A 57671-nucleotide genomic window follows, 5' to 3' on the forward strand; every position below is an offset into this window, starting at 1 on the left:
TTTTCGGATTTCCAGCTCAACGCCATCAGATTTGTTCACCGCACCCTGAACGCCTTGACCTGCTACGCCGCCGAGTACCGCGCCACCGGCGGTTGCCAGGCTACGACCGCTGCCGCCGCCAATGGTATTACCAAGGAAACCACCCAGCACGGCCCCGCCGATCGCACCAATCACGTTATTCTCGTCGCCACCCTGGATTTTCACCGGGCGAACCGACACCAGGGTGCCGTAAGAAACACTTTGTACTTGTTTGGCTTCGCTGGCGCTATACACATCACCGGAAAGGGTATCGTTGCTGACACAACCTGCCAGCGTCAGGCCGGTGAGTGCCACGGCTACAAAACGCTTAATCATCAGAAAGCTCCTTAATGCAAAAAAACGCCATGTTCTCGTCCTCTACTGCAAGAGTATAAGACAGAAAGCTGGCAATTGACTCTATGTCCAAATATTACGCGGCTGAAGCAGAGGATAGACCATTGCCCCTCAACAAAAATTCAATTTCGTGCTGAAAATATTTTAGCGCTGAACAGGAGTGTGTCGCGAAGTTGAAAAGCGGAATTTTATCATAGAATTAGCCGCGTTATTTTGCCAGGCTAAACAAAGATGAATCACAGACTCGCGTGTGGGTAAGGAACCGCTATGAAATCAGGACGCTATATCGGCGTGATGTCCGGCACCAGCCTCGATGGCGTGGATGTGGTGCTGGCGGCCATTGATCAGCACATGGTCGCGCAACAGGCCAGCTATTGCCACCCGATGCCGCAAGAGATCCGCCAGCAGGTGTTGGCGATTTGCCAAGGCCAGTCACTCACCCTGTCCCAGCTAGGGCAACTCGATACTCGCCTTGGCAAGCTGTTTGCTGAAGCGGTATTGACCCTAATGCAGCAAGAGTCGCTGGAAGCCAGTGACATTATGGCGATTGGTTGCCACGGCCAAACTGTGTGGCACGAACCGCAAAGTGACGCACCCAATACGCTGCAAATCGGCGATAGCAATCAGATAGCCGCTGCAACAGGCGTCACGGTGATTGGTGATTTCCGCCGCCGTGATATGGCGTTAGGTGGGCAGGGCGCACCCTTGGTGCCCGCTTTCCATCAGGCACTGTTAATGGATAGCGTTGAGCGGCGTATGATATTGAATATTGGGGGCATCGCCAATTTATCCTTACTGATTCCTGGTCAGCCGGTGCGCGGATTTGATACCGGGCCAGGTAATATGCTGATTGATGCCTGGATTTGGCGCCACAAAGGGTTAGCCTACGATAAAGATGCGGATTGGGCGCGCAGCGGACAGGTGGTGCCCGCACTGTTGGAAGAGATGTTAAATGATCCCTGGTTTGCCCTGCCGCCGCCAAAAAGCACCGGTCGCGAATACTTCAACCTCGGTTGGGTCGAACGGCAACTGCAGCGCTTCCCTGCGCTGGCACCCCAGGATGTGCAAGCCACGCTCAGTGAACTGACCGCGCTCACTATCGCGCAGCAGGTGCAATTGAATGATGGCTGCGATCGATTGCTGGTGTGCGGGGGTGGCGGCCGCAACCCACTGCTGATGGCGCGTCTGGCTGCGCACCTGCCCGGTACGGAAGTCGGTCCTACTGATGCAGCGGGCATACGCGGTGATGATATGGAAGCGCTGGCGTTTGCCTGGCTGGCCTATCGCACATTATCGGGCCTGCCGGGCAATTTGCCGGCGGTGACGGGCGCGCGGGAAATGAGTGTGTTGGGCGCGATCTATCCTGCCAATACCCGACCAACACGTTAAGGAGTGAAAGATGAAAAAAATCGTTATTTTAGTGGGAAGTCTGGTGATGTTGAGTGGCTGCGGTATGCTGCACAAACAGGAACAGGCACCTCAGACGTTACGTTATCAGTGCGGCACTTTGCCCCTGACGGTCACGCTGGACAATCCAAAGCAGCAGGTTAGCTTTATTCTGGATGGCAAGCCGCTGACGTTAACGCAAACCGTGTCAGCGTCAGGGGCGCGATACAGTGACGGGACCTATGTCTTCTGGTCAAAAGGCAACGGCGCTTTTGTTGAGCGTAATGACAAAATCGTGATTAATGACTGTGAATTGCAACATGCGGATGCGTCCGCCCAGTAACCAAGAGAACCAGCATGAGCGACAGTGACAGCTTGCAAAATATTGCCCATCTGCGTCGTGAGTACACCCGCGGCGGGCTGCGACGTAATGATCTGCCAGACACGCCTCTGGCACTGTTTGAACAGTGGTTAAAGCAGGCGTGTGATGCGCAGTTGCCCGATCCCACGGCCATGACGGTGGCCACGGTGGACAGCAATGGGCAACCCTATCAGCGCATTGTGCTGCTCAAGCACTATGACGATCGGGGAATGGTGTTTTACACCAATCTTGGCAGCCGTAAAGCGATGCAACTGGCGGATAACCCACGCATCTCGTTGCACTTCCCATGGCACTACCTTGAGCGCCAGGTGATGGTGCTGGGAGAAGTGGAGAAACTGACGCCGTTGGAAGTGCTGAAATACTTCAGCAGTCGCCCGCGTGACAGCCAGATTGGCGCCTGGGTTTCAAAGCAGTCGAGCCGTATCTCCGCGCGCGGTGTGCTGGAGGGCAAGTTCCTCGAATTGAAGCAGAAGTTCCAGCAAGGTGAGGTGCCATTGCCCAGTTTCTGGGGCGGATACCGTGTCAAATTCCACACCATGGAGTTCTGGCAGGGGGGAGAACACCGTCTGCACGATCGCTTCCTCTACCAACGTGAAGGCAACGGCTGGACGATTGACCGTTTAGCGCCTTAAAACTGCGTTTTACCCCCTATCAACGCTGGCGCAGTTGGCGTCAGCGCTTTATGCTATACGCCTCTTTTTTTTCGTATCCGCATCTCAGCGGAAAGCTGTGTACCAGCCTAGGTGCAGTCTGATCAATTTGGAGTCAGTGATGACCAGCAGTAACCTGATACAACAATTGCAAGAAAGGGGCTTAGTCGCCCAGGTAACGGACGAGGAAGCGTTAGCAGAGCGACTGGCGCAAGGGCCAATTGCACTCTATTGCGGCTTCGATCCGACCGCTGATAGCTTGCATTTGGGCCATCTGGTGCCGCTGCTCTGCCTGAAACGTTTTCAGGACGCCGGACACAAGCCGGTCGCGCTGGTGGGTGGTGCCACTGGTCTGATTGGCGATCCCAGCTTTAAAGCAGCAGAACGTAAACTCAACACCACCGATACCGTGGGCGAATGGGTTGAGAAAATTCGTCACCAGGTGGCGCCTTTCCTTAACTTCGATTGCGGTGATAACAGCGCAATTGCAGCCAATAACTACGACTGGTTCGGCGGCATGAATGTGCTGACCTTCCTGCGCGACATCGGCAAACACTTCTCTGTTAACCAGATGATTAACCGCGAAGCGGTAAAACAGCGTCTGAACCGTGAAGATCAGGGGATCTCATACACTGAGTTCTCTTACAACCTGCTGCAGGGTTACGATTTTGCAGAACTGAACAAGCGTTATGACGTGGTGCTGCAGATTGGCGGTTCCGATCAGTGGGGCAACATCACTTCGGGGATCGACTTAACGCGTCGTCTGCATCAACAACAAGCCTGGGGCCTGACAGTTCCTCTGATCACCAAATCAGACGGCACCAAGTTCGGTAAAACCGAAGGTGGCGCGGTCTGGCTCGATGCCAAGAAAACCAGCCCGTACAAGTTCTACCAGTTCTGGATTAATACCGCAGACTCTGACGTCTATCGCTTCCTGAAATTCTTCACCTTCATGAGTATTGAAGAGATCAATGCGCTGGAAGAAGAAGATAAAAACAGCGGTAAAGCGCCACGCGCCCAGTATGTACTGGCAGAGCAGGTGACGCGTCTGGTGCATGGCGAAGCGGGTCTGACAGCAGCGAAACGCATTACTGAAAGCCTGTTCTCTGGCAGCCTGAGTGAGATGACCGAAGCGGACTTCGAGCAGTTAGCGCAGGACGGTATGCCGGTGATCAATCTGACCGCCGATGACGATCTGCAGCAGGCGCTGGTGGCCGCTGAACTGGTGCCTTCACGTGGTCAGGCGCGCACCATGATCGGCTCTAACGCGGTGTCTCTGAACGGTGAAAAACAATCTGATGCCGAGTATCGTTTCAGCGAGAGTGACAAACTGTTTGGTCGCTTTACGCTGTTGCGTCGCGGTAAAAAACACTACTGCCTGATAAACTGGCAGTAAGGTTCGAGGGCCGGTTTCCGGCCCTTTTTTATGGCAAGGCAGTACAGGGCAATAATGAAAAACATCCTCGCAATCCAGTCTCATGTGGTTTACGGCCACGCTGGTAACAGCGCCGCCGAATTCCCAATGCGTCGTATGGGCGCAAACGTTTGGCCGTTGAACACGGTTCAGTTCTCGAATCACACGCAATACGGTCACTGGACCGGCACCGTGATGCCCGCTACCCATCTGACGGATATCGTCAAAGGTATTGCAGCGATCGATCGCCTGAAGACCTGTGATGCGGTGCTGAGTGGTTATTTAGGTTCTGCTGAGCAGGGCGAGCAAATTTTAGAGATCGTGCGCCAGGTAAAAGCGGCCAACCCGAATGCCTGGTTCTTCTGCGATCCAGTGATGGGGCATCCTGAGAAAGGCTGTATCGTAGCGCCGGGCGTTGCGGAGTTTCACTGTAAGATGGCGATGCCCGCCAGCGATATCATCGCACCAAACCTGCTGGAACTTGAAATGCTCAGCGGCCATGAAATCGCCAACGTTGAACAAGCGGTGGTGGCGGCTCGCGCATTGGTCGCGCAAGGCCCGAAAGTGGTGCTGGTGAAGCATCTGGCACGCGCCGGACGTCGCAGCGACCGTTTTGAAATGCTGCTGGTGACGGCTGACGAGTGCTGGCATATCAGTCGTCCGCTGGTGGATTTTGGTGTGCGGCAACCGGTTGGTGTGGGCGATCTCACCAGTGGTCTGCTGTTGGTCGACTTGCTGCACGGTAAATCACTGCAGGATGCGCTGGAACACGTAACGGCGGCAGTGTATGAAGTGATGCTGAAAACCCACGAGATGGGTGAGTACGAATTGCAGTTGGTGGCAGCACAGGATGCGATTGCCCAGCCAACCCAGCATTTCGCGGCAGAGAAGCTGTAAGGGCGGCCTTGGGCTGATAACAGCCACTTGAGCGCTTATATCGGTGCGCAATGAATGCGCACCCTACAACGACAATGTGAACTGATTGTAGGGCCGCCATTGATGGCGACCAAAACGCGAGCGCTTAAACCAGCCCTTCCGCTTTCAACGCTGCCTGAACCGCAGGACGTTCAGCGACCCGGTTGAACCACGCTTCCAGCGCATCCAGCCCGCTCAGATCCAGCTTGATGGCTTTTGCCCAGCGTGTCACCACGAACAGATACACATCGGCAACGGTATAACGCAGGCCCATCAGCCACTGCTTATCTTCCAGCGCTGCATTCACCGCCTGATATTTCTTCTCAAGCTGCGCACGTACAATCGCTTTGTACTCTTCTGGCGTGTCCGGACGGAACAGTGGAGAGAAAGTTTTGTGCAGCTCACTGCTGACAAAACTCAGCCATTCCAGCGTGTGATAGCGTGTCAGGCTACCGGTGGGTGCCAGCAGATTACGATCCGGTTTGAGATCCGCCAGATACTGCACAATCGCCACGCCTTCGGTCAGCAAACTACCATCATCAAACTGCAGCGCGGGAACCTGTCCTTTCGGGTTAATCTGCCAGTAATCTTCTCCCAACTCGGTGACTTTCTTCTGCAGATCGACATTCACCTGCGTAAAGTCCAGCCCGCATTCACGCGCAACGATGTGCGGTGACAGCGAACAGGCACCGGGCTTGCAATAGAGTTTCATCATGGCTTCTCCTGGAGTGTTGTAGTGATCGAAACAGCATAAATCTGCAAAAAAATTTTACCAGTGACAGCGATCAGGAATTACCGTCTGGGTTGCGCTTTTCTGCCGTGAAGCAGGGAAGCGAAGGCAACTGCTCAAGGGCAAAATCCCAAAATTGACGGACCTTAGGTGTCATATTCTTCACGCGCTGCGTCACCAGTTGGACTGGAAAAGGCGCGGGTTCCCACTCTGGTAATAAACGGACCAGCTTTCCGTCACGCACGTCATCCAGTACCTGATAGGAGAGCAAACGTCCGATGCCCTGGCCGCCGCGCAGCGTTTCCAGCTGGCTGGCAATATCATTAACACGTAAACGGGGGAAAATTCTCACCCGGAGATCGTGGGCGAAGCGCCACTCTCGCGTGTGGCGCAGGCTGGTGATCAGCGCATGTTGCTGGAGATCGGCTGGATGAGTGGGCACGCCGGCCCGCTGCAGATAGTCGGGGCTGGCGACTAACGTAGATCTGACGCTCCCCACCTGGCGCGCCACCATTGAGGAGTCCTGCAGCTCACCTATGCGCAGGGCGATATCCAGCCCGTTTTCAATCAGATCCTGATAGCTGTCGCTGAGCACCACTTCGATTTGCATCTCTGGATGCTGTTGCAGAAACGCATTCACCAGTGGCATCACGTGGAGGCGACCAAAAGGAACGGGCGCGGTGATGCGTAATAGCCCCTGTAAGCCGCTGTGGTGCGCGCTATCCAGCGCATTCTGATAATCACTCAGCAACTGCTGCGCCTGCTCAAACAGCTGCCAGCCGGCTTCTGTGGGTGCCAACTGACGGGTGGTGCGCTCAATCAGTGTGGTACTGAAGCGTGATTCCAGGGCATTCAAGGTGCGCGTGATCACCGGAGGGGAGCGCTGAAGAAGGCGTGCAGCGCCTGCCAGGCTACCTTGCTGAATCACCGCGACAAAAATCTGTAGCTCTTCAAATCTATCCATGATGGTGTCAGCTCGGTTAACAGGAAGCCTGTCATCATGCGGGCAATGAGATGAAAAGCGAAGCTTTGGTAGCAGGAAACGTTAAAGAAGCGGGAAGAAAAGGTGGGGGATGAGAAAAAGCCGGGCATTTGCCCGGCTTTCTGGTCTCAAACCTGATTACTGATTAGCTTTAGCGCTTTTCAGTTCCGGTTGAGTGGCGTCATTTTGCGTCATGCGATTCAGCAGCGGCGCAGTGATCAGCATCAGGATGGCGATAGCGCCTGTCGCGATACCAATCTGCTGGAACACGTGGCTATACACAGCCAGCGAGGCATGTGGGTCGGTCACATCATTTGGTACCGCCATCAGGTTGGCCACTTTACCGGCAATCATTGCTGCGCCAGCGGTGGTCAGGAACCATGAACCCATGATGAAGCCCATCAGACGCTGTGGTACCAGCTGTGCAACCATCGCCAGACCCAGACCCGAAATCATCAACTCGCCAATACTCTGCAGGGCATAGCTGATGATTAACCAGTTAACCGAAACGATACCGGCATCGTTAGCGAATTTGGCGCCAAACGGCAACACCAGGAAGGCGGCAGAACACAACACCATACCAATCGCGAATTTGTGCGGCATCGGCAGTTTGTCGCCCAGCTTGTTATAAACCGCAGCCAGAATCGGGCTCGCCAGCATGATCCAGAACGGGTTCAGCGCCTGGAACTGCTCTGGCTCAAAGGTGATACCCAGAATCGCATGCTCAACGTTGCGGATGGCAAAGAAGTTCAGCGAGGTTGGCATCTGCATGTACAACACGAAGAAGACAATCGCTTCCAGCATCAACAGGAAGGCGACGATCATTTTACGACGTGCGGCGCCTCTCAGTGCAAAGGCTTCCTTGGCAAACACCAGCACGATACCGATGGCAATCACGCCCAGCGCCATACGCGCGATGCTCTGGTGATGCAACAGCCAGGCGGCGATGGCAATCAGGACCACCACGGCAACCAGCGTCATCAGCAGCTTGCTGACATTCAGCGGGGCGAAGTCTGGTTTAGAACCGTAGTTTTTCACCAGACGCTGGCAGAACAGGAAGTTCAGCAGCGTAATCACCAGCCCAACAACCGACAGCGAGAAGGCCGCGCCCCAGCCGTAATGGGCAGCCAGCCACGGAGTCAGCATCATGGAGAACAGCGAACCGATATTGATCGACATGTAGAACATGGTGAAAGCACCGTCGATACGCGGGTCATCTTTCTCATAGCACGTTGAGAGTAAAGACGATGGGTTCGCTTTAAACAGGCCGCTACCGACGGCGATGGTCGCCATACCCGCGTACACCATGGCGGTATCGTGGCCGGAGAAGGCAATCAGCGAATAGCCTAATGCCAGTACGATGACGCCGAGAACGATCACGCGTTTGGTACCCAGCACTTTGTCGCCCAACCAGCCGCCGATGGCGACCATACCGTAAACCAAGGCGCTGAAAGAGGTGAACAGGGTGATGGAGTCTGCTTCGGTCATCCCCAGTTGTTTCACCAGGTAAACCGCCATGATGGCTTGCAGACCGTAGTAGCCAAAACGCTCCCACAGTTCGATGGAGAAGATCAGATAAAACGCTTTCGGTTGCTTGAAGGCGTTGAGGCTTACCGCCTCGTCAGTGTGTTTGTTTGCAGTTGACACGTGTACCTCAGTTTATACATAGCCTGTTTTACGACAGGAATTAAGTCTGCGTCGGGCTGAGTCATCCCGCGCAACATTGTTATTAGAAAGGAAAAACGGCGCCTAATTTGGCTGAATCAGGCCATCAGGGCAAGCATTTTCTGCACGCTGAAATACTTGTAACAGGTAGGGTTAATGCCGTTATAAGAAGTTGTAAATCAGTGTTAAATATTGCTGATAGACATTATATCAGAATAAATCTGTCGGCTGGAGATCTGAAGGATCATTTTCCTGAAATAAACCGCCTTATTGGCATTATGCAGAACATAACCCTATAGATGATTATTTATACCGTCATTATATCCACTCAAGATTAAAAAATGAGCACAATAGGTTGATTAGTGAGCGTAAAGCGCAGCCAGAAGTTTCCAATAGTCTAATTTGTTGATCCTGCGCACATAATTGCGAATTAATTAAACCAGTAAAAGAAGTAAACGTTTGCGTAGATGACATCTGACGAGTAAATCACCGTTAACAGGGTGGTTTAACCGCATAAAATGTAGGCTTGCAGTTAAATGCGCGAATGCGAAAACCTGATTAATCGCGCCGAACTCCTTTTAGACAGCGACTCAACTTTGCTGTAACCTCGTTTTTTCCCTGAAAGGAAGTCATCATGACGCAGTCCGTTCGTGTCGCCCTGATCGGCGATTACCGTGCCAATGCCGTTGCACACCAAGCCATTCCTCCTGCTGTTCAACTCGCTGCAAAATCACTTTCACTTAACGTCACCGCCGATTGGATCGCCACCCCTGAAATTGAGCAACGCAATTTGGCCGATTACGATGCCATTTGGGTGGTACCAGGCAGCCCCTATCTCAATGATGAAGGAGTGTTCGCCACGATCCGCTGGGCACGCGAAAACCACAAACCCTTCCTCGGATCCTGCGGGGGTTTTCAGTATGCGATAGTGGAGTACTCGCGCCATGTGTTGGGTTGGGAAGATGCGTCCCACGCGGAAACCGACAAAGAGGGGCGCTGGGTGATCGCGCCGCTGGCCTGTTCGCTAGTGGAACAGCGCGGGACGGTGACCTTCGAACCGGGATCGCGTATCGCGCAAGCCTACGGTGCATTAGAGAGTGATGAAGGCTATCACTGCAATTTTGGCGTGAATCCGGAATTCAGCGCGGCGCTGGCCAGCAAAACCCTGAAGATCATCTCGTGGGATTTGGACGGTGACGTGCGCGGTATAGAGTTGACCGACCATCCGTTCTTTGTCGCAACGCTGTTCCAGTCAGAACGTGCGGCGCTACAAAACCGTCTGTCACCGCTGGTTGTGGCATGGCTGCAAGCCGCTGCGCAATAAGTTTAGGGGAAGGCCTTTAGGCCTTACCTATATTGACTCATCAAAACACAACAACGGTTTCTGTGCTCGACCCGACTGGTGATAACAGTCGATCGCTGCGCGCCACTCCGCCAGGGGGAATATTTCCACCTCGCCGCAATCACTGTCACGCAACAACGGCCAGAGTTGCGCAAACAGGTGCTGCCACTGCGTCATGCCGATCTCACCCAATGTGTGCCGCACATGGAACCAGTGCAGTGCTGGCCGGGCTGCTTTTACCTGCACCGGCTTGCCGCTGAGCACGCCATAAGCGACAAACTGCGCATTTTCATTAAGCTGTTGCCAAATCAACTGCCCCACATCACCGCCCACGGCATCAAATACCACGTCTGTGACAGCGCTGACGGCCTTCAACGCATCTCGCGCTGATTCCTGTATGGCCGTCATCCCCATGGCCTGCAGACGTATAGCATGTTCGGCGGCACGAAACACCACCACCACCTGGTTTGCGCCCTGACACAGGGCCCACTGCGCCAGCAACTGTGCGCAGGTAGAACCGCCAGCAGTGATCAACACATTTTTTCCGGTCACTGGCCACTGTTGCAGCATCAGTAAGGCGGCAAGCGGATTGATATAGGCGCGGGCAGCAAGGAGAAGGGGAATATCGCTGGGCACGACGACCGCGAGCCGCGCATCAATATCAACATAGCGCTGCCAGCATCCAGCGCCGCGTAACGGTAATACGCGTTGCCCTAAAAGGTGTTGCATCTCTGATGATGCCTGAATAACGGTTCCCACACCTTCATAGCCAGCCACCAGCGGTGGCGCAACACGATGGCGATAGGCACCGGTAATCGGGATCAGATCGGAAGCGTTAATCGGCGCGAAGTGCATTTGCACGCGCAGCATCCCCTCGGCAAGCGGCGATAAGGGGGAGGATTCCAGCATCAGGACTTGGGCAGGATCGCCGAATTGCCGATACCAGAGCGCGAGGTTGCGCTCGGGTAGCGGCAATGCGTCAGAGTTCGGTTTTGGCGTCAAACTCACACAGATCTTCAATCAGGCAGGAACCACAGCGTGGTTTACGCGCCACACAGGTGTAGCGACCGTGCAGAATCAACCAGTGGTGGCAATCCACTTTAAAGGCTGAGGGCACCACTTTGATCAGCTTATCTTCCACTTCTTCGACATTCTTTCCCGGTGCAAAACGGGTACGGTTGCTGACGCGGAAAATATGGGTATCCACAGCAATGGTCGGCCAACCAAAGGCGGTATTTAACACCACGTTGGCGGTCTTGCGCCCTACGCCCGGCAGCGCTTCCAGCGCGGCACGGTCTTCCGGCACTTCACCGCCATGTTGCTCAATCAGAATACGGCAGGTTTTAATCACGTTCTCAGCCTTGCTGTTAAACAGGCCGATGGTCTTGATGTACTCTTTGACGCCATCTACACCCAGCGCCAGTATCGCCGCTGGGGTATTGGCGACCGGGTAGAGCTTAGCCGTGGCTTTATTGACACTGACATCCGTGGCCTGCGCGGAGAGCAGCACGGCAATCAACAACTCAAACGGCGAGCTGAAGTAAAGCTCAGTGGTGGGGTGCGGATTCTCATCACGCAGGCGTGTGAGAATTTGCATACGCTTATCTTTATTCACACTGCGTTCCCGGTTTCACCTTGCGGTGCGGCTTCAGGGGCAGCGGCACGATGAGTAGCACGCTGTTTCATCTTTTGATCGATTAGATATTTGCCTGCCAGCAACATTCCCAAACCGATAAAGGCACCCGGTGGCAGCATCGCCAGCAGCATCGGTGAATCAAAATGGAACACCTCAATGCGCAGCGCTTTGGCCCATGGCCCCAGCAGCTGATCGGCACCGTTGAACAGGGTGCCACTGCCAATCAATTCACGAATCGATCCCAGCGTGACCATGGCACAGGTTGCGCCCATGCCAATGGCAAAACCGTCCAGCGCCGAGAGCGGGATGCTGCTTTTTGATGCCACCGCTTCAGCACGACCCACCACGATGCAGTTGGTTACGATCAAGGGAATAAAAATCCCGAGTGACTGATAAAGTCCGTAAGCGTAGGCATTGATCAGCATCTGCACGCAGCTCACCACCGAAGCAATGATCATCACGTAGATAGGAATACGGATTTCTGCTGGCACCCAACGTCGGGAAGCGGAGATGGCACTGTTGGTGATGGTCAGCACCAGCGTAGTGGCGAGACCCAGTCCAAGGGCGTTAGTGGCTGTTGATGTCACGGCCAGCAGCGGGCACAGGCCCAGCAGCTGCACTAATGCGGAGTTATTTTTCCACAGGCCACCGACCAGTAGGGTTTTCGCTTCACTCATTGTGCATCTCCACATTCGGGCAGCGAAGCAAGCTTCGCGGGCAACGTTTCAATCAGCAGGGCAGTGCGTTTGGTGGCATTGACCACCGCGCGTGGTGTGATAGTCGCACCGGTAAATTGGTCGAATTCACCGCCGTCTTTTTTCACGGCAAAAGTCTTATCGTCGGCGCCGTGCACCACTTTACCGTTAAAGCTATTAATCCAGTCCGAAATACGCAGCTCGATTTTATCGCCAAGGCCGGGTGTTTCATGATGTTCGACCACGCGCACACCCAGAACTTTGCCATGAAAGTCGGCACCGACCAGCATCTGAATCGCACCAGAATAGCCGTCTGGCGCGGTAGTCTCAAGTGCTGCCGCGACAGGTTGATCGCCTTTGCGCGCCAGATAGAGATGATGGGGTTTATCATTACCCAATGCTGCGGCATCCGTGACCAGAAAACACTCTTGCTGGATGTGGTTGTCATACAGGTCGGTCGGCACTACCTGGTCGAGCAGGTTTTTTTGCTGTAAGGCTGTCTGGTGTTCCACCGTCGGCTTGGTGACATAGTTGACCACTGCGGTGACACCGGTGGTGATCACGGCAAATGCCGCCAGCGTGACCGCATTTTTACGAATAGCTTCGATCATCTTCAATCCTTGCGATGGCCGTAAACACGCGGCTGGGTGTAGTAATCAATCAGCGGTACGCAGATGTTGGCCAGCAGTACGGCAAACGCCACGCCATCGGGATAACCACCAAAGCTGCGGATCAGCCACACCAGTAAACCAATCAGTGCGCCATACACCAGACGACCAAGATTGGTGGTGGATGCCGTTACCGGATCGGTGGCGATGAAAAACGCGCCCAACATGGTGGCACCGGAGAACAGATGAATCAGCGGTGAGTTCAGCGATTCAGGAGAGAACAACCAGCCGAGGGTGGCACAAAAAGCCAGTGAGACCAGGAAGCTAACCGGGATGTGCCAGCGAATCGCATTCTTCGCCAGCAGCAACATGCCGCCCAGCAGATAGCCAAGGTTAATCCACTGCCAGCCCAAACCCGCCAGCACACCGGTGTAAATTGGCTCAGCCAGCAGCTGCTCTGCGCTGTGTCCCGCACGCAGACCGGTTTTGAACGTATCCAGCGGTGTAGCCTGGCTCACGCCATCGACGCCAAGTTGCAGCTGTTGCATGGTTTCCCCCGCCAGTGTGTGGTGGGTAAAAATCATATTGAGCGAGTCTAACAAGCCAGGCTTGATTGCTTGTAGCGTGTCAGGTGGCATCCAACTGGTCATCTGTACCGGAAATGAGATCAGCAACACCACATAGCCAACCATCGCCGGGTTGAACGGGTTCTGCCCCAAACCGCCGTAAAGCTGTTTCGCGATCACGATAGCGAAGACGGTACCCAGCACCACCAACCACCAAGGGGCCAGCGGCGGCAAGCTTATGCCGAGCAGCAGCGCAGTCAGTAACGCGGAGTTATCGCGCAGCGTGGGTACCACTGGCGTTTTACGCAGACGCAGAATCGCACCTTCGGTGATCCACGCGGTGGCTGTGGCCAGTAACACCTGAATCAGAAAACCAATGCCAAAGAAATACCATTGCGCGGCCATCCCTGGCAGCGCAGCCAGCACCACCAGCAGCATGATATTGCCAGTGCTGCGGCGGTTATGGGTATAAGGGGAACTTGCGATACGAAAAGCCATTTATTCCTCAGTCGTCGAAGGCTGCTGCTGCGCTTTACGCGCTTTGGCACGGGCGACCGCGGCAGCAATTGCCGCTTTGCGTGGGTCGGCGGAGTCAGGAGAGGCAGCAGCCTCCACTTCAGGGGATGATTCAGATTGCACTTCGGCCTGCTGTGCGGCAGCAGCTTTCTTGGCTTTCGCACGCGCAATCGCCGCTTCGACAGCGGCTTTACGCGGATCGACCTCAGCAGCAGGTGCCTCTGCGGGTTGTTCAGCGGCGGCAGCAGCTTTCTTGGCTTTTGCACGCGCAATGGCGGCTTCGACGGCGGCTTTACGCGGATCGACCTCAGCAGCAGGTGCATCAGCCGGTTGTTCAGCGGCGGCAGCCGCTTTCTTGGCTTTCGCACGCGCAATCGCTGCTTCGACAGCGGCTTTACGTGGATCGACATCAGCAGCAGGTGCTTCTACCGGTTGTTCAGCGGAGGCAGCCGCTTTCTTGGCTTTCGCACGTGCAATGGCCGCTTCGACAGCGGCTTTACGCGGATCAACTTCAGCAGCAGGTGCCTCAGCGGGTTGTTCAGCGGCGGCAGCAGCTTTCTTGGCTTTCGCACCTGCAATCGCGGCTTCAACGGCGGCTTTACGCGGATCGACTTCAGCAGCGGGTGCTTCAGCGGGTTGTTCAGCGGCGGCAGCTTTTTTGGCTTTAGCGCGTGCAATCGCCGCTTCGACAGCGGCTTTACGCGGATCACCTTCAGCAGCAGGTGCCTCAGCCGTTTGCTCCGGCGCAGACGCCTTTTTGGCTTTGGCACGGGCAATCGCCGCTTCCACAGCCGCCTTACGCGGGTCGCCTGACTGGCGGCTCAGTGCCTGAGTTTCAGCCTGTTTTTCCGCCTGCTGAGCCAGTGCCTGCGCATGGCGTGCTTCGCGCTCGGCAGATTCCTGCTCTGGGGTTTTGGCCTGACGTGCTTTCACACGTTCGACCGCTGCATCCAGTTCACCCTGGTCAGTGCGGGCAACGCGCTGTTTGGCTTGTTCATGACGAGCTTCACGTGCCAGTTTTTCACGCTCTAAACGCGCCTGACGGGCTTCAAAGCGGGCTTTGGCTTCCGCAGTGCGTTTCGCCTCCAGATCAATGGCGCGCAGTTCGGCCTTCTCCTGGCGATAATACTGCACGAGTGGAATATTGCTCGGGCAGACATAGGCACAGGCTCCGCACTCGATGCAGTCGTCAATATTATGGGCCCGCGCTTTATCGTGATCGCCGCCCTGGCTATACCAGAACAGCTGCTGCGGAAGCAATTTGGCTGGGCACGCATCGGCACACGCGCTGCAACGAATACAGGACTGCTCTTCTTCGTTATTGCCCATCTCACTGGTCGAGGGGGCCAGAATACAGTTCGAAATCTTCACCAACGGAACATTCAGCGATGGCAAGGTAAAACCCATTAACGGGCCGCCCATTATTACCATCTGGTGCGCGCTGGGGGTGAAACCGACATGATGCAGCAGATGGCTGACGGGCGTGCCTAAACGACCCCAGACGTTACGCGGCTGGGCAATCGCTTCACCGGTGAGTGTCACAACACGCTCGGTGATCGGCTCGCCATCAACAATGGCGCGTTTGACCGCCCAGGCGGTACCGACGTTTTGCATTAGCACGCCGATATCCGTGGAGCGCCCGCCGTGTGGCACTTCCCGGCCGGTAAGAATCTGCGTCAACTGCTTGGCACCGCCAGAAGGGTATTTGGTTGGGATCACGCGCAGTTGCAACTCGCGATCGCCACCCAACGCCTGCTTCAGTGCAGCAATGGCTTCAGGTTTATTATCTTCAATGCCAATTAACACCCGCTCCGCCTGTAAAACCCAAGCGAGAATACGACAGCCTTCCAGCACTTCCGCTGCGCAATCCTGCATTAAGCGGTCATCCGCGGTGATGTAGGGTTCGCACTCGGCCGCGTTGATAATCAGCGTCTTTACACCACGCAGACCACCACGCAATTTAGTCGCCGTAGGGAAACCCGCGCCGCCTAAACCCGCGATACCCGCATCATGGATGCGCTTCACCACCTCTTCACGCGGCAGGGCGCGGAAGTCAGGTTGCGGATCGAGCGTAGTCCAGCGATCTTCGCCATCGGCGCGCAGGAAGATACACAGTTCCGAAAGACCCGAAGGGTGCGCGGTCATATGGGGCGCAATAGCTTCGATGGTGCCGGAGGTGGGAGCATGCACCGGCAGCATGCGTCCGCCGCCGAAGGTCAGCGGCTGGCCACGCAGCACGTGTTCGCCCGGAGAGACACAAATCTCGCCTTCATGGCCAATGTGCTGCTTGAGCGGAATGATAAATTGTTCAGGCAGCGGCAGCTGACTGAGCGGTGTGCCGTTGGACTGTGTCTTCATTTCCGGCGGATGAATACCGCCCTGAAAATCCCACAGTTTCTCTTTGCGGAACAGGTTTAACAAATTAAGCATGAGTTTCTACCGGAATCACCCGTACAGGAATGGTGTCGAGATTCCACTTCCAGTTAGCCGTGGTAGTGGCAACCGGACGCATCTCAATGCAGTCGGTCGGGCAGGGGGCAACACACAGATCGCATCCGGTGCAAACGTCGCTCAACACGGTGTGCATGGCGCGCGTGGCGCCGATAATCGCATCGACCGGGCAAGCCTGAATACATTTGGTACAGCCGATACAATTGGCTTCATCAATCCACGCCACGGTGCGGATCGGCTCCTGCACCTCTTCGCCACCATCCAGCGGTTGCGGTTCAACGTTGAGCAGCGCGGCCAGCTTCAGCATAGTTTGCTCGCCGCCTGGCGCACACTTATTGATGGCTTCACCGTTGTTACCGACGGCGTCGGCGTACGGACGACAGCCAGGATAACCGCACTGGCCGCATTGGCTTTGCGGCAGAATACTGTCGATCTGTTCTACGATCGGATCTTCTTCCACTTCAAACCGGCGCGAGGCATAGCCAAGCAGGGCACCGAATACCAGGCCCAACGCGGCTAGTGCCACAATAGCAATCCAAATCGCGGTCATTAGAATTTCACCAGACCGGTAAAGCCCATAAAGGCCAGCGCCATCAAGCCTGCGGTGATCAGCGCGATGGAGTTGCCTTTGAATGGCGCGGGCACGTTGGCCAGCACCAGACGTTCACGCATACCGGCGAACAGCACCATCACCAGCGAGAAGCCCAGTGAGGCGCTAAAGCCATAGATCGCCGCCTGCAGGAAGGTATGGTTGAGATTAACGCTCAACAATGGCACGCCTAATACCGCACAGTTGGTGGTGATCAGTGGCAGGAATATGCCCAGCAAGCGATACAGTGACGGGCTGGTTTTGCGCACCACCATTTCGGTGAACTGAACGACAACCGCGATCACCAGGATATAGGCCAGCGTGCGCAGGTAAACCAGATCCAGCGGGACCAGGATCAGGTGGTTCACCAGCCAGGCGCAGATCGCCGCCAAGGTGATGACGAAAGTGGTGGCAAGTCCCATGCCAATGGCCGTTTCCAGTTTTTTTGACACGCCCATAAACGGGCATAGGCCGAGGAATTTGACCAACACGAAGTTGTTCACCAGCACGGTGCCAATAAAGAGAAGTAAGTAATCGGTCATTTTTTAACCTGGGAAGCCGAAAGGCGACTATTATCCGGAATTGAGAGGTGCATCTCAACCTCTACACAAAAAGTGCGGCAGTTGAGAGCACTCAGAATTAAATTCCTGACGAAACTCGCGCCATTATGGCTGGATAAACGTCTGTTTCACGCGCTGTGAGCGCTTGAGATAGGGAACAAACACCGCGGCGGCCAGCAACGACAGCAGCAGGGTCTGAATCGCTTTGCCATCGGGTACGGGCGTAAAGGCAAAGGTTTTGAGTGCTAACAACACCGTCAGCAGCAGCCAGAGAATGTAATGACGCGGTAAGCGGCGCGAACGTTTACAAAAAATCCAGCACACCCAAATACTGTATACCCACACCAGCCCAGCCGTGAGCAGGGAAATCGACCATTGGGTCAATAGCAGACCACCGTGAGAAAACAGAGTTTCACGTAATTCGGTGTTGAACAGTGGGCTGAGATACATCGCCACCACCAGGGCACTGGTCAACATGGTCATTATCAGCCAAGCCAGCGGCAGTAATAGCCAACCAGCGATGCGCGGCGGGTTCACCGGTTCGGTCATCTTGCAGATCCTGTACGAATAAGAGAAGGCGTATTATGTCCAAACGGGGCACGCCCGACATGGACAACGCAATAGTGCAGAAAAAGGCAGGAAAATCCAATTACATTACATAGCGCCAGACAGATTTTGGCACGCAGCCTAAATCGAAGAGGCGACCGCCGGAAACAAGTTCAGCACGGCGATGGTCGGCGGCACGATACATATTGATGATGTCATTATCATCGGTCAGCGAATAATTGAGATGGTCGTAGAGCTTTTCCAGACTATCGAGATTATTCACTTTACGAAATTTCAGCAGGTAATCGAGCGCAGTCATGATTGCCATTAAAAAAATAAAGTACTGGGAAGTGCCCAAGTATAGGGAGCACACGGCCAGAGTCCATATGTCAGCGTTAAAAAAATTCAAAAATCAGACAAGGCGAGCTAATTTGTTTATCAAAAGGCATTTTTACTCCCTTTCTTGTTTTTTTACGCCCCTTTCTTACTGTATCTAAGGCAAATTACCCCCTTGATATTCGGGGGGCGTGAAAAAATCTCACATCCTCAATATCTCGTCTCTCTCTGCCTGTTTTAGCCCGTTAAACGGCTTATTTCTTTATCAGGCTACGCATAATTAGCTGATTTATTACCAGTTGGTTTGCAAGTTACTGCACGGCTCTTGAAAACACCGATCACATAGTGTGCGAATAGTCACAATTCTGATCATTGCTCACGTCTACAACGCATAACCATTATTTACGTAGCAGCTGTAATCGCTTCCAGTTCTCGTGCACATAACCGATTCTGTTTATTACCTTTATTTAACAGCAGTTGAAATAAATCACAGGTGAAATGTCCATAAAGCTGGTACGACTTCTGACGGGTGTAATTCCGTAACCCCTTTAATTCATTCTAATTTGTGAGGCATGTCGCGCTTGTTTATTTCCTTTTGCGCCAGGCTTAATCCGCGTTTTGTACCCCTACAGCACACTCCCTTCAGAGGAATGAAATTATGTGGAAACGTTTACTCTTGACCGCCATGGTGAGTTCAGCACTCAGCGCATCTGTACTGGCTGCAGATATGACGGTGGGCTTCTCACAGGTTGGCTCGGAATCTGGCTGGCGTTCAGCAGAAACCAACGTGGCGAAAAGTGAAGCGCAAAAGCGCGGTATCACTTTGAAAATCGCCGATGGTCAACAGAAGCAGGAAAACCAAATCAAAGCGGTGCGTTCATTCATTGCACAGGGCGTTGATGCGATCTTTATCGCGCCGGTGGTGCAAACGGGCTGGGAACCGGTATTGGAAGAAGCGAAAGATGCGAAGATCCCGGTGTTCCTGTTAGACCGCGCCATCGTGGTGAAAGATAAGTCACTTTATATGGCCGTGGTGACGGCGGATAACGTGCTGGAAGGCAAGTTGATTGGTGACTGGCTGGTTAAAACGGTGGGTGATAAGCAGTGTAACGTGGTTGAGCTGCAGGGCACGGTGGGTGCCAGCGTCGCGATCGATCGTAAGAAAGGCTTTGCAGAGGCCATCGCGGGCCACAATAACATTAAGGTGATTCGCTCTCAGTCTGGCGACTTTACTCGCAGTAAAGGCAAAGAAGTCATGGAGAGCTTCATCAAGGCGGAGAACAACGGCAAGAATATCTGCATGGTTTACGCCCATAACGATGACATGGCAATCGGCGCGATTCAGGCGATCAAAGAAGCTGGCCTGAAACCCGGCAAGGATATCCTGACCGGTTCAATCGATGGTGTGCCGGATATCTACAAAGCGATGCTGGCAGGTGAGGCCAATGCCAACGTTGAGTTGACGCCAAATATGGCCGGTCCGGCCTTTGACGCGCTGGAGAAATTCAAAAAAGACGGCACCTTGCCGCCAAAAATCATCAAAACCGAATCGAAACTGTATCTGCCAGATTCTGCGCAGGCCCAGCTCGATACCAAAAAAGGCATGGGTTACTGATCCCCGCAGCCGCCCTTCGGGGCGGTTTTTCATGACGTAAGGCGAGGTAGAACCTGATGAGCACCTCCGATGAATCCGCACTCCTGACGCTGCAAGGCATCAGCAAAGGTTTTCCCGGCGTTAAAGCGCTGGATAATGTTTCGTTCAGTATTCGTAAAGGCGAGATCATGGCGCTGCTGGGCGAAAACGGTGCGGGAAAATCCACGCTGATTAAAGTGTTGACCGGCGTTTACACCCGTGACGCTGGCACCATCACACTGAATGGCAAAACCATTTCCCCGCACAACACGGCCGAAGCTCAGCAGATGGGCATTGGCACCGTGTATCAAGAAGTGAACCTGCTGCCGAACATGTCGGTGGCAGACAATCTCTATATTGGCCGTGAGCCTCGCCGTTTCGGCATGATTGATCGTAAGCGAATGGTGCGCGATGCCGATGCACTGATGCGTAATTACGGCTTCGCACTGGATGTGACGCGTCCGCTGGGACATTACTCGGTGGCGATGCAGCAAATTATTGCGATTTGTCGCGCGGTGGATCTGTCGGCACAGGTGTTGATTCTTGATGAACCTACCGCCAGCCTCGATGCCAGTGAAGTGGAGATGCTTTTTAACCTGATGGCGCAGTTAAGAGCCAAAGGGATGAGCCTGATTTTTGTTACGCACTTTTTAGACCAGGTGTACCGCATTACCGACCGTATCACTGTGCTGCGCAATGGTCAGTTTATCGCGACGCGCGAGACGGCATCGCTGCCGCAAATTGATCTGATCAAACTGATGCTGGGCCGCGAACTGCTGGAAACCGCATTGCAGCGACAGGGCAGTACTCTGCGCAGCAATCAACCGGTGGTGGAATTTGAAGATTACGGCAAGAAGGGCACCATCGAGCCGTTTAACCTGCAAGTTCGGCCAGGAGAGGTGGTCGGTTTGGCCGGATTACTTGGTTCGGGTCGAACTGAAACCGCTGAAGTGCTGTTTGGTATTCGTCGTGCCGATCGCGGTACGGCAAAAATCAAAGGGAAAGTGCAGCACATTCGCACCCCGGCGAAAGCTTCGCATCTTGGCATGGGCTTCTGCCCGGAAGATCGCAAAACGGATGGCATTATCGGTGCGGCCAGCGTGCGCGAGAATATCATTCTGGCGTTGCAGGCTCAGCGCGGCTGGCTGCGGCCCATCAAGCGCCGTGAACAACAGGCGATAGCCGAACGTTTTATTAAAAGTCTCGGTATCCGCACGCCGCACGCTGACCAGCCGGTAGAGCTGCTGTCGGGAGGGAATCAGCAGAAGGTGTTGCTGTCACGCTGGCTGGTGACCAAGCCACAATTTTTGATTCTCGACGAACCCACGCGCGGTATTGATGTGGGTGCGCACGCCGAGATTATTCGTTTGATTGAATCCCTGTGCGCCGATGGACTGGCGCTGTTAGTTATTTCCTCTGAACTGGAAGAACTGGTGGGCTACGCCGATCGCGTGTTGATCATGCGCGATTTGAAGCAAGTGGCCGAAATCCCGCTGGAGCAGCTGTCGGTGGCGTCAATCGTTAACGCCATCGCTGACGGAGGAGCACAACATGCTTGAATCGCCTATGACACAGCCTAAACCCGAACGACGTAAGCCGAAGTTGCCGCCTGGCATGCCGCAGATTGCCGCACTGATTTTGGTGCTGCTGGTGGATAGCCTGGTGGCGAACAATTTTTTTGCCATCCATGTGCAGGAGGGTCGTTTATTCGGTAGCCCGATCGATATCCTTAATCGCGCGGCACCGGTTGCGCTTTTGGCCATTGGTATGACGTTGGTGATCGCGACTGGCGGCATCGATTTGTCAGTCGGTGCGGTGATGGCGATTGCCGGCGCAACCGCCGCCACGCTGACCGTAGCAGGGCACAGCCTGATTTTTATTATCCTTGCTACGCTGGGAACTGGGCTGGCCTGCGGTTTGTGGAATGGGGTTTTGGTGGCGCTGCTGAAGATTCAACCCTTTGTCGCCACTTTGATTTTGATGGTGGCGGGGCGTGGTATCGCGCAGCTGATTACCCAAGGGCAAATTGTGACCTTTAACAGCGATAGCCTGGGCTGGTTTGGTAGCGGTTCGCTGTGGCTGATGCCGGTGCCGGTATGGATTACCTTGCTGGTGGCATTGCTGGTGTGGTTGCTGACGCGCAAAACCGCACTTGGCCTGTTTATTGAAGCGGTAGGGATTAACTTACGTGCCGCGCGTAATGCCGGGGTGACCGGCTGGCTGGTGGTGATGTCAACCTATGCGATTAGCGGCGTGTGTGCCGCCGTTGCGGGGTTGATTGTGGCGGCAGATATTCGCGGTGCGGATGCCAATAACGCTGGTCTGTGGCTGGAGTTGGATGCCATTCTGGCCGTGGTGATTGGCGGCGCATCGCTGATGGGTGGGCGCTTTAATCTGGTGTTGTCGTTGATTGGTGCGTTGATTATTCAGTCGATGAATACCGGCATTTTGCTGTCAGGTTTCCCACCAGAGTTGAATCAGGTGGTGAAAGCCGTGGTGGTGATGTGCGTGCTGTTGCTGCAATCACCGCGCTTTATCGCGATGCTGAAAGGGAGACGTCCAAAATGATAAAACGCCATCTGCCTTTGATGATTACGCTGCTGGTGTTTGTCGCCGGTTATTTGTTTTGTCTGAGTCAGTTTCCTGGCTTTGCCTCGACGCGCGTGATCTGCAATATCCTGACCGATAATGCGTTTTTGGGCATTATCGCAGTGGGGATGACCTTTGTGATTTTGTCCGGCGGGATTGATTTGTCAGTCGGCGCTGTTATCGCCTTTAGTGGGGTGTTTCTGGCGCGGATTATTGGCGATTACCATGTCGATCCGATTCTGGCGTTTGCCATTGTATTGGCTATGGGCGCGCTGTTTGGTGCCATGATGGGCTGGCTGATTGATGCCCTGAAGATCCCCGCGTTTATCATTACTCTGGCCGGGATGTTTTTCCTGCGCGGCTGTAGTTATCTGGTGTCGGAGAATTCTATTCCTATCGATCATCCGCTGTATACCACGTTGTCGAGTCTGGCGTGGAAGATCCCCGGCGGTGGAAGGCTAAGTCTGTTGGCGGTGATTATGCTGGTAGTCGTGGTGGGTGGGATTATTCTCGCGCATCGCACCCGTTTTGGTAATCAGGTTTATGCCATCGGCGGTAATTTGACGTCCGCACAGTTGATGGGGGTGTCCACCCGAGCCACCACCATTAAGATTTATATGCTTTCGACGACACTGGCGACATTAGCGGGGATTGTGTTTTCAATTTATACCTCCGCCGGTTATGCGCTGGCGGGCCTGGGCGTGGAGTTGGATGCGATTGCTTCAGTGGTGATCGGCGGTACGCTGTTGTCGGGCGGTGTCGGTACGGTGCTTGGCACGTTGTTTGGGGTGTTGATTCAGGGGTTGATTCAGACCTGGATTAACTTCGACGGGACGCTGAGTTCGTGGTGGACGAAGATCGCCATCGGTATTCTGCTGTTTGCTTTTATCGCGTTGCAGCGTTTGCTGACCGTGATGTGGGATCGCCAGAAGAATGCACCGGTTAAACGCCTGACGTCGTAGGTATATGGTCTCGTAATGTGCGCATTTATGCGCACTTGTTGCTGGGTTTGGCTGGGGTTGCTGTGGGTCTCGTGCCCGGCCCCATAAAGGCCAGCCCGATCGCAAAGGAATCTCGCATCCATGCAGATCGGCCGCCGCATCCCGGCGGCGGACGCTTTGCTCTTCGGGCTGGCCTTTACGGGGCTTTGAGCATTGTCATTGCTGTGGCCCGAGATCGTGTTGACGTTCCTTGCATGTTTTTATGTCTTAGCAAAACGCACGAGATTTTCAGTAAGGAAACAAAGGCGGGTAGTGGAGTAAAGCGTCCGCCGCAGGGATGCGGCGGTCGAGGCTACAGGGATGTATTCACGCCGACTTTACGCAACGCCCGCCTTTGTTGACTGATATGCACGGTTTAAACAATAAAAAAGCCGCGAATCTTTCGCGGCTTCATTCACCGAATCACCTTATCAACGCGCCAGTCGGTAATACGCCTCGTTCCAGCGCAGTGCGTCTTTAAACGCGGGCAAACGTGTCTCTTCATCGATCACCAACACTTCAATGCCGTTCAGTTCGCCGTACAGGTACATATCGTCCAGATCTAAAGCCTGACTAAACACCGTATGGTGAGCACCGCCCGCCAGAATCCAGGCTTCAGATGCTGTCGCCAGCGAGGGTTGTGCACGCCACAGCGCGCGGGCAACCGGCAATTTCGGCAGGGGTTTGGGCTGTTCAATGGCATCGACCACATTCACCAGCAGACGGAAGCGATCCCCCATATCGATCACGCTGGCATTCACTGCACGGCCTGCTGGCGTTGAGAAGATCATGCGCGCGGGATCAGCTTTGCCGCCGATGCCGAGGAACTGCACGTCAATCAACGGCTTGGATTCTTTAGCAATCGACGGACACACTTCCAGCATATGCGAACCTAACACCAGATCGTTGCCCGGTGAGAAGTGGTAGGTGTAATCCTCCATAAACGAGGTACCACCAGCACGGTCCCCGGCCTGGACTTTCAGGATGTGCAGCAGTGCAGCCGTTTTCCAGTCACCTTCACCTGCAAAACCATAGCCTTGCCCCATCAGGCGCTGTACCGCTAAACCGGGCAACTGTGTCATGCCATGCAAAGTCTGGAAGTTGGTAGTGAACGCTTTACAGCCTTCATCGTCGAGGAAACGTTTTAACCCCAGTTCGATGCGTGCGGCATCCAATACGTTCTGGCGCTTATCGCCATTAACTGATGCGGCATCGCTAAACAGATACTGACTCTCATACTCGTCAATCAGCGCACTCACTTCCCCCTCGCTGACGCTATTCACCACCTCGACCAAATCGCCGACACCCCAGCCATTGACCGAATAGCCGAACTGAATCTGTGCGGCGACTTTATCGCCTTCGGTAACGGCCACTTCACGCATATTGTCGCCGAAGCGCGCGACTTTCAGCTGCTGGCTGGCCTGCCTTGCCAGTGCGGCGTTGATCCAGCGCGCGATGCGTTGCTGGCTGGTTTTATCTTGCCAGTGGCCGGTCACCACGCTGTGCTGTAAGCCCATGCGGGCGCCAATAAAGCCAAATTCACGACCGCCGTGCGCGGTTTGGTTGAGGTTCATAAAATCCATATCCATGCTGTCCCACGGAATCTCCGCGTTGAACTGGGTATGGAATTGCAGCAGCGGTTTATTCAGGATGCTCAGGCCGCCAATCCACATCTTGGCGGGAGAAAACGTATGCAGCCAGGTGATGATACCGGCGCATTGATTATCGTGATTGGCTTCGCGGCACAACGCGAGCGCTTCATCTGGAGATTTCACCAACGGTTTCAACTCCAGCGGCACCGGTAAATTACCTGCCTGATTCAGGCCGTCCATCACCTGGCGAGCGTGCTGCTCCACCTGGCGCAAGGTTTCCGCTCCGTAGAGGTGCTGAGTACCAATCACAAACCAAACGTTCTGTTCCATTTACTGCTCCTTACTTGGCGGATGCGGCGTACTGCGGTTCAGCAGCCTGGCACCAGTTTTGATAACGTTGATAAAGTTGCTGATAGCCCGCTACGCGCAGGCTGTTGGGCTGCAATGTCACGGCAATTGGGCTGGCCATCACCTGTTGGGCAGCAGGCACATCGGTATACACGCCGGCAGCCACGGCGGCAAAAATGGCCGCACCTAAGGCGCAGCACTCATCGGAGGCGACAATATCCAAGGGCCGGTTCATCACATCGCAGCATGCCTGCATGATGGCGGGGGATTTACGCGCAATCCCGCCGAGCGTCAGGATGCTCTCGACCGGGATCTGCTGCTGTTCGAAACACTCCATGATGGCGCGCGCGCCAAAGGCGGTGGCCGCGACCAGACCGCCAAAAAGCGCGGGAGCATCGGTACCCAGATTCAGGTCAGTGATCACCCCTTTCAAACGCTGATTGGTATCTGGCGTGCGACGACCGTTGAACCAGTCAAGGATCACCGGCAGATGGTCTAGCTGCGGATCGGCGGCCCAGGCTTCTGTCAACGAACGGATTAAATCCTGTTGCATTGCGGCTAGCTGCGGTTGTAATTCGGGATGACGCGCCACGGCCTGCTGCAGTGGCCAGCCGAGCAGGCGACTGAACCAGGCATAGATATCGCCAAATGCGGACTGACCCGCTTCGCAGCCGATGGCACCCGGCATTACGCTGCCATCTACCTGTCCGCAAATACCTTTAATCGCGCGGTCACCGACTTTTTCGCTATCAGCTATCAGGATGTCGCAGGTGGAGGTGCCAATCACCTTCACCAAGGTATAAGGCTGTGCACCCGCGCCTACCGCTCCCATGTGGCAATCAAATGCGCCGCCAGACAGGATCACCTGTTGCGATAATCCCAAACGCTGCGACCACTCAGCAGAGAGCGTGCCGACCGGCACATCGGCAGTGTAGGTATCGGTAAACAGCGGAGAATCGAGCTGCTCAACCAGCAAAGGATCGAGGGCGCGGAAAAAATCGGCGGGCGGTAAGCCACCCCATTCCGGATGCCACAGCGATTTGTGTCCGGCGGCGCAGCGTCCACGACGCAACTGTGCTGGCGCTGTGTTACCGCTCAGCAAAGCGGGGACCCAGTCGCACAGTTCCACCCAAGACACTGCCGCGTCACGCACCGCAGTATCGCAGCGTGACACGTGCAGAATCTTGGCCCAGAACCACTCCGATGAGTACACACCGCCAATGTAGCGGGTGTAATCAGTGAAATGACCGTTACGGCACAGCTGATTAATCTCTTCGGCTTCTTCAATAGCGGTGTGATCTTTCCACAGCACGAACATGGCATTCGGATTGGTGGCGAACTCCGGTCTTAACGCCAGAACCTGGCCGTCACGATCAATCGGGGCGGGTGTGGAACCCGTGGAATCGACGCCGATACCGACCACGGCTGCACGCTGTTGTGGTGATAACGCTTGCACTACCGCGACTACCGCCTGTTCTAACGCATCAATATAGTCTTGTGGATGATGGCGAAAGCGATTGGCGTGCGCATCACAGAAATCACCCTTCGCCCAGCGTGGATAGTTCACCACGGCTTTTTCCAGCTCTTTACCACTGTGGCACTCGACGGCGAGGGCACGTACCGAGTCACTGCCAAAATCCAGCCCAATTGTTATGGCGCCAGCACCCATTGGGATTCTCCTGTGTGAGTTATCTGGCTCTATCCTGGAATGCGGCTGTTTAAGCGGTTAGTCATCGCTGGCTGAGAACATGCACTTTTCTGCTATCGACGAGGATGTGTGATCGGCAGCAAAAGTTAATGACTGGTTAATTTCGCTGAATATATGGAGGATTTTGTCATCGTTTTGGGATGTGATACCGCTCTACATTTTTCCTTTCCATTCCCGCTACAACTAGCCCAGCGTTTGCGCACCCTTTGTACAAACCTTGAGCTAACGCGCTGATTTTGCGCTGTACCCGAACGTGAAATCTGATTGGTAGCGTTTACACCGATTCGTTATTAACAGCGATAAAACACCATTGTGCCGGAGAGCATCATGCATAAATTCACTAAAGCGCTGGCGGCGGTAGGTCTCGCCGCGGTTATGTCACAATCCGCTATCGCCGAGACCATGAAACTCGGTTTCCTGGTTAAACAACCGGAGGAGCCTTGGTTCCAGACTGAATGGAAATTCGCCGACAAAGCGGGCAAAGATCTCGGCTTTGAGGTCATCAAAATCGCCGTGCCTGATGGCGAGAAAACGCTAAATGCCATCGACAGCCTGGCGGCGAGCGGTGCCAAAGGTTTCGTGATCTGCACGCCCGATCCCAAGTTGGGGTCTGCCATTGCCGCCAAAGCGCGCGGTTATGGCCTGAAAGTCATCGCGGTAGATGACCAGTTCGTCACCGCTAAAGGCAAGCCAATGGATACCGTGCCGCTGGTGATGATGGCCGCGACCAAGATTGGCGAGCGTCAGGGGCAGGAACTGTACAAAGAGATGCAAAAACGCGGTTGGGACGCGAAAGAGACCGGCGTGATGGCGATCACTGCGAACGAACTGGATACCGCGCGTCGTCGTACTGGCGGCTCGATGGATGCGTTGAAAGCAGCCGGCTTCCCGGAAAAACAGATCTATCAGGTCCCCACCAAATCGAATGATATCCCTGGCGCCTTTGATGCCGGTAACTCACTGCTGGTGCAGCATCCAGAAGTCAAACACTGGCTGATTGTTGGCATGAATGACAACACCGTGTTGGGCGGCGTGCGTGCGACGGAGGGGCAAGGCTTTAAAGCCCCTGACGTGATCGGCATTGGTATCAACGGCGTGGATGCGGTCAGTGAACTGTCAAAAGGCGCACCCACTGGCTTCTACGGTTCACTGCTGCCTAGCCCGGATGTGCACGGTTATAAGAGCAGCCAGATGCTCTACAACTGGGTGACCAAAGGTGAAGAGCCACCGAAATTTACCGAAGTCACAGATGTGGTGCTGATCACCCGCGACAACTTTAAAACTGAGTTGGCGAAGAAAGGGCTGATGTAAGCCGTCGTACTCACTTTGAATTAGGCACATTCCGTAGCGGCGTGATTCATCGCGCATGTTAGACGCGGAAAAATCGCTGACGGACGCGCAATGAATTGCGCCGCTACGCAGGTTTAGTTTAGGAGTTTCCATGAATAGCACTGATTCCGCTTTTCTCTCTTTTCATGGCATTTGCAAAACCTTTCCCGGCGTGAAAGCGCTGCAGGACATCTCATTCCAGTGCCGCGCCGGGGAAGTGCACGCGCTGATGGGCGAAAACGGTGCCGGGAAATCGACGCTGTTAAAAATTCTGAGCGGCAGCTATCAGCCCACAGAGGGTGAAATCCGTATTAAAGGGGAGGTGAAAACCTTCAACAACACCGTTGAGGCGTTGGATGCGGGCGTGGCGATTATTTACCAGGAACTGCATCTGGTTCCGGAAATGAGCGTCGCGGAGAACATCTATCTCGGGCAACTGCCACACAAGCGCGGCCTGGTTAATCGCAAGCTGCTGCGCTACGAGGCCGATTTACAGCTCAAAAACCTCGGCATGGATATCGACCCGGATATGCCTTTGAAGTATCTGTCGCTCGGGCAATGGCAGATGGTGGAGATTGCGAAAGCGCTGGCGCGCAATGCACGCATCATCGCGTTTGATGAGCCGACCAGTTCGCTCTCGGCACGTGAAATTGAGCATCTGTTCCGTGTAATCCGACAACTGCGCGACCAAGGCCGCACGGTGCTGTACGTATCGCACCGTATGGAAGAGATCTTTGCCCTGAGCGATGCCATCACGGTGTTTAAAGATGGCCGCTATGTGCGCACCTTTACCGACATGAAAAATACCGATCACGATGATTTGGTGCAGGCCATGGTCGGGCGCAATCTCGGTGATATCTACGGCTACGCGCCACGCGCACTCGGCAAGGTACGCCTGCAGCTGGAAAACGTCGAAGCGAAGGGCGTGCGCATGCCGATTTCCCTCCAGGTGAGAGCCGGTGAAATTGTCGGTTTGTTTGGGCTGGTCGGCGCCGGGCGCAGCGAATTGATGAAAGGGCTGTTTGGTGCCACCAAATTGCGTGGCGGTACGGTGACGCTGGATGGCAAACAGCTCAACATTCGCCAGCCGATTGATGCCATTCGCGCTGGGATCATGTTGTGCCCGGAAGATCGAAAGTCTGAAGGCATCATCCCGGTGCACTCGGTGCGAGACAACATCAACATCAGTGCGCGTCGTCACAATCTCACCGCCGGTTGCCTGATTAATGCCAGTTGGGAAGCAAAAAACGCCGATATCCACATCCGTTCGCTGAACATCAAAACCCCCGGCCCGCAACAGCTGATCATGAATCTCTCCGGCGGTAATCAGCAGAAGGCTATCTTGGGCCGCTGGTTGTCGGAAGAGATGAACGTGATCCTGCTGGATGAGCCGACGCGGGGTATTGATGTCGGCGCTAAACACGAAATCTACAACCTGATTTATCAGCTGGCTAATAAAGGGATCGCGGTGCTGTTTGCCTCCAGCGATCTGCCCGAAGTGATGGGCTTAGCGGACCGCATCATTGTGATGCGCGAAGGGGAAATTGCCGGTGAACTCACTCACGACGCGGCCACGGAACAGCTGACGCTAAGCCTGGCGATGCCGAAAACCACTCAAGCGGCCGCCGTGGCCTGATGTAAAGGAGAGCAACAATGGCTTCATCTACCACTTCCAACACGCCACCTGCGCAGCGCCATGGTCTGCAATTGGGGCGGATTTGGGACAACTTCGGCATGCTGGTGGTATTCGCGCTGCTGTTTATCGTCTGCGCGATCTTTGTGCCGAATTTTGGTTCACTGATCAACATGAAAGGGCTGGGGCTGGCAATGTCGATGTCGGGTATGGTGGCGTGCGGCATGCTGTTCTGCCTCGCTTCCGGCGATTTCGACTTGTCTGTCGCCTCTGTAATCGCCTGCGCTGGCGTGGTCACCGCTGTCGTGATCAACATGACGGAAAGCCTATGGATTGGCGTGGCAGCGGGTTTGCTGCTGGGCATGGCCACCGGGTTTATCAACGGTTTTGTGATTGCCCGGCTAAAGATCAATGCGTTGATCACCACCCTGGCGACGATGCAGATTGTGCGCGGCCTGGCGTACATCTTCTCGGATGGTAAAGCGGTGGGTATTGAAGATGAACGTTTCTTTACCCTCGGCTACGCCAACTGGTTGGGTGTGCCGGCCCCCATCTGGCTCACCATTGCCACTATGATTGTGTTTGGTTTCCTGCTCAACAAAACCACCTTTGGTCGTAATACGCTGGCGATCGGCGGCAACGAAGAAGCGGCGAGACTGGCTGGGGTGCCGGTGGTGCGCACGCGCATCATCATCTTTATTTTGTCAGGTCTGGTGTCGGCAGCAGCGGGCATTATTCTGGCATCACGTATGACCAGCGGCCAGCCGATGACATCGCTGGGTTATGAGTTGATTGTGATTTCAGCGTGCGTGCTCGGCGGTGTGTCACTGAAAGGTGGCATCGGCAAAATTTCCTATGTGGTGGCCGGGGTACTGATTTTAGGCACGGTAGAGAATGCGATGAATTTATTGAATATCTCGCCGTTCTCACAGTATGTGGTGCGCGGTTTGATACTGTTAGCGGCGGTGATTTTTGACCGCTACAAACAGAAAAATAAAGCGATCTAATGCTGGATTCTGTAGCGGCGGCCTCCAGGCCGCCCGCAATTTACGTTTCAGTGAGGGCACTATGTACCATCGTGAACCGCCAAATGAGCAGCAGAACCCCTTATTACCGGGCTACCCGTTCAACGCCTGGCTGGTGGCGGGGCTGACGCCAATTAATGCCAACGATCAGTTGGATTTCTTTATTGACCGCCCTCTGGGTATGAAGGGCTACATCCTGAATCTGACCATCAAAGGTCAGGGCCGGGTATTTGATGGTGAATCGGCTTTTAATTGTGAGCCGGGTGACCTGCTGCTGTTCCAGCCAAAAACGCCACATTACTATGGACGTTCCCCGGACAGCCCTTGTTGGTTCCATCGCTGGGTCTATTTCCGCCCACGCGCTTACTGGACCGACTGGCTGCAGTGGCAGGATGAGAGCCAGGGCGTAGGGCGCTTACGCCTGTCTGAGGCGCAGCGTGCTGAATTCGATCGCCTGTTTGCCAGTATCGAACAGACGCACAATTCGGGGCGTCGCTTTGCGGAAGAACTGGCAATGAATCTGCTCGAACGGTTGCTGCTGCGAGCCGTGGAAGAGGACCCACGGAGCCATCAGCAAATCCGCGATCCGCGCGTGATTGAGGCCTGCCAGTACGTCACCAATCATCTGGCGAGTGAAGTCAAAATTGAGGAAGTGGCACGGCACGTCTGTTTATCGCCTTCGCGGCTGGCGCATCTGTTCCGTGAGCAAATGGGTATCAACTTGCTGCGCTGGCGCGAGGATCAGCGCGTTATCCGCGCCAAGCTGCTGCTGCAAACCACCCAGGAGCCGATTGCCTCGGTCGGTCGTGAAGTGGGTTATGACGACCAACTCTATTTCTCTCGCGTGTTCCGCAAACGGGTGGGTGTCAGCCCCAGTGATTTCCGTCGGCGTAGCCAGGATGCACACGATGCTTTAGTGGCTCAGGAGAGCTGGCAATCGGCACGGAGTGCGATCTCCTGAGTTTTCAGGTGATTCCACCTTGTTCTTACTGACTGATTCGTCTTAAATCAGTCTGGTAACGAACAAGAGGAATGAGAATGAGCGATAAATTACGTGTCGGCCTGATGGGCTACGGCTTTGCCAGTAAAACCTTCCATGCACCTTTGATCGCCGGAACGCCGGGCGTTGAACTGGCCGCGATCTCCAGCAGCGATGCCAGCAAAGTGCACGCTGACTGGCCATCGGTGCAGGTGGTGGCCGATCCGCAAGCACTGCTGGATGACCCGACACTGCAACTGATTGTAATTCCTACCCCGAACGATACCCACTTCCCGCTGGCAAAAGCAGCGCTCAATGCCGGTAAGCATGTGGTTGTCGATAAACCGTTTACCGTGACGTTGTCACAAGCGCGTGAACTGGACGCGTTAGCCAAAGCCAAAGGGCTGCTGCTGTCGGTATTCCACAACCGTCGTTGGGACAGCGATTTCCTGACGCTGAAAACCTTGCTGGCGGACGGTACGCTGGGCGATGTGCGTTATCTGGAATCTCATTTTGACCGTTTCCGTCCTGAAGTGCGTCAGCGCTGGCGTGAGATGAAAGGGCCGGGCAGCGGTATCTGGTTTGATCTGGGGCCGCATGTGCTGGACCAGGCGCTTCAGCTGTTTGGACCCCCGGTGGCCATCAATGTGGATATGGCCGAGCTGCGCCCAGGCGCACAAACCACCGACTACTTCCATGCGGTACTGACTTATCCTACCCGCCGCGTGGTGCTGCACGCCAGCATGTTGGTGGCGGCTGAGTCAGCGCGTTTCGTGGTGCACGGCACGCGTGGCAGCTACGTGAAATATGGCCTGGACCCGCAGGAAGATCGTCTGAAAGCGGGCGAACGTCCACCGCGTGAGGACTGGGGCTACGACATGCGCAACGGCACACTGACGCTGGCGGAAGGCGATGTGATGGTGGAAAAAGAGCTGTTAACGCTGCCGGGCAACTATCCAGCCTACTATGCAGGCATTCGTGATGCGATTGCCGGCACCGGAGCAAACCCGGTCGAGGCTGAAGAGGCCATTCAGGTGATGGAGCTGATCGAACTGGGTCTGCAGTCTGCCGAGAAGCGCCAGACGATGTCGCTGAGGTAACAAGATAACCTGATAAAGGCTGTGCTTTGATTGAAACGGTCACCCGAAATGGTGACCGTACAATTTATGATGTGCAGATTGGGATAATCACCTTTTAGGGTGGCTCAATATGGTGGGTGCGCATTTATGCGCACCTTATTATTTATCCCGCGACGCGCGCTCGCAGCGCCGCTTTCTCTGCATCACTCAGGAAGGCAATGGTCACGCCATTTTCCTGCGCCTGACGCATCTCTGCGACGGTTAACCCTGCCTGCGGTGCTGCTACCTGATACTCGTGTGCCAGTTCCACACCCTGAACTGCAGGATCATCCGTATTGATGGTGGCGAGAATGCCATGCTGCAGGAAGGCCTTCAGCGGATGGGTGGCCAGCGAGGCAACGGTGCTGGTCTGAATGTTTGACGTGAGGCATGACTCCACGCCAATGCGCTGCTCGGCGAGGAAATCCATCAGCGCACGATCTTCAATCGCTTTCACACCGTGGCCGATACGCTCAGCACCCAGCTCACGAATGGCCTGCCAGATGCTTTCTGGGCCAGCGGCTTCACCGGCGTGCACGGTAATTCGGAAACCGGCGTCACGGGCGCGATTGAAATGACTGAGGAACTCACTGCCTGGGAAACCTAACTCGTCGCCAGCAAGGTCCACCGCCGTGATGCCATCACGGTGTGCCAGTAAACCTTCCAGTTCACGCAGACAGGCTTCATCACCAAAGGTACGGCTCATGATGCCGATCAGATTGACATCCACACCATACTGTTTTGCGCCTGCACGCACGCCATCAATGACTGCTTCAACCACGCCGGCAATCGGCAGATTGTGGGTCATGGCCATGTAACCCGGCGAGAAGCGCAGTTCAGCGTAGTGAATACCTGCACGTGCGGCGTCTTCGACGTTTTCCAGTGCAATGCGGCGACAGGCATCGAGATCGCCCAATACTTTTACGCCCCAATCCAGTTTTTGCAGGAAACTGACCAAATCCGGTTCGTTGGCGGTGACTTGCACGTGCGGACGCAGTTCATCGAGGGTATGAGCAGGCAGCGCAAGATTAAACTGGCGGCCTAAATCAAGAATAGTTTGTGCGCGGATGTTGCCATCAAGATGGCGGTGGATGTCAGTCAGGGGGAGTTTCAGGTCAATCATGTCGCACTCGCTAAAGTTACATAAAGTGCAGAGCATTATAAAAACATCTTGCGCAACAGCGCCAGTGATTTGCGCAAAGCGAGAAAGGGATGCTGAAATAATCAGCATCCACAGGCTATTAACCGGCGTGTAAAGCCGCCAGCAAACGATCCAGACCCTCATCCAGCTTGCTGCGCGGGCAGCCAGCATTAAGACGCAAATACCCTCGGCTGGCTTCGCCGTAAGTAGAACCCGGCATGATCGCCACCTTGTAGTGATGGATTAACTGCTGTTGCAGGGCCTGCTCATCAATACCGAGGGGATTAAGGTCAATCCATGCCAGATAGGTTGCCGCAGGCGGCTGCCAGTCGAGATCCGGAAATACGCCATTCAGTCGCAGGGCGATATGCTGCATATTCTGCTTCAGGTAGTCCCGCAGCGCATCGAGCCAGGGCGCACCCTCACGATAGGCTGCGATGGTAGCAGCGACGGCCATCACCGCCGGAGACGACAAACCATCCTGCTGTTTGAGCGCGTGGAACCACGCCTGGCGATCGGTGGCATCTGGGATGATGCCCCAGGCCCCTGTCAGCGCCGGAATATTGAAGCTCTTCGACGCAGAGGTGAACAGCGCCCATCCGGACTGCGCCACTTCGCTCCACGGCGTATGGCGTTCCGCGCCCAGCACCATATCCATATGGATCTCATCGCTGATCACCTTCACACCGTGACGTTCGCACAGCAAGGACATCTGCTGCAATTCCGCCTTCTGCCACACTTTGCCAGTAGGATTGTGAGGGCTGCACAGCAGCATCACTTTGCATTGCGGCCGCGCCAGCAGTGTCTCCAACTGAGCCATATCACAATGCCAGCTGTTGCCCTGACGCTGTAGAGGCAGTTCCAGCACGCGGCGTTGGTTGCCGTTGATGGTGTTGTAGAACGCATCGTAAGCTGGTGTATGGATCAGCACTTCGTCACCGGGCTGGGTCCAGTGGCGCAGCATCTGCGCCACCATGTAGATCACCGACGGGCCGTAGACCAGTGACTCGGCGGCGACGGTTGTGTTAAAGCGAGTCTGCATCCAGTGCTGCAGGGCAGCGAGGAAATCATCATGCTGCCAGCGACTGTAGCCAAACACACCGTGCGCCACACGCTGTTGCAGGGCATCAAGAATGCAAGGCGCGGTCGCGAAATCCATATCTGAGATGGTGAAAGGCAGCAGATCCGCCACGCCGAAGCGATCAGCAACAAAATCCCATTGCGTACACCAACTGCCGTGGCGATCCACCACACGATTAAAATCAAACATATCCATCATGCCACCGAGGTGCTCATCAGGTGTGCCATCTCATCTTTTACCGACTGGACTTGTGGGCCAATCACCACTTGCAAACTGGTTTGATTGAGATGGACCACGCCAATCGCGCCATTGGCTTTCAACGCGGCATCATCCACTTTGCTCATGTCCGCGATGGACAAGCGCAGGCGGGTCAGGCAGTTATCCAGCGAAGTGATGTTTTCAATGCCACCCAGTGCCGCCAGAATAGCCGGTGTGTTGTAACCGGATTTCCCCACGCCAGCACGACTCACCTGTTGTTCAACACTGTTGGTTTCTGCTTCGCGGCCGGGGGTTTTGATATTGAAGCGAGTGATGGCGAAACGGAAAATCGCGTAATACCCGACAAACCACACGGCAGCGATCACCGGCACCCAATACCACTTCGTGGAGAGGCCGTGCAGCACGCCAAATACGAAGAAGTCGATGACGTTACCGTCGGTATTACCAATGGTCACGCCGAGGATTGCCATCACGGTAAAACCTAAACCGGTCAGCAGTGCATGGATTAAGTACAACACGGGCGCGACAAACAGGAACAGGAATTCAATCGGTTCGGTGGTGCCACCGACCACGCAGGCCACCACGCCAGAGATCAGCAATCCTTTAATTTTATGGCGATTCTCAGGACGGGCGCAGTGATAAATCGCCAGCGCCGCACCTGGCAGACCTCCGAGGAAGGCTGGCATCTTGCCTTGTGACAGGAAGCGCGTGGCGCTCTCGGCAAAGCCATGTGTCTCTGGGCAGGCTAACTGTGCCTGGAAGATGGTTAACGCCCCGCTGACACTTTTGCCGCACACGTCCAGGGTGCCGCCGGCATCAGTGAAACGGATGATGGCCACCAGAATATGTTGCAGACCGAATGGCAGCAGCAAACGTTCGCCGGTACCGAAGATCATCGGACCAAACTCACCTGCGCTGTTAATGACCCAACCTAAACCGGTTATCGCACGGGCAAAGAATGGCCAGATCAATGGCACCACCAGGCCCAGCAGGCCCATCACCACCGTGGTCACAATGGGTACAAAACGCGTGCCACCAAAGAAGGCCAATGCGTCCGGCAGACGGATATTGTGGAAGCGCTCATGCAGCCAAAACACCACCACACCCACAATCACCGCACCGAGAATACCGGTGTCGATCGACTGAATGCCGAGAATGTTCTGTACGTTATTGGCTTTCAGCACGGCCGCATCAGTGGTAGGCAAAATGCCATTGATGTTGAGCCAGAAGTTGACGCTGAGGTTGAGCACGGCATAACCGACAAAACCGGCGAAGGCGGCCACGCCTTTATTTTCACGCGCCATGCCCAGCGGGATAGCAATCGCGAACATCACCGGCAAGTAGCTGAAGGCAAATGAGCCCAGCTTAGCCATCCAGATAAACAGGTATTGCAGCAGTGGCTGATCGAGCATCGGGATCAGCGTCAGCACATCATGGCTGCTGAGTGAGCTGCCTATTCCCAGCAGGATGCCGCAGAACGACAGCAGGGCAACAGGCAACATAAAGGTTTTACCCAGACTCTGGAAAAATTCCCAAAGTGACATTTTGGGTCGGCTGGCGGACATAGTCTCTCCTGGCAAAAAGGGGGCAAGTAATCAATTAGGTAAACAATGATAAAACGTTTTACCAAGCGTTTTTGTGTTTATAGTCACAAAGCATGACTAATGCTGGGCTTTATTTTTGCTGGAATCAGTGTAACGTTTTACCTCTTTGTTTCTTCATCAGTTGTTGGAAACGGAACGCGATGTCCCAGCAAAAAACCACTATCCACGATGTCGCGAAGGCTGCCGGGGTATCGGTCTCAACTGTCTCGCTGGTGCTCTCGGGTAAAGGGCGCATTTCATCGGCGACGGCAGAGCGGGTCAACCAGGCGATTGAACAACTCGGCTATGTGCGTAACCGTTCAGCATCGATTTTGCGCGGCGGCGAGAGCGGGGTGATTGGCTTGATCGTTCGCGATCTCAGCCAACCCTTTTATGCCGCGATGACCGCCGGTCTGAGTGAAGTCCTTGAGGCGCAGGGTAAAGTGTTAGTGCTGACGCAAAGTGGTCAGCACGGGCAAAATCTGCAGCGCTGTTTTGATTCCCTGGCGGCGCAGGGTGTCGATGGCATTGTGCTTGGCGGCGCGGTGGCGCAGGCGGAGACGTTAATTGTGCAGGCACGGGAGCAGAACATTGCTGTGATCTGCGCGGCCCGTGCCAGCAGCCTGGAGAAGGTGGATTCGCTGCGTCCGGACAACAGCCAGGCCGCACGTATCGCGACTGAATATCTGATTCGCCAGGGCCATCAGCGCATTGCCTGGGTCGGGGGATTGGGTTCATCGTTAACCCGCGCCGAGAGGATTGGCGGCTATTGTGCCACCTTAGTGCAATACGGACTGCCGTTTCGCCCGGACTGGATTATTGAGTGTGACGAACGCCAACAGAGTGTCTCGACCTTAACCCAGGACCTGCTGCATCACCATCCGCGCATCACTGCCATTATTGCCCACAACGCCAGCACCACGCTTGGCTGCTATTTTGGCGCGCTGCACAGTGGTCGTTCATTGGGGGAAGACGCGGTCGACAGTTATTTCACGCAAAAGATGGCGCTGGTGGGCTTCAATGACGATCCGCAACGCGAATCCTATGATGGCTCTTTAACCTTTGTCAGTAGCGAGGCGAGGGAAGTCGGCCGTCGTGCGGCTGAACGAATATTGCAGCGCTTGTCGCAGCCGGAAGAGGACGTGCAAACCTTAATTGTGCCGCCGCTGTTAGTGCGCGGAGGGTGAGGCGGCGAAATTGATGGTGAAGTGACTGTCACTTAATCGCATGAGGGTCACCATTGATGGTGACCCTTCGACGATCGTGCGCGTTTTTCGTCAGGTGCGCATTCATGCGCACCTGGAAAGCGCATCTTACTCCGGCATGCCTTCACTGGTCTGTGCGCCCAGCATATAGCGTGACAGGAACTGCTCCAGCGACATCTTGTCACCGTTCATCGTCACCTGGCCGTTGCCATACTGCAGGCTGGTGGTGATGTTATCATCCTGCTGCTGTGTCAGACGGAACATCTGTCCCATCGCCGCCAGTCCTTTCACTTGCTGATCCGCCAGTTTCTGCGCATCATCACCCTGATAACCTTCTGCCAGGCCCACATGGCGCATGGTTTCGGTTGCCATTGGCATATTGATGTTCAGTTTGCCATCCAGCGATTTCAATACGCGGTCAACGGCGGCACCGAGGTTCTGGGCTTCACCGGTCACAGTGGCTGGATCGTTGAAACCAATAGTGAGGTTGAAGGTGCTTTCCCCTTTGTCATTTTTCCAGCTCAGTGGCGCAATGCTGATATTTGGCGAGCCTTTTAACAGGGTCGGCAGGTTCGCTTTCAGGATGTTTTGCACACTGGCCTGATAGCGCACCGGATCTTCCGTCACACCAGGCTGATTCAGCAATGCCTGCATCTGCGCGTTGTAGTTATCCGAGAAGGTTTTCACTGCCTGCGCGTCAAACTGCGAAAACTTCATCGCCAGTTTCGCTTCGCCAAACGGCTGTTTCTGCAAGCTGATGTTGCCGACATTCACATCCAGATTGCCGCCGATCTTGCCGTCTTTATTATCAAAGGATGACTTGGTATCCAGCTTCTCCAGTGACAAACCTTCCTGTCCGTTGATGCTGGCGTTGAGTTTATCCAGACTGATGGACTGATCGCCGACGCGCACACCTTCCGGGCTAAGATGGGTATCGCCATTCAACTTCAGGCCGTTGAGGGTGAACAGCACTGGCTGCTCAACCTGATTTTTACTGGTGACGGCAATGCTGGAGAAGTCGCCATTCAGGCTGACTTTGTCACCTTTGCTGTCCGCACTGATCTCCAGCGTGCCGCCATTGGTGGCAAGGCGATCGCCAGTCTGCGCGTTGTTGTAATCCACGGCCAGCAGATCCAGCGAGGTATCCGTTGCGCCGCTGTAGCCAACACGAGTATCGGCGGTGACCAGTGATTTACCGTTAGTCAGTTCAAACAGTTTCTTCACAGCATCGGTGTTTTCCAGTTCGGTATGAACCGATGCCATGCTGGGGATCAGGCTGCCACGCTTGAGTTGGGCGAATGGGAAGGGGCCGTGATCGATGGTTTCGTTCAGCACGATGCTTTGACCCGGCTTCAGCAGCGGATTATCTTCCGTTTGCGAGCTGGCCTGAATCACCAGCTTGGTTTTACTGCTAAAGACACCGCGTTGATAGTCCTGATAGCTAAGCGTCAGGCGGCTGTTCGGTGCATAGGCATTCAACTGCGTATTGGCGTTTTGTAACATCTGATCCATGTGGCTTTCCAGCTGCTTGCCGGTAAACCAGGAAGCACCTGTCCAGATCACGCCGAGCGCTACAATCACACCTACGGCTACCTTGGTCTTTTTCATCGCTGAGTCGTCCTTATCCTTGGGTCCGCACGCCGTTATGAGGGGCGCCGAGTGAAGAAAAACGCCCGCAGGCGTTTTAAATTAATAGTTTGAAAGAATAGCAGTTAATGCTGGCAGCGTCAGCCGGATCAGTGGAGCGCGTTGAAGACGCGCGCCAGGCGTCCGGTGCCCGCGACGTTAACCGGTGACTCGTTCGCGGCGATAAAGCAAGATTCACCCGGTTTTAATACCAGCTGTTCACCTGATTTCTCTACCACCGCCTGACCCTCAATGCAGAACAGCAGGGCAGCACTCTGTTGCGCCAGAGATTGCGGCGTGGCGGAAAGGGCGTGGATGGCAAAGGCAAAATCGTCGACCGGGATCGGGAAGTTGAGGGTATCCCCCTGTTGCTGCGGTTGCGTCAGCAGCGTCGCAGCCGGTTTGGCCTCAAACTTCAGGTTCGCCATTAATTCTGGAATATCGATAAATTTCGGCGTCAAACCTGCACGCAGCACGTTATCGGAGTTCGCCATCACTTCCAGCGCAACGCCTTTGAGATAGGCATGCGGCGTTTCGGCAAACAGAAACATCGCCTGACCCGGTTGCAGGGTGATCACATTCAACAGCAGCGGGGAGAACAGGCCAGTATCGTCTGGATAATCATGTGCGATCGATTTGATGGTCTGCCATGGCTCGCCTTCACGTGAATTCAGCGCCGATTTTAGCACCCCCAATGCCAGAGACTTCGCATCACTTTTCAGTGACAGCAGCGTAGAGAACAGCTTCGCGAGGCTATCTTCATTGGCATTTTCCAGAAAATGGGCAATTTGCGGATGCGCGCCCGCAACAGGCTCCAGCAATGAAACCAACTCATGCATTTCACGGAAGCCGTTCATTGCCTGAAACGGTGTCAGGGCATAGACCAGTTCAGGTTTATGGTTGGCATCTTTGTAGTTGCGCTCGGCGGCGCTGAGTGGAATTCCGGCGGCATTTTCACGAGCAAAGCCTGCTTCTGCGGCGGATTTACTCGGGTGAACCTGAATGGAGAGGGCTTGATCAGCGCACAACACTTTAAACAGAAAGGGTAACTCGCCAAAGCGATCCGCCACCGCTTTACCCAGCACGCTCGCCTGATCGTCATTGATGACATCGCGCAGCGAACGGGTTGCTCCGTTGATTTCAACTGTTGAAGGGCTTTTCGGATGGGCACCCATCCACAGTTCCGCCATCGGCAATCCTTGCGGATTGGCAATGCCATAAAGTTCGGTCAGTGCAGTTTTGCTGCCCCAAGCGTAATTTTGCAGCGAATTGTTCAATTTTTGCATCGTTTACCCTTAATAACCGTAAGTAAATAGGCTTATTAAAGCAGAAAGTGCCATAGAAAATACATCAACAAGTGCAATAAGCGCGACAGGCTCGCATAATGTTAATTTCTTGTATGTGACAATCTTGCTCGCTCATTGGCGTCGCGGGAAGACGACCTGAGCGGAAACCTCAAAATCTGAGCTAAGGAGACGTAGTCATGGCAGCTAATCGCATTGAAAAAGATTCAATGGGACCGATCGAAGTACCGGCAGATAAGTTATGGGGCGCACAAACCCAGCGATCGCTGGAGCATTTCCGTATTTCCACCGAGAAAATGCCAGTCGCACTGGTGCACGCACTGGCGTTGACCAAGCGCGCGGCGGCGCAGGTTAACCGCGATCTCGGCCTGCTACCGGCGGAACGTGCAGACGCGATTTTGAAAGCTGCTGACGAAGTGTTAGCCGATAAACACAGTGAAGAGTTTCCGCTGGCGATCTGGCAGACCGGTTCCGGTACCCAGACCAACATGAACATGAATGAAGTGCTGGCCAACCGCGCCAGTGAGATTCTTGGCGGCGAGCGTGGCATGTCACGTTTGGTGCATCCAAACGATGACGTCAACAAGAGCCAAAGCTCCAATGACGTGTTCCCCACCGCCATGCACGTGGCCGCGGTCATCGCCGTGCGGGAGCAGCTGATTCCGCAGATTCATGTGCTAAAAAAGACCCTGAGCGAGAAGTCTGAAGCCTTTAAGGACATCGTCAAAATTGGTCGTACCCACCTTCAAGACGCCACACCCTTGACACTAGGCCAGGAGATTTCTGGCTGGGTAGCGATGCTGGAACACAACCTCAAGCACATCGAACACAGCATTCCGCATGTGGCTGAACTGGCGCTGGGCGGGACCGCCGTGGGTACCGGCCTGAATACCCATCCGGAATATGCTGTTCGCGTAGCGAAAGCCTTGGCCGATCTGACTCAGCAGCCTTTCGTGACGGCACCCAACAAGTTTGAAGCCTTAGCGACCTGTGATGCACTGGTGCATGCGCACGGTGCGCTGAAAGGTCTGGCCGCCTCATTGATGAAAATTGCTAATGACGTCCGTTGGTTAGCCTCGGGTCCACGTTGCGGCATTGGCGAACTGGCTATCCCCGAGAACGAACCGGGTAGCTCAATCATGCCGGGCAAAGTGAACCCGACACAGTGTGAAGCTCTGACCATGTTGTGCTGCCAGGTAATGGGCAATGATGTAGCGGTGAACATTGGTGGCGCGTCCGGTAACTTTGAATTGAACGTGTTCCGTCCGATGGTGATCCACAACTTCTTGCAATCGATTCGCCTGTTGGCTGATGGTATGGACAGCTTCAATCACCATTGCGCCGTGGGTATCGAACCGGTGCGTGAGCGCATCGATCAGTTACTCAATGAATCACTGATGCTGGTGACCGCGCTGAATACCCATATCGGCTATGACAAAGCGGCGGAAATCGCCAAGAAAGCGCATAAAGAGGGGCTGACGCTGAAAGGCTCTGCACTGAAACTCGGCTATCTGACCGAAGAGCAGTTCGATGAGTGGGTGCGACCGGAAGAGATGGTTGGCAGCATGAAGCAATAATGTGTAGGCCAGCATGATGCTGGCCTGCTCATCAGCTTCAGTGCGTGTTGCCAAAAAGGACAGGTTGTCTAAATCATTTTTGCCAGCTTACAGCCTGTCGCTCCATAAATGCAGCCGTGGGATCACCAGATGCAGCGGTTGCGCCAGCGGTTTGTAGCGATGGGCGACGTTATCAGCATCGTAATCCAGTAATTCCCCCAAAATCGGCACCTGCGTCTTATCGCGACACAGCACCAGCAGCGGTGAAGGGCAGGCGAGTTGCACCTGTTTCTTATTACTGGCGCGCCAGACGCGAGCGATGGGTTGGACTTTGACCGGTCGTTTAATCTTCAGCCTGGCGTCAGCAGGCAAGGACAGGATCATCTCCAGTTCCTGCTGCACTTTCTCGGCCCACTGTTCGCGTGTCCACGGGGCTTGGGCGCGGTTGGCCTTAAGACTGCGTTCCAGTTGCTCCACCACCGCCTCGCGCGTGAGGTTTTTGATAATATTCTTATTCGCCCAACCAAAACGCAGGCTGTCCGGGGCATGGAGCAAGGTGACGCTACGATAGGCATTCAAGGTAATTAAGCCGCGCAGATGCTGGTGCACAAACTCGAAGCGCGCTTCGCTCGGTAGGCCGGACTCGACGGTAATTAAGTGCTCAAGGCGCAGTTTCAGGGCATTGATATCCGCCACCTGCTGGCTGATGTGTTCGCTGGTGGCTTCATCTGCTTCAATGCAGATCGCACCCGGCAACCGCACGGCGGATTTGGTACTGAGTTTCTCCGACTGATCCTGCATAAACAGACGGCAATAATGGGTAAGCGCCATGTCACGCGCTTTCTGGCCGAGATGCTGTGTCACTGCAATTCGATCAATCTCATCATTCTCATGGCCTTTCTCAATTTCAGGCAGGCTAAACGCACGCGCGATCAACAGCGGTTGCTGTTCCACCTGCTGGCGCAGGGTCCTGAGACTCAATTCCAGGGTATTGACGCACTCATGCAGATCGGCGACTAAGTCATAGCGGCTCATGTTACGCTCTATAGTTACAACATGCCATTAACGTTAAACCAATTGGTGCCGATCTGCCAGCTGAAAAACCGGATTTCGCGAAGCAGGGCACACAGACATTTTTCCAGTAGGATGAACGTGTTATAACAACGCTTTGCCTGCTAACGGAAAAAAGTCGTGGAGCATCACCCTAAGCCTGCTGTATCTGCCATTGTCACACTGGGACTGGTGCAAATCCTGTCGTGGGGCGGTTCATTTTACCTGATGGCCGTGATGGCCAACCCGATTGTGGCGGAAACCGGCTGGTCACAGCAGTGGGTCTACGGCGCGCTGTCGCTGGGTATTTTGGTATCGGGCTTGCTCGCACCGTTGAGCGGCAGACTGATTTCAGGTTCTTATGGGCGGGTGTTGCTGGCATCCAGCGGGGCGGTGATGGCAATAGGGCTGGTGATCATGGGGTTGAGCCACCATCTGCTGCTGTTTCTCTTTGCCTGGCTGATTATCGGTATCGGGATGGCGATGGGCCTGTATGATTCGCTGTTTGCTACCCTCGGTACGTTGTATGGCGGGCAGGCGCGAGGGGCGATCACCGGTATTACGCTGATTTCCGGTTTTTGTACCTCGCTGGTGTGGCCGGGTACCGCGTTGCTGATCCACTGGCTGGAGTGGCGCGGCGCGTGTTTTGCCATCGCAGGATTGTTGTGTCTCGCCGTATTACCGGCTTATTTATATGCGCTGCCCGCGCCCACTCGATCCACCACGAAAGCAGCCGCGAATAAAGGTACCGGAAGAGATGAACTGGCGCCCGCGCTGTTTTGGTTGCTATGTAGCATTTTCACCCTCGCTTCGGTGATCATGACGGCCATTTCGGTGCAGTTGATCAGCCTGTTACAGGCCAGCGGTCATTCACTGACGGCCGCGTTAGCGATCAGCGCCATTTTGGGCCCGTGCCAGGTTGGATCGCGCATTGTCGATATCGCTTTCAAACGCGGGCATCCTATCTGGACAACGTTTTTTTCCGTGGGATTAGTGGCGATAGGTTTGATCTTACTGACGTGCTATCCACAGTTTGCGCTGGTGAGTATGGTGCTTTACGGCGCGGGAAATGGTTTACGTGCGATTGTGCGCGGAACTTTACCGCTGGTGATGGTCAAACCAGAGGCTTACGCAATTGTGGTGGGGCGCATGGCGCGGCCAGCACTGATTGGCCAGGCGTTAACGCCGCTGGTTGGAGGATACATTTTTCAGCAATTCGGCGCGAACGCGACACTCTGGTTGCTGTGCCTGTTGGCGTTAACCAATGTGCTGTTAGTCTGGGTGCTGAAGCATAAATTGCCCCCGCTTGACCCGCAAGCATCATAGCGAGCCGTAAACTAAGCAGCCTGTGCGCTTCTGCCTGATCAAATGATGAATACGTGCCTTGATCACAGTCGCTGGCTTCTAAAAAGCAACAGTGTTTGTTATATTTATTGCTCATTGATTACTCACTGCCGCGGCATGAAAACAATAAGATAGACCGCAACTCAGGATACAGAAATGCTAGATTACCGCTTCCCGACAGCTTTGCAGATGGTTTTGAGCGTAGCGATGGCGGAGCAACTGGGTAAACGCTCGACCAGTGCCATACTGGCTTATGGTCTTGAAGCGAACCCCAGTTTCATTCGGAAACTTATGGTTCCGTTAACGCGCGATGGCATCATCGTCTCTACGCTTGGCCGTACCGGTTCGATTCATCTCGGTCGCCCTGCTGCGGAGATCACGCTGCGTGATATCTATACCTCGGTCATTGAAGATAAAAAGCTCTGGGCTTCACGCCCCGATGTCGCACCCCGTTGCCTGGTTAGTGCTAACTTGTGCTGGTACTTCAAATCGATTGCGGAAGAGGCGGAAGAGGCCTCACTGAAAGTGCTGGAAACGCGCACAGTGGCAGATGCACTGGCTGAACTGAAGAAACATGATACCAGCAGCTGCGAAGAACTGCCCGATCTTGAAATCGAAGATCTCTGCAAAAAATCTCGCTGAGGTTAACCAAACGGTTACCGGGCATAAACCCGGTAACCCAGTCACTTATTTTGACATCCCATCCTTAGACATTTCATCTTTTGCCATACCGTCTTTTCCCATGCCGTCTTTCTTCATCCCGTCATGTTTTTTCATCGGCTTTTTCATACTGTCTTTCTTCATGCCGTCATGAGACATCGCGCTTTCATTTTGCATGCCATCTTTCGCCATAGTGTCAGCGGCATATGCACCTGAAGCAGCCATCAACAGTGCGCCAGTGAACAGCGTTGCAATAATCTTTTTCATCTTCATTTCCTTACAGGGTTTTAGGGGAGATTAACTGCCGCCAAACCAGTTATAGCCTTGGTCTTCCCAGTAGCCACCGGTGAAGCGGTTGGTGATTTCTATTGAAATAATGTGTTTTGGATTTTTGTATCCGAGTTTGGTTGGGATACGCAGTTTCATCGGATAACCATATTTCGGCGGCAATAAGTGGCCATCCCAGGTTAAAGCCAATAACGTTTGCGGATGGAGCGCCGATGCCATATCAATGCTGGTGTAATAGTCATCTGCACAACGGAAACTGACATATTTTGCTTTGGTGTCTGCACCAATCAATTGCAGGAAGTTACTGAAGCGTACGCCGCCCCAGCGGCCAATGGCACTCCATCCTTCAACGCAAATATGGCGCGTGATTTGTTCATGCTGTGATAATTGATATAACTCGGGTAGTCGCCAACTGCGCTTATCTCGTACCAGCCCACCAATCTGCAACTGGTAATCATCACCGTTAATTTGTGGAATATCCTCTTCACCGTAAAAAGCATTAAACGGGAAGGGACGGGTGATATCCTGCAATGTATATTCAGGTGCCATTTTATACCCACTGAATAGCCACCCCTGAATGCGGTCGTTAAAGCGCGACATGCGACTTAAGACGCTTTCGATGTCTGGATTATTATCAATGTCACACCCGCTCAGCATGGCTACGCCGCCCACGGTTAATCCCATGCGCAGAAAATTGCGTCGCGAATGTCCTGACAGTTGTTTTGCCAGCAGGGTTGTCGCGTCCTTAACCAAAGCCTCTTTGTCACTGTCTGAAAGCTGAATGTTTTTATTGGCCATTGTTAACGTCCGCGCGTCATCAGTAATAACGTTTTAGGCACCAGCGCGACCATGATCAGATGAATGACGACGAAAGCGCATAAAAAGGCCATGGCGAAGAAGTGGATGAACCGTGCAGTGTCGTAGCCACCTAATATTTCTCGCAGGAAAGGAAACTGCACTGACTTCCACAGCACCAAGCCTGAAATGGCTAATAGCATTCCGTCAATGACAACCAATAAATAGGCGAACTTCTGCACCATATTATATTGGCTTAAATCGTGATGGCTGAGATGTCCTCGCAATGCAGATATTCCATCCTGCCATAATTGAGGGAGGCTTAATGGCAAGAACCGTTGGCGAAAACGCCCGCTGATGATATTCAATGTGAGATAGAGAATGCCATTGGCGGCAAACATCCACATCGCAGCAAAGTGCCACTGTAATGCGCCACCCAACCAACCACCCAAGGTGTATTCATTTGGGAAGGAGAACGGAAATAACGGTGAAGCATTATAAATTCGCCAGCCGCTAAGAATCATCAGCACCATAGTAACGGCATTTATCCAGTGAGTGGCTCTCAGCCAAAGCGGATGAATATTTTTACGGTTGTGGCTTTTCATTATTTTTCTCCTTCTACCGCTATGCCGTTTGGAATGGAGAGATTTTGCGTCGCGATTGATCACAGAGTCCTCACGCAGAGTTAAACAAAATGTGATAACTCGCGAAGTCGAATCTGTATAAGATGAAAAGGAGTTCATTGAGGCGGCAAACATGGCAAAGAAAATCTTAATTGTTGAAGATGATGGGAATATCGCAGAGCTGTTGCACATTCACCTGCGCGATGAAGGCTTTGATATTACTCATGCAGCGGATGGCGACAAAGGCAGTCAACTGCTGGAGAGCCAGCGCTGGGATGCGCTGATTTTTGACATTATGTTGCCCGGTGTGGATGGGCTGGAACTCTGTCGCCGTGCGCGTAACTTGCCGCATTACACGCCGATTGTGATGATCAGTGCGCGAGCCAGTGAGGTGCATCGAGTACTGGGTCTTGAACTGGGCGCGGATGATTATTTAACGAAACCCTTCTCCATGCTGGAATTGGTGGCGCGAGTGAAAGCGCTGTTCCGCCGCCAGGAAGCGATGAGCCAAAATCTCCGTCAGGATGCTGGAAATCTTCGCCTTGGCAGCCTGAGCATTGATCCCGTCGCGCGTGAAGTCAAATTAGCACAGACGCCGATTGAGTTAACACCACGCGAGTTCGAGCTGCTTTACCATTTTGCCCGTCATCCGGGGAAGGTCTTCTCGCGACTCAGCTTGTTGAATCTGGTGTGGGGCTATCAGCATGAAGGCTATGAACACACGGTGAATACGCATATCAACCGCTTGCGCCTCAAAATTGAAGCTACCCCGGCGGAACCACGCTGGATACTCACCGTGTGGGGGCAGGGCTACAAATTTGTGGTGCCAGATGAGGGAGACAATGCCTGATGAAGCGCCTGTCGCTCACCCAACGATTAACGCTGGTCTTTGCGCTGATGCTGCTGATCAGCAGTGCGCTTATTCTTTTGATTCAAGACAATAATCGCCAGCAGTATAGCGACGCGATGATCCAGAACTTGTCGCGGGATCTGGCGGCGTCCATCGCCAAAAGCAGTGTGTTGATGAATGCCGGAAATACCGATGGCCCAGCCCTGAAACAGCTGTTTGGCCAGATGATGTCCTATAACCCCAGCGTTGAGGTTTATCTGTTGGATGCACAGGGACGCATCCTGGCCAATGATGCGCCAGCGGGGCATGTGCACCGAGATCGTGTTGACGTCCGGCCGCTGCAAAAGTTGCTGGAGGGGGTGCCGCTGCCCGTCTATGGTGACGATCCTCGTTCCACATCCACCCATAAAGTGTTCAGCGTGGCGCCGATCCTTAATGGCAACAGCACAGAGGGTTATCTCTATGTGATTTTGCAGGGGGAGAATTATCAATCTCTTCAGCAGGGGATGAAATTATCGGTACTGCGCAGCGCGATGCTTTGGTCAGTCGTGGTGATCGTCCTGCTGGGATTGGTGGCAGGAGCGGTTGCCTACTATTGGGTGACGAGACCGGTGCGAAAACTCACACAAAAAGTGACTGCGGGTGAAGATGCGCTACACCTTCTTGCCGCAGAACCCCATTCACCACAACATGATGAAGTCGCTCAATTACACAATGCGTTTATTGATATGGCCAAGCGTATCGCCTTACAGGTCGAGAAGCTGGAGTTGAAAGATCAGCAGCGTCGTGAATTTGTCGCCAACATTTCGCATGACTTACGTACACCGCTGATGTCGATTCAGGGCTATCTGGAAACGCTTTCAGTGAAAGCCAGTCGCTTAACCGAGGCGGAACGCAGTCGATACCTGCACATCGCGCTCACCCAGAGTGAAAAAGTCGGCATGCTGGCCCAGCAGCTGTTTGAGTTAGCCCGCCTTGAACATGGCGTTGTCACGCCGCAATATGAACGCTTTTCATTGCCGGACCTGGTTCAGGATGTGATCCAGAAATTTGAGCTGGCCTTAGAGAAATCCAGTCTTCATTTAACCGTGGATATTGAGACGGGATTGCCTTTGATTGATGCGGATATGTCGATGATTGAGCGTGTTCTGACCAATCTGGTTGATAATGCCATCCGCCATACGCCGTCGGGTGGGCACATCACCCTGCGTCTATGGCTCGAGGATCAAAAAGTGATGATGGAGCTGGAAGATAATGGCCCTGGCATCTCCCCGGAAGTCAGCCAGACGCTGTTTGAACGGCCCTCCATCATCGACCCGAATCGCCGTGACAATGGGGGATTAGGCTTGGTGATCGTCCGGCGTATGTTGCAATTGCATCGCGGAGACATTGCGCTAAAACCCGCCCCCGGTGCCTGCTTCCAGCTTTTCGTCCCGCTATAAAAAAGGGCGGCCACGCTGGGCCGCCCATACTAACAGTAAACGACTTTAAACTGTCTGTACCTCTGCGGCAGGCTGCTTACGCGTCACCAGCTTACGCAATGTCACGTAGAACACCGGCGTCAGGAACAGACCGAACAGCGTCACGCCCAGCATGCCGGAGAACACGGTAATCCCGGTGACACCACGCACTTCCGCACCGGCACCTTCACCGAGAATCAGCGGTACGGTACCGGCGATGAAGGCGATGGAGGTCATCACGATCGGGCGCAGACGCAGACGACAGGCTTCGAGCGCAGATTCGACAATCCCTTTGCCCTGCATCTCCAGCTCGCGTGCGAACTCGACAATCAGAATCGCATTCTTACATGCCAGCCCCATCAGCACCACCAAGCCCACCTGCACAAACACGTTGTTATCGCCACCGGTCAGCCACACGCCGACCAGCGCTGACAGCATGGTCACTGGCACAATCAGGATCACCGCCAACGGCAAGGTCCAGCTCTCATAAAGGGCCGCCAACACCAGGAAGGCTAACAGTACCGCCACCGGGAAAACGATAAACGCGGTGTTACCTTGTGTTGCCTGCTGATAGCTCAGATCGGTCCATTCGATGTTCATGCCGTTCGGCAGCACCTGGCTCGACATCGCTTCCAGCTTCTCCATCGCCTGGGCTGATGAGAGCACGCGCGGATCGGCGTCACCAATCAGGTCAGCTGCTGGATAACCGTTGTAACGGATCACCGGGTCAGGGCCGTAAGTGGTGGTGATGTTGACCATACTGCCAATCGGCACCATCTCACCCTGGCTGTTACGAGTACGCAGATTAGCTATGTCCTGCACGGTATCGCGGAAATCACCGTCTGCCTGCGCCATCACTCGCCAGGTGCGTCCAAACTTATTGAAATCATTAACGTAAGATGAACCCAGATAGATTTGCAAGGTGCTGAACAGATCGGTGAGTGACACACCTTGCGCCTTGGCTTTATCACGATCCACTTGTACATCCAACTGCGGAACGTTGGCCTGATAAGAGGAGATCGGGAACATCATGCCTGGCGTCTGCATCACCGCACCGGACAGGGTGTTAATGGCAGTTTGCAAGGCACCGTAGCCCAAACCTGCACGATCCTGCACATACAGCGAATAACCCGAACCTTGACCTAACCCGAGAATCGGCGGTGGCATGATCGAGAAGCCGAAACCTTGTTGGATTTTGGCGATCTTGGCGTTGATCTCGGCATTGATCTCCGCTGCGCTGCGTGTACGTTCACTAAATGGTTTCAGGCCAAAGAACACGGTACCGGTGTTCGGCGTGTTGGTGAACTGCAGGGCGTTCAGGCCGGGGAAGGCGACCGAGTAGGCCACACCTTCGGTGTTCATGCCGATCTCGCTCATCTTACGAATCACTTCATCGGTACGCGCCAGCGATGAACCCTCAGGCATCTTCACGCCGCCAATCAGGTAGAGCTTGTCCTGAGTGGGGATAAAGCCGCCGGGTACGGTGTGGAACATAAAGCCTGCACCGGCCAGCAACAGCACATAGACGCCGAACACCGCGCCGCGACGGCGTAAGGTTTTGCCCACCATTGACTCATAGCCATCCGAACTGCGCTGGAAGAAGCGATTGAACGGACGGAATAACCAACCAAGCAGACGATCAATCAGACGTGTTGGCAAATCCTTCGGCGCATCGTGCGCTTTCAACAGTTTCGCCGCCAGCGCTGGTGATAAGGTCAGCGAGTTGATCGCCGAAATTACCGTCGAAATAGCAATGGTTACGGCAAACTGCTTATAGAATTGCCCCGTCACGCCGGACAGGAACGCCATCGGCACGAATACTGCACACAGCACCAAGGCAATGGCGATAATCGGTCCCGACACTTCACGCATCGCCTGATGCGCCGCCGCGGTGGGTGACAGGCCCATGGCGATATTACGTTCGACGTTTTCCACCACCACGATGGCGTCATCGACCACGATACCTATCGCCAGCACCAGCCCAAACAGACTGAGCGTGTTCAGCGAGAAGCCCAACAGATAGAGCACGCTGAAGGTACCCACCACCGAAACCGGCACCGCCAGCAACGGAATGATGGAGGCACGCCAGGTCTGCAGGAAAAGGATCACCACCAATACCACCAGTACAATCGCCTCAAACAGCGTTTGCACCACGGCACGGATCGAGTCACGCACGAACACGGTTGGATCGTAAGGTGCGGCCCACTGCACATCATCCGGGAAGCGAGTTGCCAGTTCAGCCATTTTGGCACGCACGGCATTCGACAGATCGATGGCGTTGGCGCCTGGTGCCTGGAAGATACCGATGCCGACCGCATCTTTGTTATTCAGCTGAGAGCGCAGGGCATAGCTGCCCGAACCCATCTCAATTCGCGCCACGTCACGCAGGCGCACCAGCGTACCATCGTCTGCGGTCTTCAGAATGATATTGCCGAACTGTTCTTCACTCTCCAGGCGGCCCTGCGTGTTGATGGACAGCAGGAAATCGCTGGCCTTTTTGGTCGGTTCTGCACCCAACTGACCGGCAGAGACCTGCACGTTCTGCTCCTGCATCGCGCTGACCACATCAGAAGCGGTCATGCCACGCGCCGCCACTTTGTTAGGGTCGAGCCAGACGCGCATCGCGTACTCACCGGCACCGAAGATCTGAATCTGTCCCACGCCAGGCAGGCGCGCCAGTTCATCTTTGACCTTTAAGGTGGCGTAGTTACGCAGGTAGAGTGAATCGTACTTACCGTGAGGCGAGAACATATGCACCACCAGCGTCAGCGTGGGTGACATCTTCTGTGTGGTCAGGCCGAGTTGACGCACCTCTTCGGGCAGACGCGCTTCCGCCTGCGCCACACGGTTCTGCACCTGGACCTGCGCCTGATCGGGGTCGGTACCTGGACGGAAAGTCACGGTGGTGACCAGCACGCCATCAGAACCGGCAACCGACTTCATGTACATCATGTTCTCAACCCCGTTAATGGCCTCTTCCAGCGGCGTCGCCACGGAATCTGCAATCACTTTGGGGTTGGCACCTGGGTATTCCGCGCGCACCTGCACGCTGGGTGGTACCACGTTGGGATATTCACTGATCGGCAACAACGGTATGGCGATCAGTCCGGTGGTAAAGATCAAAATCGACAGCACCGCCGCGAAGATCGGTCGGTCGATAAAAAAGCGGGAGAAATCCATAACAGGCAGTCTCGATTGTTATTGAGCGGAGCGCATTGCCACCGGCTGAGCTTTCACCGGCATGCCAGGCATGAACACTTTCTGCAGACCATTAACGATCACCTTGTCACCCGGCTGTAATCCGGATTGCACAATGCGCAGGCCATTCGCCATTTCGCCAGCCTGAATGTCGCGACGCTGGGCTTTACCCTGTGCATCAACCACATAGACGTATTTACGATCCTGATCGGTCAGCACCGCTTTATCGTCCACCAGTAGCGCGTTAAACGCGGCACTGCCTGGCAAACGCACGCGGGCAAACAGACCTGGCGTAAACTGATGTTCGTGGTTATCCAGCGTGGCGCGCATACGAATGGTGCCGGTGCTGGCGGTCAACTGGTTATCAAGGAAATCGACGGTGCCGCGATGGGGATACCCTTGTTCACCGGTCAGCGCAATTTCCACCGGCAGTGCGCCGCGATTTTGCCCCTGACGCGCTAAGGACTGATATTGCAGATAGGTCGCTTCATCCACATCGAAATAGACGTAAATGCGATCCTGTGACACCAAGGTGGTCAGTACGCTGGCACTGTCCCCGGCGGTGACCAGGTTACCGGTGGTGATCATCGCGCGGCTGGCACGACCATCAATCGGCGCGGTCACGCGGGTGAAGTCGAGATTCAGCTGCGCCATATCCACGGCGGCCTGTGCGGACAGCACATTGGCCTGCGCCTGGTTAGCCGCAGAGCGACGTTGTTCCCACTCTTCGCGTGACACCACGTTGGTACCTATCAGCTTATCGGTACGCGCCGACTCACTGCGTGCCAGCGATGCCTGGCTGCGTGCGGTGGCTAATTCAGCCTGTGCCTGTTCTAGCGTGGCGCGATAGGTGCGATCGTCAATGGTGAACAGCACCTGGCCTTTTTTCACGTCATCGCCTTCGCGATAGTTAACCTGATCGATATAGCCCGAGACGCGCGGTCGCAGTTGCACACTCTGCACCGCCTCAAAACGTCCATTGAAGCTATCCCACTGGCTAACCTGTTGTTGAACCACCTGCGCGACACTCACTTCGGGCGGCGGCGGTGGGGCGTTTTGCGCCACTCCGCGATCGCAACCGGCCAGCAGGCTTCCCAGCAACATCACTCCTGACAGGCTTACCGCCCGACGAACCCCATATGTTTGCAGATGCATTGTTGTTATTCCGCTTTGGTGTGAAAAAAGAAAGGACATGTACGAAAAATCTGCAACTTTTAAGATTGCATTAAAACGCGATGAGTGTAGGCTGCTGCAAACTGCATCTGCAAGAATATCTGATACACTTTATGTGCTGTTTTGATCAATTCGTTTCAGAGGGGGAAAGCCCCTACAGCGAGTGCGGCATTTAATGCAATAATAAAACTTGCATTAAATGTCATAGTCAGTCACCCTTAAAGTGTAATTGCAACTGATACTGATACTGTTCGTCAAGGCGACGGGAGAAAATGGGATGATGAGCGACGCATTTATTCACGATCTGATCGACTGGATTGATAACAACATTGAAGCACGTCTGGATCTGGACACCGTAGCGGGGCGCGCCGGTTATTCGAAGTGGCACCTGCAGCGTATGTTCAAAGAGCACACCGGCTATCCGCTGGGTGAGTACATCCGGAATAAAAAATTGAAAAAATCGGCGGACCGTTTAACGACCACCAACGAACCGATCCTCAATGTGGCGATTTCACTGGGGTTTGATTCGCAACAGTCGTTCAACCGGAGCTTTAAACGTCAGTATGGTGTCGCGCCAGGCGCATGGCGTCGTCATGCCGTGCCCGCCGCGAGTGCCATGCAGTAACACCTCCGCCAGGGCCAGCTTCGCTGGCCCGCGTTCCTCTTCGCTGTAATCCTGCTATCATCGGCTTCCTGTCAATCAGGATGTCACTATGTCAAAGAAACTCTGGATCGGATTAATCTTCGCGCTGGCCGCCACCTGGGCCGGGCTGAAACCCCATTTAAGCAATAAATCGGCCTCAAGCCATACGGACATCGCACAACTCACCGATGCCAATACGGTCGCGCGCTGGTTGCAGCAGCATCACAAACTGCCAGATCTCTATCTCACCAAAAGCGAAGCGCGTCGTCAGGGTTGGAATCCGAGCAAAGGCGATCTGTGCAACGTGCTGCCTGGTCGAGCAATTGGGGGCGATCGTTTTAGCAACCGCGAGCAGCGCCTGCCGATGCAAGCCGGACGACAGTGGTATGAAGCGGATGTGAATTACGATTGTGGACACCGCGATGCCGATCGTCTGCTTTACTCTTCTGATGGCCTGATCTTTCTCACCACCGATCACTATCGCAGCTTCAAGCAGGTGAATTAACCATGTTGACGCTCACCTTTGATTTTCAGCAGTTAGACAACCGTCAGGCGTTTTACCGCGCCTTGGTGGCGCAGAGCCACTGCACGCTGGCGTTCGGCAACAATCTGGACGCGATGTGGGATTGGCTGACCGGCGGTATGGCGCTGCCCGCCACCATCCATCTCAAGCACGTAGAAAGCGCCAGTGAACAGGCAGAATTTGCCCCGGTTCTGGCGCTGTTGGAAGAAGCGGCGCAGCAGCTGCAAGGCGAGCTGCGCCTGACGCGTTAAGCGTGCAACGGCAGCAGCAGGAATGCCAGCGTCTGGCGGGCGTTGGCCGGTAAATCGCCGCCGCCGGTGTAGCCATTGTTTTCTACGATCACCGAATTTAACCCCACCAGCCAGTCATAGATGTAATACGCTGTATGATTGGCCGGAGCCACGGATAAGCGGGTTAAACGTTGCCCCGACGAGAAGCTGACGCTGGGCGCAGGTGGGCGAGCAAAGATAGTTTGCCCACGATTGACACGGCTCTCTGGACGTTCGTTCTCAGGACGCTGTAAAAAGCCTAACCAGGCAACAAAATCACCCAACACCGTCATTGCGCGGGAGACCTGACGATCGGTACGCGCTTCGTGGGCGCTGGCTTGTGCATCCGGCTCGTTAAGCGCGCTCTGCAACTTGCTCAGTACGTTCAGGCGGAAGCTGGCGGTAATCAACTCTTCCACCAGCAACTCCAGCGTCGGTTTATCGACGTTGAGTAGCGTCAGCAGGCTGCGACTCTCGGGCAACTGACGCAGATGCTCCAGCCACAACGCAAACACCTGCTGCGGGAACTGCTGATCGCGCTGGCCGCCACTGTTGCGTGGTTCTGCCTGGGCAACCGGCTCATCTTTGAACAGGTCGAACTCAAAGCCGATGCCAAAATAACTCTGATCGGCAGCCGCCGTTTTGGCACTGTGCTGCGCAACGTTAGCACTGCTCTGACTCAGCCACAGCTGGCGAACCGCTTCACGCGAAGGCTGCAAACGCTCCAGCAGTTCACCGTGCAACCCGGTACGGTGTTGCAGGCATTTAAGCAGGGTGTCGGAAATCGCTTGTTTACGTGCGGCCTGTTCTGGGGTTGCCGTGGATTCGGTCCAGGGTTGCAGGCGCTCCACCAGTTTCAGCTGCAAACTGGTTAACTGCTGCGCCAGACGATCGCGTCTTGCTTCTGGCTGCATTTCGTCCTGCAACCAACTGCCCATGCGATCAACGCCCGCGCGATCCAGCGCCAGCATCGAGCCCCAGCTTTGCCCAGGTTGGCCAATTTGACGTTGCACCGCTTCATCAACATTAATCTGCTGCTGTTGATAGCGCGCATCGTGTGGGGTTATCGCCCAAATCAGACGTGGTTTCTCACCGCTGGCGGCCACGGTTTGGTGGATATGCCATTCGCGCAGGGCGCTGGCGGCCATATCGGCATCCTGACGCTGGCTGGCAGCAGTACAAATCAACATTAAATCGATGCCCTGACGAGCAGCGTATAAGCCCGGCAGCAGTGCCCGTTTCTGTTCCAGTAAAGTCGCACGCAGTGCGTCGCGCTTACGCAACTGCGCTAAATCCTCTTGCTGCCCGCGATCGGCAGGCTGGCCCGGTGCAGGCAATTCCAGCATATCGGCTTCATCGTACAACGCCTGACGCGGCGTGGAACTGAGGGGAATGGTGATCTCCAGCGTCAGCAGCGCCAGCAAACCCAGCGGTACCTGCTGCGCTTTACCTACACGGTTGGCGATAATCGGGCAGACCTCAATCATCTCCTGCAAATCGGCGTCGTTGCCGATCAGTTTTTCCGCCGGTAGAGCGGCGTCATCGGTCAGCAGGCTGAGCGGCGCCAACAGGCGCGGTGCCTGGCGCAGTTGATGGCGTAAATGCATCAGGCTGCGTAACTGTTCGTTGAGCGCAACCTGGTTGGGCCATAACAGCGCAAACAGCTGCACGCGGTCATCCACGTTGAGCCATGGGGCCAGTTCAATCGCCTGCGGCCAAAAGTGACGATCCAACACTTCCGCGTGACGATGCTGGCGGCGGCTCCACGTCCACAAGGTGATCAGCGCATCGCTGTCGAGGCCGGG

The 57671-nt window shown here is 54.7% G+C and carries 52 protein-coding genes (2 of these 52 only partly in view); 24 read left to right on the top strand and 28 right to left on the bottom strand.

The features are described 5' to 3' along the window. Positions 1 to 354 carry the 5' portion of an outer membrane lipoprotein SlyB gene (gene slyB / locus QMZ30_RS13230; protein ID WP_283227720.1) on the bottom strand. Its footprint begins 114 nt before the window's first position, so only the first 354 of its 468 coding nucleotides appear in the window; the start codon lies at positions 352 to 354; its stop codon lies off the left edge, out of view. Positions 355 to 639: 285 nt separating this feature from the next. Here slyB and anmK point away from each other — a divergent pair, with 285 nt between their 5' ends. The 5 genes from anmK to pdxY all read left to right on the top strand — a co-directional run bounded on the left by anmK (position 640) and on the right by pdxY (position 5101). Then, positions 640 to 1761 (top strand): anhydro-N-acetylmuramic acid kinase, encoded by a 1122-nt coding sequence (gene anmK / locus QMZ30_RS13235; RefSeq protein ID WP_283227721.1) that lies wholly within the window; start codon positions 640 to 642, stop codon positions 1759 to 1761. Positions 1762 to 1771: 10 nt separating this feature from the next. After that, positions 1772 to 2101: an MliC family protein gene (locus QMZ30_RS13240; RefSeq protein ID WP_039334186.1), complete on the top strand. Its 330-nt coding sequence runs from the start codon at positions 1772 to 1774 to the stop codon at positions 2099 to 2101. Positions 2102 to 2115: 14 nt separating this feature from the next. Next, positions 2116 to 2772 carry a pyridoxamine 5'-phosphate oxidase gene (gene pdxH, locus QMZ30_RS13245; protein WP_283227722.1) on the top strand — a complete coding sequence of 219 codons (657 nt, stop codon included), beginning with the start codon at positions 2116 to 2118 and terminating at the stop codon, positions 2770 to 2772. Between the two features lie 139 nt (positions 2773 to 2911). Beyond that, positions 2912 to 4186 carry a tyrosine--tRNA ligase gene (tyrS, locus tag QMZ30_RS13250; protein WP_039334182.1) on the top strand — a complete coding sequence of 425 codons (1275 nt, stop codon included), beginning with the start codon at positions 2912 to 2914 and terminating at the stop codon, positions 4184 to 4186. A gap of 54 nt (positions 4187 to 4240) precedes the next feature. Continuing rightward, on the top strand, positions 4241 to 5101 hold the full coding sequence (pdxY, locus tag QMZ30_RS13255) for a pyridoxal kinase PdxY (protein WP_283227723.1): 861 nt from the start codon (positions 4241 to 4243) through the stop codon (positions 5099 to 5101). A 124-nt stretch (positions 5102 to 5225) separates the two neighbouring features. Here the strand turns inward: pdxY and gstA are convergent, their stop codons facing one another. From gstA to dtpA, 3 genes are all read right to left on the bottom strand, one after another. After that, positions 5226 to 5831, bottom strand: a complete 606-nt coding sequence (gene gstA / locus QMZ30_RS13260; protein ID WP_201023820.1) for a glutathione transferase GstA — start codon at positions 5829 to 5831, stop codon at positions 5226 to 5228. Positions 5832 to 5904: 73 nt separating this feature from the next. After that, on the bottom strand, positions 5905 to 6813 hold the full coding sequence (locus tag QMZ30_RS13265) for a LysR family transcriptional regulator (RefSeq protein ID WP_283227724.1): 909 nt from the start codon (positions 6811 to 6813) through the stop codon (positions 5905 to 5907). A gap of 156 nt (positions 6814 to 6969) precedes the next feature. Next, the gene (gene dtpA, locus QMZ30_RS13270) at positions 6970 to 8478 is read right to left on the bottom strand and encodes a dipeptide/tripeptide permease DtpA (RefSeq protein WP_283227725.1); all 1509 of its coding nucleotides are present in this window, start codon (positions 8476 to 8478) and stop codon (positions 6970 to 6972) included. 652 nt (positions 8479 to 9130) lie between these two features. On the opposite strand from dtpA, the gene QMZ30_RS13275 reads away from it, so the two are divergent. Beyond that, the gene (locus tag QMZ30_RS13275; protein WP_283227726.1) at positions 9131 to 9820 is read left to right on the top strand and encodes a CTP synthase C-terminal region-related (seleno)protein; all 690 of its coding nucleotides are present in this window, start codon (positions 9131 to 9133) and stop codon (positions 9818 to 9820) included. A gap of 27 nt (positions 9821 to 9847) precedes the next feature. Here QMZ30_RS13275 and QMZ30_RS13280 read toward each other — a convergent pair whose 3' ends face one another. The 10 genes from QMZ30_RS13280 to ydgT form a co-directional block, all read right to left on the bottom strand. Then, complete coding sequence (locus QMZ30_RS13280; protein WP_349306832.1) at positions 9848 to 10846, bottom strand: zinc-dependent alcohol dehydrogenase family protein; 999 nt, start codon at positions 10844 to 10846, stop codon at positions 9848 to 9850. Next, positions 10818 to 11453: an endonuclease III gene (gene nth, locus QMZ30_RS13285; protein ID WP_283227727.1), complete on the bottom strand. Its 636-nt coding sequence runs from the start codon at positions 11451 to 11453 to the stop codon at positions 10818 to 10820. The genes QMZ30_RS13280 and nth overlap by 29 nt, the downstream gene beginning before the upstream one ends. Beyond that, positions 11450 to 12151 carry an electron transport complex subunit E gene (locus tag QMZ30_RS13290; protein ID WP_283227728.1) on the bottom strand — a complete coding sequence of 234 codons (702 nt, stop codon included), beginning with the start codon at positions 12149 to 12151 and terminating at the stop codon, positions 11450 to 11452. Before QMZ30_RS13290 ends, nth begins: the two co-directional genes overlap by 4 nt. Continuing rightward, on the bottom strand, positions 12148 to 12780 hold the full coding sequence (gene rsxG, locus QMZ30_RS13295; protein ID WP_283227729.1) for an electron transport complex subunit RsxG: 633 nt from the start codon (positions 12778 to 12780) through the stop codon (positions 12148 to 12150). Before rsxG ends, QMZ30_RS13290 begins: the two co-directional genes overlap by 4 nt. Positions 12781 to 12782: 2 nt before the next feature. Next, positions 12783 to 13841, bottom strand: coding sequence for an electron transport complex subunit RsxD (rsxD, locus tag QMZ30_RS13300; RefSeq protein WP_283227730.1), 1059 nt, complete (start codon positions 13839 to 13841; stop codon positions 12783 to 12785). After that, on the bottom strand, positions 13842 to 16289 hold the full coding sequence (rsxC, locus tag QMZ30_RS13305; RefSeq protein ID WP_283227731.1) for an electron transport complex subunit RsxC: 2448 nt from the start codon (positions 16287 to 16289) through the stop codon (positions 13842 to 13844). It abuts the gene before it with no gap. Next, positions 16282 to 16860 (bottom strand): electron transport complex subunit RsxB, encoded by a 579-nt coding sequence (rsxB, locus tag QMZ30_RS13310; RefSeq protein WP_283227732.1) that lies wholly within the window; start codon positions 16858 to 16860, stop codon positions 16282 to 16284. The genes rsxC and rsxB overlap by 8 nt, the downstream gene beginning before the upstream one ends. After that, a complete protein-coding gene (gene rsxA / locus QMZ30_RS13315; RefSeq protein WP_039331012.1) occupies positions 16860 to 17441 on the bottom strand; it encodes an electron transport complex subunit RsxA in 582 nt (193 codons plus the stop codon). The genes rsxB and rsxA overlap by 1 nt, the downstream gene beginning before the upstream one ends. A gap of 123 nt (positions 17442 to 17564) precedes the next feature. Then, positions 17565 to 18008: a DUF2569 domain-containing protein gene (locus tag QMZ30_RS13320; protein WP_039331010.1), complete on the bottom strand. Its 444-nt coding sequence runs from the start codon at positions 18006 to 18008 to the stop codon at positions 17565 to 17567. Positions 18009 to 18108: 100 nt separating this feature from the next. Beyond that, positions 18109 to 18324: a transcription modulator YdgT gene (gene ydgT, locus QMZ30_RS13325; RefSeq protein WP_039331009.1), complete on the bottom strand. Its 216-nt coding sequence runs from the start codon at positions 18322 to 18324 to the stop codon at positions 18109 to 18111. Positions 18325 to 18999: 675 nt separating this feature from the next. On the opposite strand from ydgT, the gene ytfQ reads away from it, so the two are divergent. From ytfQ to yjfF, 4 genes are read left to right on the top strand one after another with little or no spacing between them, the layout of a single operon-like run. Then, entirely contained in the window at positions 19000 to 19956 is a 957-nt protein-coding gene (gene ytfQ / locus QMZ30_RS13330) for a galactofuranose ABC transporter, galactofuranose-binding protein YtfQ (protein ID WP_039331008.1), read from the top strand. A 56-nt stretch (positions 19957 to 20012) separates the two neighbouring features. Then, complete coding sequence (ytfR, locus tag QMZ30_RS13335; protein ID WP_283227733.1) at positions 20013 to 21533, top strand: galactofuranose ABC transporter, ATP-binding protein YtfR; 1521 nt, start codon at positions 20013 to 20015, stop codon at positions 21531 to 21533. Continuing rightward, on the top strand, positions 21526 to 22542 hold the full coding sequence (ytfT, locus tag QMZ30_RS13340; protein ID WP_058973610.1) for a galactofuranose ABC transporter, ATP-binding protein YtfT: 1017 nt from the start codon (positions 21526 to 21528) through the stop codon (positions 22540 to 22542). The genes ytfR and ytfT overlap by 8 nt, the downstream gene beginning before the upstream one ends. Then, entirely contained in the window at positions 22539 to 23525 is a 987-nt protein-coding gene (gene yjfF, locus QMZ30_RS13345) for a galactofuranose ABC transporter, permease protein YjfF (RefSeq protein WP_283227734.1), read from the top strand. The genes ytfT and yjfF overlap by 4 nt, the downstream gene beginning before the upstream one ends. A 449-nt stretch (positions 23526 to 23974) precedes the next feature. Here yjfF and araA read toward each other — a convergent pair whose 3' ends face one another. Together araA and QMZ30_RS13355 are read right to left on the bottom strand one after the other, a co-directional pair. Further along, the gene (gene araA / locus QMZ30_RS13350; RefSeq protein ID WP_283227735.1) at positions 23975 to 25465 is read right to left on the bottom strand and encodes an L-arabinose isomerase; all 1491 of its coding nucleotides are present in this window, start codon (positions 25463 to 25465) and stop codon (positions 23975 to 23977) included. A 10-nt stretch (positions 25466 to 25475) separates the two neighbouring features. Beyond that, positions 25476 to 27152, bottom strand: coding sequence for a ribulokinase (locus QMZ30_RS13355; protein ID WP_283227736.1), 1677 nt, complete (start codon positions 27150 to 27152; stop codon positions 25476 to 25478). A 366-nt stretch (positions 27153 to 27518) separates the two neighbouring features. Here QMZ30_RS13355 and QMZ30_RS13360 point away from each other — a divergent pair, with 366 nt between their 5' ends. The 5 genes from QMZ30_RS13360 (at position 27519) to QMZ30_RS13380 (ending at position 33257) form a co-directional block, all read left to right on the top strand. Continuing rightward, the gene (locus QMZ30_RS13360; protein WP_283227737.1) at positions 27519 to 28502 is read left to right on the top strand and encodes an arabinose ABC transporter substrate-binding protein; all 984 of its coding nucleotides are present in this window, start codon (positions 27519 to 27521) and stop codon (positions 28500 to 28502) included. 130 nt (positions 28503 to 28632) lie between these two features. Continuing rightward, positions 28633 to 30156, top strand: a complete 1524-nt coding sequence (araG, locus tag QMZ30_RS13365; protein ID WP_283227738.1) for an L-arabinose ABC transporter ATP-binding protein AraG — start codon at positions 28633 to 28635, stop codon at positions 30154 to 30156. Positions 30157 to 30173: 17 nt separating this feature from the next. Then, the gene (gene araH, locus QMZ30_RS13370) at positions 30174 to 31160 is read left to right on the top strand and encodes an L-arabinose ABC transporter permease AraH (RefSeq protein ID WP_039330999.1); all 987 of its coding nucleotides are present in this window, start codon (positions 30174 to 30176) and stop codon (positions 31158 to 31160) included. 61 nt (positions 31161 to 31221) lie between these two features. Continuing rightward, positions 31222 to 32139, top strand: coding sequence for an arabinose operon transcriptional regulator AraC (gene araC / locus QMZ30_RS13375; RefSeq protein ID WP_283227739.1), 918 nt, complete (start codon positions 31222 to 31224; stop codon positions 32137 to 32139). Positions 32140 to 32216: 77 nt separating this feature from the next. Continuing rightward, positions 32217 to 33257 (top strand): oxidoreductase, encoded by a 1041-nt coding sequence (locus tag QMZ30_RS13380; RefSeq protein ID WP_283227740.1) that lies wholly within the window; start codon positions 32217 to 32219, stop codon positions 33255 to 33257. A 142-nt stretch (positions 33258 to 33399) separates the two neighbouring features. Here QMZ30_RS13380 and add read toward each other — a convergent pair whose 3' ends face one another. The 3 genes from add to malX form a co-directional block, all read right to left on the bottom strand. Further along, complete coding sequence (gene add / locus QMZ30_RS13385) at positions 33400 to 34398, bottom strand: adenosine deaminase (protein WP_058973616.1); 999 nt, start codon at positions 34396 to 34398, stop codon at positions 33400 to 33402. Positions 34399 to 34516: 118 nt separating this feature from the next. After that, entirely contained in the window at positions 34517 to 35686 is a 1170-nt protein-coding gene (locus QMZ30_RS13390; RefSeq protein WP_283227741.1) for a MalY/PatB family protein, read from the bottom strand. Positions 35687 to 35691: 5 nt separating this feature from the next. After that, positions 35692 to 37281 (bottom strand): maltose/glucose-specific PTS transporter subunit IIBC, encoded by a 1590-nt coding sequence (gene malX / locus QMZ30_RS13395; protein WP_283227742.1) that lies wholly within the window; start codon positions 37279 to 37281, stop codon positions 35692 to 35694. Positions 37282 to 37460: 179 nt separating this feature from the next. Here malX and malI point away from each other — a divergent pair, with 179 nt between their 5' ends. Beyond that, on the top strand, positions 37461 to 38486 hold the full coding sequence (gene malI, locus QMZ30_RS13400; RefSeq protein WP_283227743.1) for a Mal regulon transcriptional regulator MalI: 1026 nt from the start codon (positions 37461 to 37463) through the stop codon (positions 38484 to 38486). 126 nt (positions 38487 to 38612) lie between these two features. Here malI and QMZ30_RS13405 read toward each other — a convergent pair whose 3' ends face one another. Both QMZ30_RS13405 and manA read right to left on the bottom strand, forming a co-directional pair. After that, positions 38613 to 40112 carry a YdgA family protein gene (locus QMZ30_RS13405; RefSeq protein WP_283227744.1) on the bottom strand — a complete coding sequence of 500 codons (1500 nt, stop codon included), beginning with the start codon at positions 40110 to 40112 and terminating at the stop codon, positions 38613 to 38615. Positions 40113 to 40240: 128 nt separating this feature from the next. Beyond that, the gene (manA, locus tag QMZ30_RS13410; protein ID WP_283227745.1) at positions 40241 to 41416 is read right to left on the bottom strand and encodes a mannose-6-phosphate isomerase; all 1176 of its coding nucleotides are present in this window, start codon (positions 41414 to 41416) and stop codon (positions 40241 to 40243) included. A 197-nt stretch (positions 41417 to 41613) separates the two neighbouring features. Here manA and fumC point away from each other — a divergent pair, with 197 nt between their 5' ends. Continuing rightward, positions 41614 to 43011, top strand: a complete 1398-nt coding sequence (fumC, locus tag QMZ30_RS13415; protein ID WP_039333599.1) for a class II fumarate hydratase — start codon at positions 41614 to 41616, stop codon at positions 43009 to 43011. A gap of 87 nt (positions 43012 to 43098) precedes the next feature. Here fumC and tus read toward each other — a convergent pair whose 3' ends face one another. Beyond that, positions 43099 to 44025: a DNA replication terminus site-binding protein gene (gene tus / locus QMZ30_RS13420; protein WP_283227746.1), complete on the bottom strand. Its 927-nt coding sequence runs from the start codon at positions 44023 to 44025 to the stop codon at positions 43099 to 43101. Between the two features lie 156 nt (positions 44026 to 44181). Here tus and QMZ30_RS13425 point away from each other — a divergent pair, with 156 nt between their 5' ends. Both QMZ30_RS13425 and QMZ30_RS13430 read left to right on the top strand, forming a co-directional pair. Then, complete coding sequence (locus tag QMZ30_RS13425) at positions 44182 to 45366, top strand: MFS transporter (protein ID WP_283227747.1); 1185 nt, start codon at positions 44182 to 44184, stop codon at positions 45364 to 45366. Positions 45367 to 45540: 174 nt separating this feature from the next. Next, complete coding sequence (locus QMZ30_RS13430; protein WP_039336968.1) at positions 45541 to 46026, top strand: RrF2 family transcriptional regulator; 486 nt, start codon at positions 45541 to 45543, stop codon at positions 46024 to 46026. A gap of 45 nt (positions 46027 to 46071) precedes the next feature. Here QMZ30_RS13430 and QMZ30_RS13435 read toward each other — a convergent pair whose 3' ends face one another. The 3 genes from QMZ30_RS13435 to QMZ30_RS13445 are packed head-to-tail and all read right to left on the bottom strand — an operon-like array spanning position 46072 to position 47732. Next, on the bottom strand, positions 46072 to 46311 hold the full coding sequence (locus QMZ30_RS13435; RefSeq protein WP_283227748.1) for a pentapeptide MXKDX repeat protein: 240 nt from the start codon (positions 46309 to 46311) through the stop codon (positions 46072 to 46074). A gap of 30 nt (positions 46312 to 46341) precedes the next feature. Then, positions 46342 to 47130, bottom strand: coding sequence for a molybdopterin-dependent oxidoreductase (locus QMZ30_RS13440; protein WP_283227749.1), 789 nt, complete (start codon positions 47128 to 47130; stop codon positions 46342 to 46344). Between the two features lie 2 nt (positions 47131 to 47132). Beyond that, entirely contained in the window at positions 47133 to 47732 is a 600-nt protein-coding gene (locus QMZ30_RS13445) for a cytochrome b/b6 domain-containing protein (RefSeq protein WP_283227750.1), read from the bottom strand. Positions 47733 to 47883: 151 nt separating this feature from the next. Here QMZ30_RS13445 and QMZ30_RS13450 point away from each other — a divergent pair, with 151 nt between their 5' ends. Together QMZ30_RS13450 and QMZ30_RS13455 are read left to right on the top strand one after the other, a co-directional pair. Further along, positions 47884 to 48600 (top strand): response regulator transcription factor, encoded by a 717-nt coding sequence (locus QMZ30_RS13450; protein ID WP_283227751.1) that lies wholly within the window; start codon positions 47884 to 47886, stop codon positions 48598 to 48600. Then, on the top strand, positions 48600 to 50042 hold the full coding sequence (locus QMZ30_RS13455) for a sensor histidine kinase (protein ID WP_283227752.1): 1443 nt from the start codon (positions 48600 to 48602) through the stop codon (positions 50040 to 50042). The genes QMZ30_RS13450 and QMZ30_RS13455 overlap by 1 nt, the downstream gene beginning before the upstream one ends. Before the next feature lie 45 nt (positions 50043 to 50087). On the opposite strand, the gene oqxB is transcribed toward QMZ30_RS13455, so the two are convergent. Both oqxB and QMZ30_RS13465 read right to left on the bottom strand, forming a co-directional pair. Next, positions 50088 to 53240, bottom strand: a complete 3153-nt coding sequence (gene oqxB / locus QMZ30_RS13460) for a multidrug efflux RND transporter permease subunit OqxB (RefSeq protein ID WP_283227753.1) — start codon at positions 53238 to 53240, stop codon at positions 50088 to 50090. Between the two features lie 18 nt (positions 53241 to 53258). Further along, the gene (locus tag QMZ30_RS13465; protein WP_283227754.1) at positions 53259 to 54413 is read right to left on the bottom strand and encodes an efflux RND transporter periplasmic adaptor subunit; all 1155 of its coding nucleotides are present in this window, start codon (positions 54411 to 54413) and stop codon (positions 53259 to 53261) included. 295 nt (positions 54414 to 54708) lie between these two features. On the opposite strand from QMZ30_RS13465, the gene QMZ30_RS13470 reads away from it, so the two are divergent. From QMZ30_RS13470 to QMZ30_RS13480, 3 genes are all read left to right on the top strand, one after another. Continuing rightward, entirely contained in the window at positions 54709 to 55056 is a 348-nt protein-coding gene (locus tag QMZ30_RS13470; RefSeq protein ID WP_034827340.1) for a helix-turn-helix domain-containing protein, read from the top strand. Between the two features lie 88 nt (positions 55057 to 55144). Further along, positions 55145 to 55579 (top strand): ribonuclease domain-containing protein, encoded by a 435-nt coding sequence (locus tag QMZ30_RS13475; RefSeq protein WP_283227755.1) that lies wholly within the window; start codon positions 55145 to 55147, stop codon positions 55577 to 55579. Positions 55580 to 55581: 2 nt separating this feature from the next. Next, the gene (locus QMZ30_RS13480; RefSeq protein WP_039336989.1) at positions 55582 to 55848 is read left to right on the top strand and encodes a barstar family protein; all 267 of its coding nucleotides are present in this window, start codon (positions 55582 to 55584) and stop codon (positions 55846 to 55848) included. Here the strand turns inward: QMZ30_RS13480 and QMZ30_RS13485 are convergent. After that, on the bottom strand, positions 55845 to 57671 hold the 3' portion of the coding sequence (locus QMZ30_RS13485) for a virulence factor SrfC family protein (RefSeq protein ID WP_283227756.1). Its footprint extends 546 nt past the window's final position; 1827 of the gene's 2373 nt are visible here — the last part of the coding sequence; its start codon lies beyond the right edge, outside the window; its stop codon occupies positions 55845 to 55847. The genes QMZ30_RS13480 and QMZ30_RS13485 overlap by 4 nt on opposite strands.

Origin of the sequence: Pantoea sp. EA-12 (genome assembly GCF_030053355.1) — a bacterium.
GTDB classification, from domain to species: Bacteria; Pseudomonadota; Gammaproteobacteria; order Enterobacterales; family Enterobacteriaceae; genus Pantoea; species Pantoea vagans_C.

What these genes read in the sequence shown, in the direction of transcription:
- anmK (WP_283227721.1), top strand. Translation starts at nt 640, where the DNA reads ATGAAATCAGGACGCTATATCGGCGTGATGTCCGGCACCAGCCTCGAT.
- QMZ30_RS13240 (WP_039334186.1), top strand. Translation starts at nt 1,772, where the DNA reads ATGAAAAAAATCGTTATTTTAGTGGGAAGTCTGGTGATGTTGAGTGGC.
- pdxH (WP_283227722.1), top strand. Translation starts at nt 2,116, where the DNA reads ATGAGCGACAGTGACAGCTTGCAAAATATTGCCCATCTGCGTCGTGAG.
- tyrS (WP_039334182.1), top strand. Translation starts at nt 2,912, where the DNA reads ATGACCAGCAGTAACCTGATACAACAATTGCAAGAAAGGGGCTTAGTC.
- pdxY (WP_283227723.1), top strand. Translation starts at nt 4,241, where the DNA reads ATGAAAAACATCCTCGCAATCCAGTCTCATGTGGTTTACGGCCACGCT.
- gstA (WP_201023820.1), bottom strand. Translation starts at nt 5,831, where the DNA reads ATGAAACTCTATTGCAAGCCCGGTGCCTGTTCGCTGTCACCGCACATC.
- QMZ30_RS13265 (WP_283227724.1), bottom strand. Translation starts at nt 6,813, where the DNA reads ATGGATAGATTTGAAGAGCTACAGATTTTTGTCGCGGTGATTCAGCAA.
- QMZ30_RS13275 (WP_283227726.1), top strand. Translation starts at nt 9,131, where the DNA reads ATGACGCAGTCCGTTCGTGTCGCCCTGATCGGCGATTACCGTGCCAAT.
- QMZ30_RS13290 (WP_283227728.1), bottom strand. Translation starts at nt 12,151, where the DNA reads ATGAGTGAAGCGAAAACCCTACTGGTCGGTGGCCTGTGGAAAAATAAC.
- rsxG (WP_283227729.1), bottom strand. Translation starts at nt 12,780, where the DNA reads ATGATCGAAGCTATTCGTAAAAATGCGGTCACGCTGGCGGCATTTGCC.
- rsxD (WP_283227730.1), bottom strand. Translation starts at nt 13,841, where the DNA reads ATGGCTTTTCGTATCGCAAGTTCCCCTTATACCCATAACCGCCGCAGC.
- rsxC (WP_283227731.1), bottom strand. Translation starts at nt 16,289, where the DNA reads ATGCTTAATTTGTTAAACCTGTTCCGCAAAGAGAAACTGTGGGATTTT.
- rsxB (WP_283227732.1), bottom strand. Translation starts at nt 16,860, where the DNA reads ATGACCGCGATTTGGATTGCTATTGTGGCACTAGCCGCGTTGGGCCTG.
- rsxA (WP_039331012.1), bottom strand. Translation starts at nt 17,441, where the DNA reads ATGACCGATTACTTACTTCTCTTTATTGGCACCGTGCTGGTGAACAAC.
- QMZ30_RS13320 (WP_039331010.1), bottom strand. Translation starts at nt 18,008, where the DNA reads ATGACCGAACCGGTGAACCCGCCGCGCATCGCTGGTTGGCTATTACTG.
- ydgT (WP_039331009.1), bottom strand. Translation starts at nt 18,324, where the DNA reads ATGACTGCGCTCGATTACCTGCTGAAATTTCGTAAAGTGAATAATCTC.
- ytfQ (WP_039331008.1), top strand. Translation starts at nt 19,000, where the DNA reads ATGTGGAAACGTTTACTCTTGACCGCCATGGTGAGTTCAGCACTCAGC.
- ytfR (WP_283227733.1), top strand. Translation starts at nt 20,013, where the DNA reads ATGAGCACCTCCGATGAATCCGCACTCCTGACGCTGCAAGGCATCAGC.
- ytfT (WP_058973610.1), top strand. Translation starts at nt 21,526, where the DNA reads ATGCTTGAATCGCCTATGACACAGCCTAAACCCGAACGACGTAAGCCG.
- yjfF (WP_283227734.1), top strand. Translation starts at nt 22,539, where the DNA reads ATGATAAAACGCCATCTGCCTTTGATGATTACGCTGCTGGTGTTTGTC.
- araA (WP_283227735.1), bottom strand. Translation starts at nt 25,465, where the DNA reads ATGGAACAGAACGTTTGGTTTGTGATTGGTACTCAGCACCTCTACGGA.
- QMZ30_RS13355 (WP_283227736.1), bottom strand. Translation starts at nt 27,152, where the DNA reads ATGGGTGCTGGCGCCATAACAATTGGGCTGGATTTTGGCAGTGACTCG.
- QMZ30_RS13360 (WP_283227737.1), top strand. Translation starts at nt 27,519, where the DNA reads ATGCATAAATTCACTAAAGCGCTGGCGGCGGTAGGTCTCGCCGCGGTT.
- araG (WP_283227738.1), top strand. Translation starts at nt 28,633, where the DNA reads ATGAATAGCACTGATTCCGCTTTTCTCTCTTTTCATGGCATTTGCAAA.
- araH (WP_039330999.1), top strand. Translation starts at nt 30,174, where the DNA reads ATGGCTTCATCTACCACTTCCAACACGCCACCTGCGCAGCGCCATGGT.
- araC (WP_283227739.1), top strand. Translation starts at nt 31,222, where the DNA reads ATGTACCATCGTGAACCGCCAAATGAGCAGCAGAACCCCTTATTACCG.
- QMZ30_RS13380 (WP_283227740.1), top strand. Translation starts at nt 32,217, where the DNA reads ATGAGCGATAAATTACGTGTCGGCCTGATGGGCTACGGCTTTGCCAGT.
- add (WP_058973616.1), bottom strand. Translation starts at nt 34,398, where the DNA reads ATGATTGACCTGAAACTCCCCCTGACTGACATCCACCGCCATCTTGAT.
- QMZ30_RS13390 (WP_283227741.1), bottom strand. Translation starts at nt 35,686, where the DNA reads ATGTTTGATTTTAATCGTGTGGTGGATCGCCACGGCAGTTGGTGTACG.
- malX (WP_283227742.1), bottom strand. Translation starts at nt 37,281, where the DNA reads ATGTCCGCCAGCCGACCCAAAATGTCACTTTGGGAATTTTTCCAGAGT.
- malI (WP_283227743.1), top strand. Translation starts at nt 37,461, where the DNA reads ATGTCCCAGCAAAAAACCACTATCCACGATGTCGCGAAGGCTGCCGGG.
- QMZ30_RS13405 (WP_283227744.1), bottom strand. Translation starts at nt 40,112, where the DNA reads ATGAAAAAGACCAAGGTAGCCGTAGGTGTGATTGTAGCGCTCGGCGTG.
- manA (WP_283227745.1), bottom strand. Translation starts at nt 41,416, where the DNA reads ATGCAAAAATTGAACAATTCGCTGCAAAATTACGCTTGGGGCAGCAAA.
- fumC (WP_039333599.1), top strand. Translation starts at nt 41,614, where the DNA reads ATGGCAGCTAATCGCATTGAAAAAGATTCAATGGGACCGATCGAAGTA.
- tus (WP_283227746.1), bottom strand. Translation starts at nt 44,025, where the DNA reads ATGAGCCGCTATGACTTAGTCGCCGATCTGCATGAGTGCGTCAATACC.
- QMZ30_RS13430 (WP_039336968.1), top strand. Translation starts at nt 45,541, where the DNA reads ATGCTAGATTACCGCTTCCCGACAGCTTTGCAGATGGTTTTGAGCGTA.
- QMZ30_RS13435 (WP_283227748.1), bottom strand. Translation starts at nt 46,311, where the DNA reads ATGAAAAAGATTATTGCAACGCTGTTCACTGGCGCACTGTTGATGGCT.
- QMZ30_RS13440 (WP_283227749.1), bottom strand. Translation starts at nt 47,130, where the DNA reads ATGGCCAATAAAAACATTCAGCTTTCAGACAGTGACAAAGAGGCTTTG.
- QMZ30_RS13445 (WP_283227750.1), bottom strand. Translation starts at nt 47,732, where the DNA reads ATGAAAAGCCACAACCGTAAAAATATTCATCCGCTTTGGCTGAGAGCC.
- QMZ30_RS13450 (WP_283227751.1), top strand. Translation starts at nt 47,884, where the DNA reads ATGGCAAAGAAAATCTTAATTGTTGAAGATGATGGGAATATCGCAGAG.
- QMZ30_RS13455 (WP_283227752.1), top strand. Translation starts at nt 48,600, where the DNA reads ATGAAGCGCCTGTCGCTCACCCAACGATTAACGCTGGTCTTTGCGCTG.
- oqxB (WP_283227753.1), bottom strand. Translation starts at nt 53,240, where the DNA reads ATGGATTTCTCCCGCTTTTTTATCGACCGACCGATCTTCGCGGCGGTG.
- QMZ30_RS13465 (WP_283227754.1), bottom strand. Translation starts at nt 54,413, where the DNA reads ATGCATCTGCAAACATATGGGGTTCGTCGGGCGGTAAGCCTGTCAGGA.
- QMZ30_RS13470 (WP_034827340.1), top strand. Translation starts at nt 54,709, where the DNA reads ATGATGAGCGACGCATTTATTCACGATCTGATCGACTGGATTGATAAC.
- QMZ30_RS13475 (WP_283227755.1), top strand. Translation starts at nt 55,145, where the DNA reads ATGTCAAAGAAACTCTGGATCGGATTAATCTTCGCGCTGGCCGCCACC.
- QMZ30_RS13480 (WP_039336989.1), top strand. Translation starts at nt 55,582, where the DNA reads ATGTTGACGCTCACCTTTGATTTTCAGCAGTTAGACAACCGTCAGGCG.